41 protein-coding genes and 1 pseudogene (1 of these 42 only partly in view) are annotated in these 41,993 nt (G+C 58.7%); 14 read left to right on the top strand and 28 right to left on the bottom strand.

Features of this window, described 5'->3' with window-relative positions; genetic code table 11:
• The 3 genes from L9059_RS20615 to L9059_RS20605 all read right to left on the bottom strand — a co-directional run.
• On the bottom strand, window positions 1–2,385 hold a 2,385-nt coding region (locus L9059_RS20615; RefSeq protein ID WP_247292764.1), incomplete at its 3' end, for a DUF6531 domain-containing protein.
• A gap of 5 nt (window positions 2,386–2,390) precedes the next feature.
• On the bottom strand, window positions 2,391–2,858 hold the full coding sequence (locus L9059_RS20610) for a DcrB-related protein (protein WP_247292763.1): 468 nt from the start codon (window positions 2,856–2,858) through the stop codon (window positions 2,391–2,393).
• 33 nt (window positions 2,859–2,891) lie between these two features.
• Window positions 2,892–3,497 (bottom strand): hypothetical protein, encoded by a 606-nt coding sequence (locus L9059_RS20605; RefSeq protein WP_247292762.1) that lies wholly within the window; start codon window positions 3,495–3,497, stop codon window positions 2,892–2,894.
• A gap of 375 nt (window positions 3,498–3,872) precedes the next feature.
• On the opposite strand from L9059_RS20605, the pseudogene nadE reads away from it, so the two are divergent.
• From nadE to L9059_RS20585, 4 genes and pseudogenes are all read left to right on the top strand, one after another.
• Window positions 3,873–3,965 (top strand): annotated as a pseudogene (nadE, locus tag L9059_RS20600) (ammonia-dependent NAD(+) synthetase); the annotation flags it as partial.
• Between the two features lie 260 nt (window positions 3,966–4,225).
• The gene (locus tag L9059_RS20595) at window positions 4,226–4,459 is read left to right on the top strand and encodes a PP0621 family protein (RefSeq protein ID WP_247292761.1); all 234 of its coding nucleotides are present in this window, start codon (window positions 4,226–4,228) and stop codon (window positions 4,457–4,459) included.
• On the top strand, window positions 4,449–6,038 hold the full coding sequence (locus L9059_RS20590; RefSeq protein WP_247292760.1) for a sensor histidine kinase: 1,590 nt from the start codon (window positions 4,449–4,451) through the stop codon (window positions 6,036–6,038). The genes L9059_RS20595 and L9059_RS20590 overlap by 11 nt, the downstream gene beginning before the upstream one ends.
• Window positions 6,039–6,040: 2 nt before the next feature.
• Window positions 6,041–7,381 (top strand): sigma-54-dependent transcriptional regulator, encoded by a 1,341-nt coding sequence (locus L9059_RS20585; protein WP_247292759.1) that lies wholly within the window; start codon window positions 6,041–6,043, stop codon window positions 7,379–7,381.
• Between the two features lie 36 nt (window positions 7,382–7,417).
• Here L9059_RS20585 and thiO read toward each other — a convergent pair whose 3' ends face one another.
• Genes thiO through L9059_RS20550 form a run of 7 tightly spaced genes read right to left on the bottom strand, consistent with a single transcriptional unit; the run spans window position 7,418 to window position 14,197 of the window.
• On the bottom strand, window positions 7,418–8,518 hold the full coding sequence (thiO, locus tag L9059_RS20580; RefSeq protein WP_247292758.1) for a glycine oxidase ThiO: 1,101 nt from the start codon (window positions 8,516–8,518) through the stop codon (window positions 7,418–7,420).
• Between the two features lie 51 nt (window positions 8,519–8,569).
• Window positions 8,570–8,974, bottom strand: coding sequence for a type IV pilin protein (locus L9059_RS20575; protein WP_247292757.1), 405 nt, complete (start codon window positions 8,972–8,974; stop codon window positions 8,570–8,572).
• 14 nt (window positions 8,975–8,988) lie between these two features.
• Window positions 8,989–12,093: a pilus assembly protein gene (locus L9059_RS20570; RefSeq protein WP_247292756.1), complete on the bottom strand. Its 3,105-nt coding sequence runs from the start codon at window positions 12,091–12,093 to the stop codon at window positions 8,989–8,991.
• Complete coding sequence (locus L9059_RS20565; protein WP_247292755.1) at window positions 12,080–12,562, bottom strand: pilus assembly PilX family protein; 483 nt, start codon at window positions 12,560–12,562, stop codon at window positions 12,080–12,082. The genes L9059_RS20570 and L9059_RS20565 overlap by 14 nt, the downstream gene beginning before the upstream one ends.
• Window positions 12,563–12,573: 11 nt before the next feature.
• Window positions 12,574–13,287, bottom strand: a complete 714-nt coding sequence (locus tag L9059_RS20560; RefSeq protein ID WP_247292754.1) for a PilW family protein — start codon at window positions 13,285–13,287, stop codon at window positions 12,574–12,576.
• The gene (gene pilV, locus L9059_RS20555) at window positions 13,284–13,730 is read right to left on the bottom strand and encodes a type IV pilus modification protein PilV (RefSeq protein ID WP_247292753.1); all 447 of its coding nucleotides are present in this window, start codon (window positions 13,728–13,730) and stop codon (window positions 13,284–13,286) included. The genes L9059_RS20560 and pilV overlap by 4 nt, the downstream gene beginning before the upstream one ends.
• Entirely contained in the window at window positions 13,727–14,197 is a 471-nt protein-coding gene (locus L9059_RS20550; protein ID WP_247292752.1) for a GspH/FimT family pseudopilin, read from the bottom strand. The genes pilV and L9059_RS20550 overlap by 4 nt, the downstream gene beginning before the upstream one ends.
• Before the next feature lie 130 nt (window positions 14,198–14,327).
• Between L9059_RS20550 and L9059_RS20545 the strand changes: the two genes are divergently transcribed.
• Window positions 14,328–14,870, top strand: coding sequence for a GspH/FimT family pseudopilin (locus L9059_RS20545; RefSeq protein ID WP_247292768.1), 543 nt, complete (start codon window positions 14,328–14,330; stop codon window positions 14,868–14,870).
• Here L9059_RS20545 and ispH read toward each other — a convergent pair.
• The 6 genes from ispH to murJ form a co-directional block, all read right to left on the bottom strand.
• Window positions 14,847–15,794 carry a 4-hydroxy-3-methylbut-2-enyl diphosphate reductase gene (gene ispH, locus L9059_RS20540; RefSeq protein WP_247292751.1) on the bottom strand — a complete coding sequence of 316 codons (948 nt, stop codon included), beginning with the start codon at window positions 15,792–15,794 and terminating at the stop codon, window positions 14,847–14,849. The genes L9059_RS20545 and ispH overlap by 24 nt on opposite strands.
• 138 nt (window positions 15,795–15,932) lie before the next feature.
• A complete protein-coding gene (gene fkpB / locus L9059_RS20535; RefSeq protein WP_247292750.1) occupies window positions 15,933–16,385 on the bottom strand; it encodes an FKBP-type peptidyl-prolyl cis-trans isomerase in 453 nt (150 codons plus the stop codon).
• Window positions 16,378–16,890: a signal peptidase II gene (lspA, locus tag L9059_RS20530; protein WP_162437784.1), complete on the bottom strand. Its 513-nt coding sequence runs from the start codon at window positions 16,888–16,890 to the stop codon at window positions 16,378–16,380. The genes fkpB and lspA overlap by 8 nt, the downstream gene beginning before the upstream one ends.
• Window positions 16,883–19,714: an isoleucine--tRNA ligase gene (gene ileS / locus L9059_RS20525; RefSeq protein WP_247292749.1), complete on the bottom strand. Its 2,832-nt coding sequence runs from the start codon at window positions 19,712–19,714 to the stop codon at window positions 16,883–16,885. Before ileS ends, lspA begins: the two co-directional genes overlap by 8 nt.
• Window positions 19,715–20,665: a bifunctional riboflavin kinase/FAD synthetase gene (gene ribF / locus L9059_RS20520; RefSeq protein WP_247292748.1), complete on the bottom strand. Its 951-nt coding sequence runs from the start codon at window positions 20,663–20,665 to the stop codon at window positions 19,715–19,717.
• Window positions 20,666–20,792: 127 nt separating this feature from the next.
• A complete protein-coding gene (murJ, locus tag L9059_RS20515; protein ID WP_247292747.1) occupies window positions 20,793–22,331 on the bottom strand; it encodes a murein biosynthesis integral membrane protein MurJ in 1,539 nt (512 codons plus the stop codon).
• Between the two features lie 252 nt (window positions 22,332–22,583).
• On the opposite strand from murJ, the gene rpsT reads away from it, so the two are divergent.
• Complete coding sequence (rpsT, locus tag L9059_RS20510) at window positions 22,584–22,862, top strand: 30S ribosomal protein S20 (RefSeq protein WP_008154937.1); 279 nt, start codon at window positions 22,584–22,586, stop codon at window positions 22,860–22,862.
• A gap of 170 nt (window positions 22,863–23,032) precedes the next feature.
• Here the strand turns inward: rpsT and L9059_RS20500 are convergent, their stop codons facing one another.
• The 5 genes from L9059_RS20500 to rplU all read right to left on the bottom strand — a co-directional run bounded on the left by L9059_RS20500 (window position 23,033) and on the right by rplU (window position 26,795).
• The gene (locus tag L9059_RS20500) at window positions 23,033–23,497 is read right to left on the bottom strand and encodes a CreA family protein (RefSeq protein WP_247292746.1); all 465 of its coding nucleotides are present in this window, start codon (window positions 23,495–23,497) and stop codon (window positions 23,033–23,035) included.
• Between the two features lie 12 nt (window positions 23,498–23,509).
• Window positions 23,510–24,628: a glutamate 5-kinase gene (gene proB, locus L9059_RS20495; protein ID WP_247292767.1), complete on the bottom strand. Its 1,119-nt coding sequence runs from the start codon at window positions 24,626–24,628 to the stop codon at window positions 23,510–23,512.
• 123 nt (window positions 24,629–24,751) lie between these two features.
• Complete coding sequence (cgtA, locus tag L9059_RS20490) at window positions 24,752–25,975, bottom strand: Obg family GTPase CgtA (RefSeq protein ID WP_247292745.1); 1,224 nt, start codon at window positions 25,973–25,975, stop codon at window positions 24,752–24,754.
• 195 nt (window positions 25,976–26,170) lie between these two features.
• Entirely contained in the window at window positions 26,171–26,446 is a 276-nt protein-coding gene (gene rpmA / locus L9059_RS20485) for a 50S ribosomal protein L27 (RefSeq protein WP_046048788.1), read from the bottom strand.
• 34 nt (window positions 26,447–26,480) lie between these two features.
• Entirely contained in the window at window positions 26,481–26,795 is a 315-nt protein-coding gene (gene rplU / locus L9059_RS20480) for a 50S ribosomal protein L21 (RefSeq protein WP_003176051.1), read from the bottom strand.
• 240 nt (window positions 26,796–27,035) lie between these two features.
• Between rplU and L9059_RS20475 the strand changes: the two genes are divergently transcribed.
• The 3 genes from L9059_RS20475 to L9059_RS20465 all read left to right on the top strand — a co-directional run bounded on the left by L9059_RS20475 (window position 27,036) and on the right by L9059_RS20465 (window position 28,922).
• The gene (locus L9059_RS20475) at window positions 27,036–28,004 is read left to right on the top strand and encodes a polyprenyl synthetase family protein (protein WP_247292744.1); all 969 of its coding nucleotides are present in this window, start codon (window positions 27,036–27,038) and stop codon (window positions 28,002–28,004) included.
• Between the two features lie 133 nt (window positions 28,005–28,137).
• On the top strand, window positions 28,138–28,479 hold the full coding sequence (locus L9059_RS20470; protein WP_247292743.1) for a zinc ribbon domain-containing protein YjdM: 342 nt from the start codon (window positions 28,138–28,140) through the stop codon (window positions 28,477–28,479).
• 185 nt (window positions 28,480–28,664) lie between these two features.
• Window positions 28,665–28,922 carry a PA4570 family protein gene (locus L9059_RS20465; RefSeq protein WP_247292742.1) on the top strand — a complete coding sequence of 86 codons (258 nt, stop codon included), beginning with the start codon at window positions 28,665–28,667 and terminating at the stop codon, window positions 28,920–28,922.
• A gap of 129 nt (window positions 28,923–29,051) precedes the next feature.
• Here the strand turns inward: L9059_RS20465 and bamJ are convergent, their stop codons facing one another.
• The 3 genes from bamJ to L9059_RS20450 all read right to left on the bottom strand — a co-directional run bounded on the left by bamJ (window position 29,052) and on the right by L9059_RS20450 (window position 30,820).
• Window positions 29,052–29,669, bottom strand: a complete 618-nt coding sequence (gene bamJ / locus L9059_RS20460; protein WP_247292741.1) for a BamJ family beta-barrel-assembly machinery protein — start codon at window positions 29,667–29,669, stop codon at window positions 29,052–29,054.
• A 121-nt stretch (window positions 29,670–29,790) separates the two neighbouring features.
• Window positions 29,791–30,102, bottom strand: coding sequence for a DUF6482 family protein (locus L9059_RS20455; protein ID WP_247292740.1), 312 nt, complete (start codon window positions 30,100–30,102; stop codon window positions 29,791–29,793).
• 229 nt (window positions 30,103–30,331) lie between these two features.
• A complete protein-coding gene (locus L9059_RS20450) occupies window positions 30,332–30,820 on the bottom strand; it encodes a TIGR00645 family protein (RefSeq protein ID WP_247292739.1) in 489 nt (162 codons plus the stop codon).
• A 159-nt stretch (window positions 30,821–30,979) separates the two neighbouring features.
• Between L9059_RS20450 and L9059_RS20445 the strand changes: the two genes are divergently transcribed.
• On the top strand, window positions 30,980–32,821 hold the full coding sequence (locus L9059_RS20445) for a hypothetical protein (RefSeq protein ID WP_247292738.1): 1,842 nt from the start codon (window positions 30,980–30,982) through the stop codon (window positions 32,819–32,821).
• Here L9059_RS20445 and L9059_RS20440 read toward each other — a convergent pair.
• Both L9059_RS20440 and L9059_RS20435 read right to left on the bottom strand, forming a co-directional pair.
• Window positions 32,815–33,156, bottom strand: a complete 342-nt coding sequence (locus tag L9059_RS20440; RefSeq protein ID WP_247292737.1) for a PA4575 family protein — start codon at window positions 33,154–33,156, stop codon at window positions 32,815–32,817. The genes L9059_RS20445 and L9059_RS20440 overlap by 7 nt on opposite strands.
• 305 nt (window positions 33,157–33,461) lie before the next feature.
• A complete protein-coding gene (locus tag L9059_RS20435; RefSeq protein ID WP_247292736.1) occupies window positions 33,462–35,900 on the bottom strand; it encodes a Lon protease family protein in 2,439 nt (812 codons plus the stop codon).
• 274 nt (window positions 35,901–36,174) lie between these two features.
• On the opposite strand from L9059_RS20435, the gene L9059_RS20430 reads away from it, so the two are divergent.
• The 4 genes from L9059_RS20430 to L9059_RS20415 all read left to right on the top strand — a co-directional run bounded on the left by L9059_RS20430 (window position 36,175) and on the right by L9059_RS20415 (window position 39,645).
• Window positions 36,175–36,663, top strand: a complete 489-nt coding sequence (locus tag L9059_RS20430; RefSeq protein ID WP_247292735.1) for a DUF3015 domain-containing protein — start codon at window positions 36,175–36,177, stop codon at window positions 36,661–36,663.
• 93 nt (window positions 36,664–36,756) lie between these two features.
• Window positions 36,757–38,610: an Lnb N-terminal periplasmic domain-containing protein gene (locus L9059_RS20425; RefSeq protein WP_247292734.1), complete on the top strand. Its 1,854-nt coding sequence runs from the start codon at window positions 36,757–36,759 to the stop codon at window positions 38,608–38,610.
• A gap of 113 nt (window positions 38,611–38,723) precedes the next feature.
• Window positions 38,724–39,080, top strand: coding sequence for a hypothetical protein (locus tag L9059_RS20420; RefSeq protein WP_247292733.1), 357 nt, complete (start codon window positions 38,724–38,726; stop codon window positions 39,078–39,080).
• A gap of 70 nt (window positions 39,081–39,150) precedes the next feature.
• A complete protein-coding gene (locus L9059_RS20415; RefSeq protein WP_247292732.1) occupies window positions 39,151–39,645 on the top strand; it encodes a GreA/GreB family elongation factor in 495 nt (164 codons plus the stop codon).
• Here L9059_RS20415 and gdhA read toward each other — a convergent pair.
• Both gdhA and ettA read right to left on the bottom strand, forming a co-directional pair.
• Window positions 39,642–40,979, bottom strand: coding sequence for an NADP-specific glutamate dehydrogenase (gene gdhA, locus L9059_RS20410; protein WP_247292731.1), 1,338 nt, complete (start codon window positions 40,977–40,979; stop codon window positions 39,642–39,644). The genes L9059_RS20415 and gdhA overlap by 4 nt on opposite strands.
• A gap of 372 nt (window positions 40,980–41,351) precedes the next feature.
• Window positions 41,352–41,993, bottom strand: the end of a protein-coding gene (gene ettA, locus L9059_RS20405) for an energy-dependent translational throttle protein EttA (RefSeq protein ID WP_247292730.1). It continues 1,023 nt past the right edge of the window; 642 of the gene's 1,665 nt are visible here — the last part of the coding sequence; its start codon lies beyond the right edge, outside the window — the gene reads right to left on this strand; the stop codon is at window positions 41,352–41,354.

The following is a 41,993-nucleotide window of genomic DNA, read 5'->3' as shown; positions in this document are numbered from 1 at the left end:
TTCGCCGTAGCCGATTTCGTCAACCCGCGTCAGGTGTCCGCCCAGGTTGTAGCTGAACTGGCGGGCCAGGTTGTCGATGCGTTTTTCTTCGACCAGGCGGTCGGAGGCGTCGTAGGCAAACTGGTAAGCGGCATTGTTTTCATTGACCAGCGCGGTCAGGCGAATGGCTTTGTCGTACTCGTAGCGGATGCGCTGACCTTTGGCGTCCTGGCGGCTGCTCGGCAGACCGCGGGCGGTGCGCAGCAGGCGCGTGGTCTGGCCTTTGCCGTCGGTGTGCGTAAGGACCTGGCCGAGGGCGTTGTAGGTGAAGGACTCGGTGCTGCCGTCCGGGTGCTGGATGCGCAGCACTTCGCCGTCGGGTTTGCGTTCCAGGGTGGTGGTCTGGTTCAGGGCGTCGGTGACGGCGATCAGGTGGTGGCGCTCGTCGAAGCGGTAATGGGTGTTTTTACCCGAGCAATCCTGAAACCGCTCAACCTGGGCCTGAGAGTTCCACCACAGGTATTTGGATTTTTGCGTGGCGTCGATGATGGTGTGCGGCAGGCCGTCATCGCTGTTGAGGTATTCGGTTTTTTGGCCCAGCGCGTCGACTTCGGCGATGAGGTTGCCCTTGGCGTCGTAGCGGGCTTTCCAGGTGCTGCCGTCGGGGTAGTCGACCTGGGTGACCAGGGTCGTCAGGTGGTGATACTGGTATTTGATCTTGCGCCCGAGCGGGTCGGTTTCTTCCAGCAGTCGCGCGTACTCGTCGTACTTGAGCTTGACGACATTGCCGTCGGGCAATGTGAGGCCGGTCATGTTGCCGGTGTCGTCGATCTCGATAACGTAGTGCTCGCCGCCGAAATCGCGGCTGGAGGTGACGCGGTGATCGCTGTTGTAGTGGATCTCGGCTTCGCGCCCGAGCACGTCGGTGATCCAAGTGGTGCGGGCGTTCAGGTCGTAGCGAAAATGGAAATGCTCGCCATCGCTGGTCCAGTGTTCCACCACGCGGGGCTGGTCGCCGAGGGTCTGCCAACGGTAGTTGCAGGTCAGGCCCAATGCGTTGCTGTGGCTGGCCATGACGCCGTCGATGTAGCTGAAGCGACGGACCGAATCCTTGTTGCGATTGATCACTTCGATGAGCTGGCCGTTACCGTCATAACGATACTGCACCAGGGTTTCAACGGCCTTGTTGTCAACGATGCGTTTAACGTCGGTCAGGCGACCCAACGGGTTGTCGTAATGCAGGTGCACCCGTACGCCGCCCGTGGCACTGATGTCGGTGAGTTTGCCTTCAACGGTGTGGGTGAAATGCAGGAAGTGACCGTGGGCGTTTTCGATGCGCTGCAGCGGTGCCGCCGCGTTGTCGTCGGGGACTTCGCCGAAGTAGAAGAAGATGTTGTCGAGGGTTTGCAGCAGGTAATGGCCGCCCTCGGTGCAAACCAGATAAACCTGTTCGTGAGGGTTGTAGACCCGCTCGCCCGGCTGCACGTCCACGAAGGGCACGGTGCGCCCCTGGTTGTCGGTCAGGTAAACGAAACGGCCGCTGCGCCGCAGGCTTTGTTCCCAGGGCAGCACCCAACCTTTGCCGAGCACACTGTCGACGGTCAGGTCGCTGGCGTAGAAGCGTGACCATTCGAGGGGCATCAGGCCCGGGAGGCTGAAATCGGTTTCGTCAGGAATCACCTTGCGCCCGGTGGTGGCGTCCACCGGGTTGCCGACCAGACCGCCGACTGCGCGCTCGATGGCCGGCCCTACAACGTAGCGACTGGCGACTTCACCGGCGACGAAACCGGCAGTGAATTTCAGCACGCAGGGCATGACCGCTTTCATGCCGGCCTGGGTCCCGGCCTTGATCAATTGGGCGATACCGCCCGCGGCTCCGGCGACCGCCATCAGGATATCGACCGTGGTGCGCAGCCAGCCCGGAATCTCGTCGTCTACCGGCAGGTAACGGTGGGTGCCACCGCCAATGAAGACGTTGCCAGAGCCACTGGAAATCGTGGCGCCGCAGGTGAGTTTGTCACCCTTGCGAGCCGCCGCCGTGCCGTTGATGAAGACGTTGGTCGAGCCTTCGGCGACTTGCACCGGACCGGGATGTTTGTCGCAGGCGCCAATGCTCTTTTCGACATGGGCGGCCTTGCGACTATTGATGAAGACATTCGCCGACGCGAGGACGATGGTCCCGGAGGGCGATGAAAAACTACTGCCTATCGACTCCCCCAAGGACGTCAGCAGGCTACCTCCCACGCCTGCGGCCAAACCCGCCAACAGGGCCACACCAAATCCACAGGTGAAAGTCGCGATCGCGACTGTGGCAACCAGGGCAATCCCGAGCGCGGCCCCGAGCAGAAACCCGCCCAGGGCACTGGTGTGGGCGATTTCATCGCCAAACCTTGCGGCTTCAAACATGACCGTTACTCCTGTTCGCTGGAGTCGGTCTTGTTTACGCCGGGCTGGCGAGGCTGAAAGCTGGCCAGCAGGTCTGCCCAGTTCTGGTTCTGCTCGCTGCTGAAGTCAGCCTGGGCGGTGGTGGAGAAAATGATTGCACGCCCTGGCTCGATCAGAAACCCAGCCTGACGCTGATAGAACGGTCGGCCATCAGTCATGTAGTACGCATCGATCTGGATGCCTTCAATCGGTGCCGTGCTGGAAAGCTCGACCGCCTTTTTGCCCAGCAAGGTGTAGCCACGCAGCTTGGAGGCGAGCATTTTCACCTGGCGGTCGACGTAGGCCTTGAGCGCCTCGTCGGGCAGGAGTATGTCCCTGGAAACGGTGATGCTCAACGGTGCTGGAATGCTCGCCCCCAGCACAAACATGTTGACCGTGCGGTCCTGGAAACCCTGCGGCAACGCGATGCTGCCTTCCTGCAACTCATAATCCATGTGAGTAAATTCCTTAAACCAAAAAAGTAGGTATCAGCGGGCCGCGAGGCCTTCCAGCATGCTGTCGAAATCAACCAGCCAAAGACTCAGCGCAGGCTTGGTCGGATCTATCACGCAGGAAATATTCAGCCATTGCAGTTCGTCACTGCCGGCCACCGGAACGATGGCGCCCACGAGGCGTCCATGGCGTTCGGCGTGACCCATGTTGAAGTGAAAATCCAGGCACTTCGCGGCACTGCCTGCCACGCTGTAGTCACGTTGACGAATGATGCGCAGCTGCGGGTAAATCGTGCGCAGCGTTTGCACGGCGGTGTCGAAGAGTTGCTGCAGAGTCTGGCCCTGCATCACATCTCGACGCTTGATGGTCAGGATGATCGGCTCGCCTTCGTGTTCGAGGGTGGTCTGGATATCGCGGAAGTGGAAACCGGCGGGAAATGCCAGGTTAAAACCGCCGAAGTTGAAGCTGCTGGTGGCGCCCTCAAGCGCAATTATAGGAGCGGGTGCGGGCGCCAGTTCGGCCTCACGCTTGGCGATGGACGCATTTTCCTGCTCCAGACGGGCCGCTTCCTCGAGGGCGATACGCTTCTCGGAGATACGATCATAAAAACAGGTTCTGGTTGGAAGTTGGACCTTAGTCATTGATCCGTACCTCGGAACGTATGATTTGTGCATTGCACGATATAAACTTCGGGAATTATTCGATACTGAGCTCTGTTAATAGAACATGGTGAAGTTTTAACGAAAGGTGAAGTATTACACTGAGCTTTTTGCGACCACCCTCTTAATTATCGCCACAACTCCACCCTTCGAATTATCGACGAAATTCAATTAGACGTTGATAGCCAAGACAGGCAACGAACTTGTTTGATCGAAAGACTAACAGCGCACTACAGAAAAGCACAACTCTGAAAACGCGCAAAGTATTAAAAAAACATGTAGGAAAATTCTTTTTATGCTAGAGAATTCTCCTACACACATTAATTTATTGATTCTGTACAACTTACTAAAGCTAAGGCGCTACTGCATCGCGAGCCAGTGCGTGAGGAAGCTTTCAGGATTATTTGTGATACGTACAGGAAGACTCATCACAAGCGCGAGATGCCGTTTTGGCGACTGAACTGGCGCCATCACGGGCAAATCCTGCTCCCTCAGATACTGTGTTCGGCTCAGGCAAATGGCAAAACTTGTGGGAACGGGCTTGTCCGCGATGAACGATGACGCGGTCAAATCCCAGGCACAAAAAGCCTACGCACCGGGCTCACGAGCCTCCCTTTTTATTGTCCGGTTTTTGCAGCCGCGCTAATCCGCTGTGCGCCCGCTCCATCCTTGGCTAAACTGCTCCATCACTCGCCATAAAGCAGCTCACCATGCTTCGTTTATTGTTCTGGATCGCCCTGATTGCCGCCGCTATATGGCTGTGGCGCAAGTTCAAGGGCCAGGCGGCAGCGCCCCGCTCGTCTGCCGAGCTGGAAGCGGCCCCCATGGTTCGTTGCGCTCATTGCGGCGTGCACCTGCCCCGTGATCGAGCCTTGAGCCTTCAGCAGCAATGGTATTGCAGCCAGGCTCACCTTGAGCAAGGCCCGGGTTCCAGTGACCGCTGAGACGACTCGTCCCAGCCACAAACAAGCCCAGCGACTGCTGCGCCTCTATCACCTCTACCGCCTGAGTGTTGGCATCACCCTGGTGCTGCTGATCTCCAGCAACATGGACAGCCAGCTGCTTTCGCTGGCCAACGGCGAGCTACTGCGCATTGGTAGCTGGCTGTACCTGGTATTGAACATCCTGCTGGTGGTGTTCCTGGAGAACACCCGGCGCCCTAACCAGCTTCTCACCCTGGCGCTGGTCGATGTATTGCTGTTGTGCGCGCTGTTCTACGCTGGCGGTGGCGTCGCCAGTGCGATAGGCAATCTGTTGATCGTCTCGGTGGCCATCAGCAACACTCTGTTGCGACGGCGCATCGGCCTGCTGATCGCCGCCATCGGCGCTCTCGGCATCGTAGGTTCGGGTTTCCTGCTGAGCTTCAGTCACCCCACCAGCCCCAACGACTACTTGCAGGCGGGCACACTGGGGGCCCTTTGCTTTGCCGCAGCATTGCTGGTACAAGGCTTGATCCGTCGACTGGAAGTCAGCGAAAACCTGGCCGAGCAGCGCGCCAGCGAAGTGGTGAGTCTCGAAGCTCTCAACTCGCTGATCCTGCAGCGCATGCGCACCGGCATTTTGGTGATCGACGATGCGCAGCGCATACAACTGGCAAACCACAGCGCCCTGAAACTTTTAGGCCATGACACGCTTGAAGGTCGCTTGCTCGACCGTGACTTTGCGGTCCTGTTCGAGCGCCTGCAACTATGGCTCAACAACCCGACATTGCGCCCCCAGAGCCTGAAAATCGACAGCAATGGACTGGAGCTACAGCCAAGCTTCATTGCACTTGACCGAAGTCCGCAGCAGCAAACCCTGATCTTTCTTGAAGACCTGGCGCAGATTGCTCAACAGGCCCAGCAACTCAAACTCGTCGCGCTGGGGCGTCTGACCGCGAGCATCTCCCATGAAATTCGCAACCCACTGGGCGCCATCAGTCATGCCGCGCAGCTATTGCAGGAGTCCGAGGAACTGAACAGAACCGATCGACGTCTGACGCAGATCATTCAAGACCACTCCCAGCGGATGAACCGGGTAATAGAAAACGTCCTGCAATTGTCCCGCCGTCAGCAAACAGTTCCTCAGCGGCTGGACCTGAAGCCCTGGCTGGAGCAGTTCGTCGCCGAAACCCGCGAGGCTGCGACAGAGAGTCAACAGCTCCATCTGAGCATCGGCCCGGGAGACTTCAGGACCTTGATGGACCCCAATCAGCTGACCCAGATTCTCGACAATCTATTGCGAAACGCCTGGCGCCACAGTGCCCAGATCCATGCCCAGGCGCAGGTCTGGCTGGAGTTGTTCCTGGACCCGCACAGTCAGCTGCCAACCTTGGAGGTTCGTGACAACGGCCCCGGTGTCCCCGCGCAAGCCCAGGCACATCTGTTCGAACCCTTCTTCACTACGAGTACCCAAGGCACTGGCTTGGGACTTTATCTGTCCCGTGAGCTGTGCGAAAGCAACCAGGCCCGCCTAGACTTCAAACCACGCCAAGGCGGCGGCTGCTTTCGCATCACCTTTGCTCACGGACGGAAACAAAGTTAAACATGAGCCCACTGCAAAAAATTCTGATCGTCGACGATGAACCGGATATCCGCGAACTCCTGGAAATCACCCTGGGCAGGATGAAGCTCGACACCTTCAGTGCCCGCGACCTTGGCGAAGCCCAAGCCTTGCTGGCGCGAGAGAGTTTCGACCTGTGCCTGACCGATATGCGCCTGCCGGACGGTACCGGCCTTGAGCTGGTGCAATACATCCAGCAGCGTTATCCACAGCTGCCGGTCGCGATGATCACAGCGTATGGCAGCCTTGAAACGGCCATCAACGCCCTCAAGGCCGGCGCTTTCGATTTCCTGACCAAACCGGTCGACCTGACCCGCCTGCGTGAGCTGGTCACCAGCGCGTTGCGCCTGTCACCTGTGGGTGGCACCGGGGTTTCGATCGAACGCCGGTTGTTGGGTGAGTCCCTGCCCATGCGCAACCTGCGCAAACACATCGACAAACTGGCACGCAGCCAGGCCCCGGTTTATATCAGCGGTGAATCCGGCAGCGGCAAGGAACTGGTCGCACGCTTGATCCACGAACAAGGGCCGCGCGCCAACCAGCCATTCATTCCAGTGAACTGCGGGGCCATCCCGTCTGAGTTGATGGAAAGCGAGTTTTTCGGTCATCGCAAAGGCAGCTTCAGTGGTGCCATCGAGGACAAGCCCGGACTGTTCCAGGCCGCCAATGGTGGCACTCTGTTTCTCGATGAAGTGGCTGACTTGCCGTTGGCCATGCAAGTCAAGCTGTTGCGGGCGATCCAGGAAAAAGCCGTGCGCAGTGTTGGCGGGCAGCAGGAAACCGTGGTTGATGTGCGCATTCTCTGCGCCACCCACAAGGACCTCGACGCCGAAGTCGCCGCTGAACGCTTTCGCCAAGACCTGTACTACCGCCTCAACGTGATCGAATTGCGGGTGCCGCCGCTGCGCGAACGTCGTGACGACATCGAGTCTTTGGCGAGCCATATGCTCAAGCGACTGGCCAGCAACAGCGGCCAGTCTGCAGCGAAACTCCACCCACACGCCCTGGACGCACTGAAGAGCTACCGTTTTCCGGGCAACGTCAGGGAGCTGGAGAATGTCCTCGAGCGCGCCCATACCTTATGCGAGAACCAGCAGATTGAAGCCAGCGACCTAAGGCTGATCGAGGGTAACTGCACGGCGGATGGAGATGTGCCGGACCTGACGCAGATCGACAACCTGGAAGATTATCTGGAAAACGTGGAACGAAAACTCATCCTCCAGGCTCTGGAGGAAACCCGCTGGAACCGCACGGCGGCGGCTCAGCGGCTGAATCTGTCATTCCGGTCGATGCGCTACAGGCTCAAGAAATTGGGTTTGGATTAAGTAGAAGATCGCAGGCAGCGATCTTCTGAGTTTATGTCAGATCCGCCCAGTCGGTGAGTAAGGTGCCGGATCAATGATCGGCTCGCGCCCCAGCATCACATCCGCAAACAACTGGCACGACGCCGGCGCCAACACCAGGCCATTGCGGTAATGCCCGCAATTGAGCCACAACCCATCAAACCCGGGCACCCGACCAATGTACGGGATACCCTCCGGCGAACCCGGACGCAATCCGGCCCAATGCCCGACGACTTCAGCATCCGCCAATGCCGGTATCAACTCAATGGCCGAGGCTTTCAGGCTCTGCAGTGCACTCTCGGTTGGCGTCTTGTCAAAGCCTTCGTGCTCCAGGGTACTGCCGATCAGAATGTGCCCATCGCGTCGGGGAATCGCGTATCGCCCCTTGGCCAGTACCATGCTCGGCAGAAAATCTGCGGCGCACTTGAACAGAATCATTTGGCCTTTCACCGGCTCGACCGGCAGTTCAAGCCCCAGGGTCTTGAGCAAATCCCCACTCCACGCACCCGCAGTCAACACGACGTGATCTCCCGCAATCACGCCCGCCGAAGTCCGGACTCCGACCACCTGCTCGCCTTCACGAATGAACTCGCGCACCTCACACTGCTCATGAATCGTCACGTTCGGCAACGCCAGCAATGCAGCCTTCAGGGACTTAACCAGGCGCGGATTGCGCACGTTGGCCACATCGGCCATGTAGATGGCCCGGGAAAATCCCGGACCCAGCACAGGCACTGCATCGTGGGCCGCCGAGAGGTCAACGGCCCGTAACGGCCGGTTTTCGCGCAACGCCCAGGCCAGCGCTTCGGCTTCATCATCCAGGTCCAGCCAATACAGGCCGGTGGTATGCACTTCGGGATCCACCCCGGTGGCAGCGAATAATCGCTCGCCCAGCTGTGGATAAAAATCCTGTGACCAGTGCGCCAGGGCGGTGACCGCCGGGCTATAACGCCATGGGTACAATGGCGAAACGATACCACCACCGGCCCAGGACGATTCCTGGCCGACACTCGATCGATCCAGCAGTACAACACTTTGCACTTCGCAGGCGAGATTGAATGCCGTCAGCAAGCCAATCACTCCGCCGCCGACGATCACCACTTGCTGTTTCCTGGTCATGTTCTGATCCAACCATTAGATAGACAGGGGCACAAAACGCGCCCAAAAAACTCAGCGACCCCAGCAATCCTTGGTGGTCAGCCCGGCTGCGGCATTTTCCATACCTCTGGCACCGGTGTTGGTAATCGTGAAGTCCCCGCACTTGTCGGCGGCCATCGCCGAACCGACTTTACGCTTGGCGGTCAGCTTGTAAGTCTGATCGGTCAGGGTGGGCACGAGGGTGTAGTAGTCGTTGCTCGCGCTCAAGGTCGCGCCGGTGTAGACATTGGTTTTCGAGTTGGAATAGAACCGCTCGAGTATCTGCGCCTGCTCAGAGAGCAAACCTGCCACTTCAGCCCGGCGCCCCTTCTTCACATACTCAGTCAGGCTCGGGTAACCAATGGTGATGACGATCCCGATGATCGCAATCACGATCATGATCTCGATCAGGGTAAAACCGCGGTTCGATCTACGCATGCCTGCACTCTCACTTACTGAATTTGTCGCCACATGATGCGCCGGCTGCCACCGCCGGCTTTTTCAACCAACGAGGTTGGCGTTCCGCTGGAGTCATTCACGATCTTGCGGGCGCCACCGTTGACGATGGCGTTGAGCACTGGCATCCCGCCAGTGAACACCACTCCGCTGGAAATTGCGTCCGTGCCGTCCACCAGCCCGTCACCGTTGGTGTCGAGCACAGCATAATTGAGCATCTTACCGCTGAACGCATCCAGTTCGACCAGTTTGCCGGTACCAAAACTGGCACAGGGGTCGGTGGTGTCGACGCTGGCGGTGGTGAAGACGATCCGCCCCAGCACCAGGGCCGCCTGGTTGATCACCCGTTCACCGGTCAGCGCGCTGTTGTAGACCAGTGGCAGGTACCAGCCCTTCTGTGCTGGATAAGTCACTTCATTCTGGCTGGTGGTGATGAATTGCCCGGCGCTGCCCGAGAACACACTCTGCACCGATTGCAGTTGCAGATTGGCCGGGGTGAACTGTCCGGAACCACCGTCCGCGTCCCACACCGCGTAGAAGGCCTGCAGATCCTTGTTGGTCTTGTCTGCGGTTTCGTTGAACTTGCCCGTGCCGAAAAATACCACCTTGCCGCCCAGGGCGTTGTCGGCCAGTAGTGGCTGTGCGGTGATGGGCTGCAGAGCCCCGCCCGCCGTGGTAGCGGCGGTAAAAAGAGGTTTCCCACCAAATGCCACGCCCCAGGCATCGGAGCTGGTACTGCTCAAATCAAACTTCCACAGACGTCCCTTGAGGTCCCCACCGTAAGCGGCCTGCACCACGTTCTGCGAGTTGACCTTGAGTTTCACCGACGACAGGCCGTTGTTAGTCTCGCCGCCGTCGATGACGATTTTCCTGATCAGCGACCCGTTGCTGAGGTCGATCACGTACAACGCCGCCACCCCCGTGTTGCTCCCGTAACCGTTGGAGATAAACGCTGCCCAGCGGCCATCGTCCAAGCGCGCCACTTCAGGGCGGGCATAGGCATAACCCAGGTCATTAAAAGCATTCGACGCGGTTGGCGTGGCGGGCGCACTGATTTCCCAGGACGCCTTGGTCACGTTGCCTGCGGTAGCGTCAAACAATTGCAGCCCGTAAAACGTCTTGCCCCCCGCCCCTGTCCCGCCAACTGCCATGGTTTTCCAGCCCGCGCCGATTTTGGCGTCGAACACGCCGACCTGACCGTCGACCAGAAACTTGTGGCTGATCCCGTTTATGTAAGTGGGGTCGGCGATATAGCGCAGCGATGGCAGGACATTGGAGGGCATGTAGGCGTAACGCCGAGTGCCATTGCTGGCGTTGCTCGTGTTGCTGGCGTTGATGACGCTGACAAAGCCGTCATTGCCATTTACCACGAGGCTGGCCGTCATATTGGCGGCCTTGTTGGCCAGATAGGTGGTGTAGCTGCTATCACCGGCCAGGTCGGAAGCCGTTTTCTCCGTGGGCGAGGCGAGCACCAAAGGAGAGTTAATGATGTCGCCGAGCAAAGCGCTGCGTACCTTCAACCCGGCCTTGTTGGTGCCTTTGCTCCACTCCACCAGATCGGTGCCCTTGATGGTGGTGGGCAAGCCCTGGTTCAGGACGGTCTGCTGCGCCGTCGAAAAATTGTTGAAAGCCAGGGTCACCGGCACATTATCCTGGGTATTCCAGGACTGGTAAGTGGGTGCGGTCGCGCCGGGAACGATGGTCTTGTCCGTGTTCCACAGCACCGAGGCGGTATCTACCGCACCCGTGGCGGTGAAGCCGAAGGATTTGATGGTGCCGCGCCAGTCCTTGGGGTCGTAGCTGGTCTGGTAGTACGAAGAGCCGACCCCGACGACTGCGCCGCTGGTGGTGCCGCTGCCACCTGAACCGGCTTTGGAGGTGATTTCGCTCAAGGCCGACGACAGGGCCGTGGTCAGGCCGGTGGTATCGGTGGCCAGGTAGTACTTGCCCTGGCCGTACTTCGCCGCGTCTTCCAGCATCTGATTGGCCGTGGTGAAGCCTACGGTGTAGGTGTTCATGTTCTGCTTGGGAAAATCTGTCGAATCCCAGGCTTTCTTCGCCAGATCGATCCCGGTCGAACGCATGTCGATATCAAAGGCAAACTTGGCGATGTCATCCAGAAACAGCGAATCACCCTCGTCGTCACCACCGAGGGGATTGTCGCCATCGTTGTTGATACCGTCCCAATTGGGCAGTCTCGGGCCGCCCTTGGCCGTGGCCTGGGGATCGTCGGAGGGAAAGGTTCGATCATAGGTCGGCAAACCATCGGTGATCACCACCCCGTAGTTTTTCTGGCAGCGGTACTGGATCGGGCTGGTATAGGTCTTGGGGCTGTTGTAGTACGAGCCCAGACCGCGCATGTAACGGGTGACTTCGTAGTAGGTTTCGGCCAACGGCGTGTTGGCCACAGCCCTCAAGGCGCCGATAGAATCGGTCAGCGCCTTGAAATTGGATTCCGTGGTCAGATCGTCGATGGGAATGGCGATGTAGCCGCCGTTACCACGGTTGTTGCTGGTCGCGGCGTTAAACGTCGCAAGGCCGATGCGCAAAGTACGGTTGGCGTTAACCAGCGAGCTCGATACGCTGCGCGCCACGCTTATTCGCGATTCGATGGGGATGGGCGAGTTGGACGTGGAAAAATCTGTTTTCTGACCATTAGCCAGGCCAACGACGTAGGCGATGTAATTGGCCGAGTAGCGGGTATCGCCGTTGGCTGCGGGGTCTGGCAATTTGATGCACAGGGGCGTAAGGCTGTTGTTGTAAAACGCGTTGTAGCCGTTCGTGCAGCCTGACGTGGCAAGGCTGGACAAGAATATCGAATCCCCGGTGATGGCCGTCGAGCCGTAACACAGCCCAAAGAACATGTTGCACTCACGGGCCGGTGGGCGATTGATGTTCGGATCAAAGTCGGCGGCATAGATGATGTTGTTCATGCTGCCTGAGTTATCGATCAGCAACATCACGTTCGGCGCCACCGCTGCCGCACTCAGCAGGGGTGAGTCGGACGGTGTGAAGGCATAGGCCGGCGCCGCCAGATACAAACTCAACAGCATGCCGCAAAGCATCTGCCGCCACCTGGCTCGCCACTCAGTACTTCGCATAAATGCTCTCCACCACGCTGCGAACGTTGTTACCGACCACGGCCACGGCTGTGACCCGGTACAGCGTGGCCGAGGTGTTGCTCGGCACATTGACCGCATTCAGCGTGGTTCCGATGTTCTGTACTCCGTAGAAGCCACTGCCGGCGGCGATCCAGGTCACTCCCGACGTCGAATTGAACCCGGCGCCAGTAATCAAGGTGGACTCTGCGGGCGGCGCACACTGGATGGTCCCACTGCACACGGCCAAGGTATAGGTGGACAGCTGCACCGCATTTTCGCCCATGCGTAATGCCGCTTCTGCATTCTGGAACGACTGATTGCGCAACGACACGCTGGTGGCCATTTTTTCCTGCAGGGTCGCGCTCTGCATCGAGGAAAGACCAATCAGCGTCAGCAATAGCAGAAATACCAGGCTGACCAACAGCGCCATACCGCGCTGGGAGCGAGGAACCGCATCAGGAATACTCATCGGCCCTCCTCTCATTGCAGGCGATTGCGCAAAGCGGCAACCACGTTGAAGGTTTGATCGCGCACCCGCTTATCGGGATCAGTGAGGGTCAATGTCAGGCGCACGCTGCGAATTCGTGCGGGGTCGGACGGGTTGCTGCTGTAGCTGGAAGCGGCAACCTCCGTGGCAGAGCTGGCGAGACCGAAGCTAACGTTGAAGGCGCTGACGTTATCCACCAACACGAACTGGGTCGGGGTACCGCCATGGACGCCCAGCGTCAGCTGGCCGTTTTTCAGGCTGTAGATCAGCCGCCGGATCGGAAATGCCAACTGCCCCGCCACTGGGGCCTTCGCCTGGCTATAGGCCGTGGCGCTGTTTCGACAATCGGAAATCACTGTCCAGGTGGGTGTTCCACCATTTGCGCCGACATTGGCAGTGACCAGGGTGAGCTTGAGGTTGGCGTTATCCCAGGCGATGGGGTTGATCTGGCTGGCGCTGAAATCGCCCGCAGAAGTTGCGTCGGTGATGCTGCCCAAGCAACCGAACATGCCGACCATGCGAATTTCCTGAATCATTTTGCCCAGCACGAACCGGGCGTCTTCCTGCATGTTGGACGCGTTGTTCTGGCTGACGTAGGTGTTCTTGGCGGCGATAAAAATCTGCGCTACGCCCAGCACCACCACCAGGCTCAGCGCGAGGGCGATCAACAGTTCGATCAGGCCGAAGCCTTTTTGGTGGCGATTCATGGCGTCGATACCGGATCGACCGTGGCGCGACTGGTCAATACAAAACTGCGGCGCATATTGGTGTTGGCGGCGCGGGAGTCATCCCAGGCGATCGTGATGGTGTACACCCGCTGGCTCAAGGCAATAGTGCCCGTGGCAGTGGCACCGAGGGCGCTGGCGATGTTACTGGTGAAGTCGAAGAGGTCCTGATCCCGGGCCACGCCCAGGTTACCCGAGGTCGGGGGCGTAATCGTATAGTCGGCGCCGGAGTTGGCGCGAATGCGGTCCATCATGTCGTAGGCGATGAAGCTCGCCTGGCTGGTCATCCGCGAACTGTCGGTGTACTTCAGGGCATTGAGCTGAATCGCCGCGGCTCCCAACAGCCCCACGGTCAGAATCAACAATGCAACCAACACCTCGATCAACGTCATGCCCTCCTGGGCACGCTTGCTCCCTAGCCTCATCCGCAGTTTCCACCCAATTGAATACGTCCGTTCAAACACACATTCAGCGTTCGGTTCTGTGCCCCCAGCACATAACTGATCGCCACTGCAGCGGCAGGCGCCGCCAGCCCGCCCAGATTGTTGAAACTGATGGCGGTCACTCCCGAGGTTAGCGTCAGATTCGCCCCGCTGCTCATTGCAGGAACAACCCGCAATACATTGGCCGGCGAACTGGAAATGTCCGAAACCGTCAGGGTACCGGTCCACGCACCGCCATCCTTGGGCAGAACCTGAGTGGTAATGCCTCGGTCAATCGCCTCCAGCCGAGCGAAATTGAGGGCCCGCCGCAGGTCGCCGACCTCAGTGTCGGCCCTGGTGCTTTGCACTGAACCAGTGAATGCCGGTACGGCCAGGGTGATAAGAATCAGAAAAATCGCCAGTGCAATCAGCAACTCGATCAGCGTGAAACCTTTTGTACCACGATCCATCAGTGCACTCCGCTGCCGTCGGCTATACCTGCTGCTACACGCTAGAACATTCGGCCGGCAAATGTTCGGTTGTTTTGCCTTTACTCGCGCAAGGAATGCGCAGGTGATTACACCCCAGGGAAGGAATGACATGCATCAGCGAGGCTTCACCCTGGTCGAACTGCTTATGGGACTGACGATCGCCGGGATTGTCCTGTCGTTGGTCAGCCCGGTATTTGCAGCGCTCACCGAATCAATTTATCGCGAAGAGGCGGCAAAGTCGCTGGTCGGCGGCTTGCGCAGCGCGAGAAGCGAGGCGATCACGCGCAGTCAGACGATCATGATCCACGGTATCAACGGCGATTGGAGCCAGGGATGGCGAATCATTGTCGATGCCAGCGGTCAGGGCTATGAAGACAGCAGCAACCCACTGCTGGTCGAACGCCAGAGCCGCGCGGGAACAACGATTGTCGGCAACAAGAATGTCAAAAGCTCGATACGGTTCAGCCATCTCGGCGACCCCCTGCACGGCGGGTTTCAAGCGGGAACGTTGCACGTGTGCGCTGCACGCGAGCCGGTCAGCCAATACCAGGTGGTATTGGCGTCAACCGGTCGAATCCGCCTTCGCAATGAAAAGCTGCAACAGGCGCTTTGCCTCGGGGGAGAAGACTCAGAGCAGGGAGCGGACGCGTAATTCCTTAGGCATGGAGAACGTCACATTCTCCTCTCGACCGGCCAATTCATCCGCACCGCTAGCGCCCCAGGCCTGCAATTGCTGGATCACACCGCGCACCAGCACTTCCGGTGCGGAAGCGCCCGCGGTGATGCCGATCCGCTGAACGCCATCGAACCAGCTCTTTTGCAGATCCTCGGCGCCGTCTATCAGATAGGCCGGGGTGGACATGCGCTCGGCCAGTTCACGCAGGCGATTGGAGTTGGAGCTGTTCGGGCTGCCCACCACCAACACCACGTCGCACTCATCGGCCAGTTGCTTGACTGCATCCTGACGGTTTTGCGTCGCGTAGCAGATATCATCCTTGCGCGGACCACCGATTGCCGGGAAACGCGCACGCAGAGCATCAATAACTCGACTGGTATCATCCATAGACAAGGTGGTCTGGGTGACGAATGCCAGCTTCTCGGGATCACGCACCTGCAGTTTCGCGACGTCTTCTTCGTCTTCGACCAGGTAGATCGCGCCACCGTTGCCGCCGTCGTACTGGCCCATGGTGCCTTCGACTTCCGGGTGCCCGGCGTGGCCAATGAGAATGCACTCACGGCCATCGCGACTGTAGCGTGCAACTTCAATGTGCACCTTGGTCACCAGCGGACAGGTGGCATCGAACACTTTAAGGCCACGGCCGGTAGCTTCAGTACGCACAGCCTGGGATACGCCGTGGGCACTGAAGATAACGATGACGTCGTCGGGCACCTGGTCGAGTTCCTCGACGAAGATCGCACCGCGAGCTCGCAGGTCTTCGACCACGAATTTGTTGTGGACAACTTCGTGGCGCACGTAGATCGGCGGCCCGAAGACTTCCAGGGCGCGATTGACGATTTCGATCGCACGATCCACACCGGCGCAAAAGCCACGGGGGTTGGCGAGTTTGATTTGCATACTGTGCCTCGTGTCTTGCCCTGTAGGAGCGAGCTTGCTCGCGAAAAACGAGCAGGCACCGCGTACATCCAGGCTGTAAGCGTTATCGTTGACGACCATCGCGAGCAAGCTCGCTCCTACAGAAAGCCGATTTGTCAGTTACAGCGATTTGACGCTGATGATCTCGACATCAAAGGTCAATATCTTGCCCGACAGCGGGTGATTGAAGTCGATGGTCACCTGCTCGTCATCGAACTCTTTTACCACGCCTGGCAATTCAGTATTGGCCGCATCGTTGAAGATCACCAGCAAACCCGGCGACAGGTCCATGCCCTGAAACTGTGAACGCGGGATGACCTGCACATTCTGCGGGTTCGGCTGGCCAAAAGCGTTTTCCGGGGCAATCGTCAGTGTGCGCTTGTCCCCGGCCTTGAAGCCGAACAGCGCCGCTTCAAAACCCGGCAACAAATTGCCATCGCCGACCTTGAAGGTCGCCGGGGCTTTGTCGAACGTGCTGTCGACGGTGTCGCCGTTCTCCAGGCGCAGGGCGAAGTGCAAAGTGACTTCGGTGTTCTGGCGGATGCGTTGCTCAACCAATACGTGCTCAGTCATGAACGGCTTCTCCGGTCTTTTTGCTTTTGAACATATCCAGCGCCAGCATCACTGCGCCGACAGTGATTGCACTGTCGGCGAAGTTGAATGCAGGGAAGTACCAGCGGTTCTGCCAGTGCACCAGAATGAAGTCGATCACATGCCCCAGGGCGATGCGGTCATACAGATTGCCCAGCGCACCACCCAGCACCAGCGCCAAGGCGACTGCCAGCCAGGTCTCGTTGCGTCCCAGACGCTTGAGCCAGACCACCAGCACGGCACTGACCACAATAGCGATCAGGGCAAACAACCAGCGTTGCCAGCCGGAGCTGTCGGCCAGGAAGCTGAAGGCCGCGCCGGTGTTATAGGCCAGGGTCCAGCTGAAGTAGTCAGGGATGACCACGATCTGCTGGTACATGCTCAGGGAGCCTTCGAAGTAGAACTTGCTGGCCTGGTCAATGACCAGGACCAGCAAGCTCAACCACAGCCAGCTAAGCCGTCCGAAACGGCCAACGCCATTAGGCATAGTGACGAACCTCGCCAGCGCCGCTGATGTTGTCGACGCAACGGCCGCAGATTTCCGGATGCTCCGGGTTCACGCCGACGTCTTCACGGCAGTGCCAGCAACGGGCGCACTTGGCGAAGGCCGACTTGACGATCTTCAGTTTCAGGCCGCTGACTTCGGTGACTACCGCGTCCCCCGGCGCCTGAACAAAAGGCGCCACGCTGGCGGTAGAGGTGATCAGTACAAAGCGCAGTTCGTTGCTCAGTTTCGCCAGGTCAGCGCTCAACGCTTCTTCGGCAAACAGCGTCACTTCGGCCTGCAGGTTGCCACCGACGGCCTTGGCCGCACGCTGGATTTCCATTTCCTTGTTGACCGCGACCTTCACCGCCATGATCCGCTCCCAATAGGCGCGACCCAGTTCGACGTTATCCGGCAATTCGGTCAGGCCTTCGTACCAGGTGTTGAGCATCACCGATTCGTTGCGCTCGCCCGGCAGGTATTCCCACAATTCATCCGCGGTGAAGGCGAGGATCGGCGCGATCCAGCGCACCAGCGCTTCAGAGATGTGGTACAGCGCGGTTTGCGCCGAACGACGGGCCTTGCTGTTGGCACCGGTGGTGTACTGGCGGTCCTTGATGATGTCGAGGTAGAAACCACCCAGCTCCTGCACGCAGAAGTTGTGGATCTTGGAGTAGACGTTCCAGAAACGATATTCGCCGTAGTGCTCTTGCAACTCGCGTTGCAACAGCAGGGTACGGTCCACAGCCCAACGATCCAGCGCCAGCATATCTTCAGCCTGGACGATGTCGGTGGCCGGGTTGAAGCCGGTCAGGTTGGAAAGCAGGAAGCGCGCGGTGTTACGGATGCGCCGGTAGGCGTCCGCACTGCGTTGCAGGATCTGCTCGGAAACTGCCATTTCGCCCGAATAATCGGTAGAGGCGACCCACAGGCGCATGATGTCGGCGCCCAGGGTGTCGTTGACCTTCTGCGGCGCAATCACGTTGCCCAGGGACTTGGACATCTTGCGACCGGACTCGTCGACGGTGAAACCGTGAGTCAGCAGTTCGCGGTAAGGCGCGTGGTTGTCGATGGCGCAACCGGTCAACAGCGACGAGTGGAACCAGCCACGGTGTTGATCGGAGCCTTCCAGGTACAAGTCCGCACGCGGGCCGGTCTCGTGGCCCATAGGGTGCGAACCGCGCAGGACGTGCCAGTGCGTGGTGCCCGAATCAAACCACACATCCAAGGTGTCACTGATCTTGTCGTACTGCGGCGCTTCGTCCCCGAGCAACTCGGCGGCGTCCATCTTGAACCAGGCTTCGATACCTTCGACTTCGACGCGCTTGGCGACTTCTTCCATCAACTCGGCAGTTCGTGGGTGCAGCTCGCCGCTTTCCTTGTTCAGGAAGAACGGAATCGGCACGCCCCAGTTGCGCTGGCGGGAGATGCACCAGTCCGGACGGTTGGCGATCATCGAGTGCAGGCGCGCCTGGCCCCAGGCTGGAACGAACTTGGTTTCCTCGATGGCTTTGATCGCCCGCTTGCGCAGGGTTTCGCCGGTCGCAGGCTCTTTGTCCATGCCGATGAACCACTGCGCGGTAGCGCGGTAGATCAGCGGGGTTTTGTGCCGCCAGCAGTGCATGTAGCTGTGTTCGATGATGGTGGTGTGCAGCAGCGCACCGACTTCGGTCAGCTTGTCGACGATGGCCGGGTTGGCCTTCCAGATGAACTGGCCGCCAAAAAACTCCAGCGCTGGCACGTAAACGCCGTTGCTTTGTACCGGGTTGAGGATGTCGTCGTTGACCATGCCGTATTTCTTGCAGGTCACGAAGTCGTCCACACCGTAGGCCGGAGCGGAGTGAACCACGCCGGTGCCAGCGCCCAACTCGACGTACTCGGCCAGGTAAACCGGCGACAGACGATCGTAGAACGGGTGACGGAAGTTGATCAGTTCCAGTTCTTTACCGGTGGTGGTCGCGATGACCGAACCCTCCAGGTTGTAGCGAACCAGGCAAGACTCGACCAGCTCTTCAGCCAGTACCAGCAGTTTGTCGCCGACATCGACCAGGGCGTAGTTGAATTCAGGGTGAACATTGAGCGCCTGGTTGGCCGGGATGGTCCACGGGGTGGTGGTCCAGATCACGATCGACGCCGGTTTGGCCAGGGACGCCAGACCGAAAGCGGCCGCCAGTTTAGCTTCGTCAGCAATCGGGAAGGCCACGTCGATGGTCGAGGACTTCTTGTTCTCGTACTCGACTTCCGCTTCAGCCAGGGCCGAACCGCAGTCGAAGCACCAGTTCACAGGCTTGAGGCCCTTGAACACGAAACCGCCCTTGACGATTTCGGCCAAGGCGCGGATTTCGCCGGCCTCGTTTTTGAAGTCCATGGTCTTATACGGGTTGGCGAAGTCGCCCAACACGCCCAGACGGATGAATTCGGATTTTTGCCCTTCGATCTGCTCGGTGGCGTAAGCACGGCACAGTTCGCGGGTTTTGTCCGCGCCCAGGTTCTTGCCGTGGGTCACTTCGACTTTGTGTTCGATCGGCAGGCCATGGCAGTCCCAGCCTGGAACGTAAGGCGCATCGAAGCCCGACAGAGTCTTCGAACGGATGATCATGTCCTTGAGAATCTTGTTCAGCGCATGACCGATGTGAATCGTGCCGTTGGCGTACGGAGGACCGTCGTGAAGCACGAACTTCGGACGATCCTTGCCAATCTCGCGCAACTTACCGTACAGGCCAATGCTGTCCCAGCGCTGCAGAATCTGCGGTTCGCGCTGAGGCAGGCCGGCCTTCATTGGGAAGGCGGTGTCCGGAAGGTTTAGCGTGGCTTTATAGTCGGTCATTTAAGGCTCTTCATTAGCGATTGGCGCTAGGTGCGACAGGGCACGGGCGGCGGCAACATCCGCATTGATTGCCGTCTTAAGCGCCTCCAGAGAGGCGAAACGCTGCTCTTCACGCAGCTTGTGGTGGAAGACCACCGTCAAACGCCGGTCATACAGATCGCCGGCAAAATCTAAAAGATGAACCTCGAGATGGGCTTTGCCATCCCCCTGGACCGTGGGGCGCACGCCGATATTGGCGACACCGGGCCAGGTCTTGCCGTCGATATCGACATTGACCAGGTAGACCCCGGTCAACGGAACACGGCGACGCTTGAGTTGAATGTTGGCCGTGGGCGTACCCAGTTGGCGCGCCAGCTTCTGACCGTGCAGGACCCGACCAGCGATTTGAAACGGTCGGCCAAGCAGCCGTTCGGCCAGGGCAAAATCGGCGGCGGCCAGCGCATTGCGCACCTGGGTGCTGCTGACGCGAATGCCTTCAAGCTCCACGGTTTGCGCCGCTTCGACGGTGAAACCGTGAACCAGGCCGGCCTGCTGCAGGAATTCGAAATCCCCTACCCGGTCACAGCCGAAGCGAAAGTCATCACCGACTTCCAGGTGCTGCACGCCAAGCCCGTCCACCAGAATGGTATCGACGAACTCGCTGGCGCTGAGCTTGCTCAAACGCTGGTTGAAGGCCAGGCACAGCACCCGGTCGACGCCTTCGTCGGCCAGCAGCTGCAGTTTGTCCCGCAGCCGGGCCAGACGGGCTGGCGCCGTGTCCGGGGCAAAAAACTCCCTTGGCTGGGGCTCGAAAATCACCACGCAGCTGGGCACGCCCAACTCGAGCGCACGCTCACGCAGCCTCGCCAGGATTGCCTGGTGGCCACGGTGAACACCGTCAAAGTTGCCAATAGTGGCGACACAGCCCCGATGCTGGGGGCGCAGGTTGTGGAGGCCTCGAACCAGCTGCATAACGCGCTTCTTGCTCATAAAGTGGTCGATTATAACCACACCCGGCGGCCGACGACAGGCAACACCGTAACCAAAGTCATCGAGCCGACCAAAACACCGGCTCGCCCATGTTCATCCCGTGGCGCCCTCAGCTGAGCGCCTTGCGGTTGAAGTCGCGCAAACGGAAGCCCATCAGCAGCAACATGCCGAAATAAGCGATGGCACCGGCAGCGACCAATGCCCCCAGACGCAGGAAGCGCTCCAGCATGTGCCCCTCCCCCCACGCAGGCATGAAATGCATGCCCGCCAGCAATACCGCTGACATGACCGTGACGGCAACGACCAGCTTCAGGCCGAATTTGCCCCAGCCAGGTTGCGGCTGATACATCTGCTGCTTGCGCAGCTGGTAGAACAGCAGGCCGGCGTTGATGCAGGCACCGGCACTAATGGCCAGGGCCAGGCCGGCATGGGCCAGCGGGCCGATCAATACCAGGTTGAACAACTGCGTGATGATCAGGGTGAAAATCGCGATCTTTACCGGAGTACGAATGTTTTGTTGCGCATAAAAGCCTGGGGCCAGCACCTTGATCACAATAATGCCCATTAAACCGACCGAATAGGCGATCAAGGCGCGCTGGGTCATGGACGCATCAAACGCCGTGAATTGGCCATATTGGAACAACGACACCGTCAACGGCTCAGCGAGAATTCCCAGCGCCAGGGAGCATGGCAGCACCAGCACGAAGCACAGGCGCAGACCCCAATCGAGAATCCGCGAATACTCCTGGCGGTCCTTGCTGGCATAAGTCTTGGCCAGCGTTGGCAGCAAAATCGTGCCCAACGCCACGCCCAACACACCGGAAGGCAATTCCATCAAGCGGTCGGCGTAGTACATCCAGGACACCGAACCGGCCGCCAGGAAGGAGGCGAAGATGGTGTTGATGATCAGCGAAATCTGGCTCACCGACACCCCCAGAATCGCCGGCAGCATCTGCTTCATCACCCGCCAGACGCCGGTATCGCGCAGATTCAGGCGCGGCAGCACCAGCATGCCGATCTTTTTCAGGTGCGGCAGCTGATACAGCAACTGCGCCAGGCCACCGACCAGCACTGCCCAGCCGAGCGCCATGACCGGCGGATCGAAGTACGGCGTGAGGAACACCGCGAAGATGATCATGCTGACATTGAGCAGCGTCGGCACAAAAGCCGGCACCGAGAAGCGGTTGTAGGTATTGAGGATGGCCCCGGCCAGCGAGGACAGGGAGATCAGCAGAATATAAGGAAACGTCACCCGCAACAGGCTGGAGGTGAGCTCGAATTTTTCCGGGGTGTCGGTGAAGCCGGGGGCCGTGGCCCAGATAACCCAAGGCGCGGCGAGCATGCCCAAAGCAGTGACGAGCGCCAGCACCAGGGTCAGCAGGCCCGAGACGTAGGCAATGAACGTGCGAGTCGCCTCCTCGCCCTTCTGACTCTTGTACTCGGCAAGAATCGGCACGAAAGCCTGGGAAAAGGCACCCTCGGCGAAGATCCGGCGCAGCAAATTGGGCAGTTTGAACGCGATAAAGAAGGCGTCAGTCGCCATTCCGGCGCCGAATGTACGTGCGATCAGCGTGTCACGAACGAACCCCAGAACCCGGGAAAGCATGGTGATAGAGCTGACGGCGGCCAACGATTTGAGCAGATTCATTGAAAGAGTTTGTGCCTGTCGATAAACAGCAGGCGAACAAAGCGCCTACTTATGCGATACTCCGCGCCGCAGCAGCACAGAGCCAAAGCTCGCGAGTTTACAGGTCAAGCGCCGGAAATAAATATCCCGCCTCTTTATACCTACCACTTAGCGGAACGTTTCAACCGCCCTTGACAAGACATCAACTCATCGGCATGATTCGCGGCCTATTTTGTTTGCTATTTCCTAAAAAGTCTTTCGAGGAGCTCGACGGTGGCCAACACACCTTCCGCCAAAAAACGTGCAAAACAGGCTGAGAAGCGTCGCAGCCACAACGCCAGCCTGCGTTCCATGGTTCGTACCTACATCAAGAATGTAGTTAAGGCCATCGACGCAAAAGACGCTGAAAAAGCTCAAGCTGCTTACGTTCTGGCCGTGCCAGTTATCGACCGTATGGCCGATAAAGGCATCATCCACAAGAACAAGGCTGCTCGTCATAAGAGCCGCCTGAACGGTCACGTCAAGGCTCTGAACCTTGCTGTTGCCGCATAAGCGATAAGCTTGTTGAAAAACCGACCTCAGGGTCGGTTTTTTATTGCCCGCTTTTAGGAGCAAGCCTGCTCGCGATGGTCACCAACGATTACGCGCGCCACCTGACGAAACGCGGCGCACTCTGGTTTTTCGCGAGCAAGCTCGCTACTACATTTTGGATTTGCGCCAGGTTATTGGGTGTGCGCCCACGGCAGGATCGGGATCGCCGTCACCGCATTCTGCGGACTGCCTTCGATGAAGCGATCGCTGTACACCAGGTACACCAGGGTATTGCGCTTCTTGTCGAGGAACCGCACCACCTGCATGGTCTTGAACACCAGCGAGGTGCGCTCCTTGAACACCTCGTCGCCATCCTTCAACTCACCCTTGAAGCTGATCGGCCCGACCTGGCGGCAGGCGATAGACGCCTCGGCGCGATCCTCCGCCAACCCCAACCCACCTTTCAATCCGCCAGTCTTGGCGCGAGACAGGTAGCAGGTCACACCCTCGACCTTCGGATCATCAAACGCCTCGACGACGATGCGGTCGTTAGGACCGACGATCTTGAATACCGTCGACACCTGACCAATCTCCTCGGCCGAAACCAGCAGCGGCACTGCCAACAGCAGACCCAACAATCCTTTTGCCACACACATTCAAATATTCCTTCAGACCAGAATCAGGTTATCGCGATGAACCAGTTCCGGCTCAGCCATATAACCCAATAGACCGACAATCGCCTCAGACGACTGACCAATGATTTTCTGTGCTTCCAGCGCACTGTAGTTCGCAAGGCCGCGAGCGATCTCACGACCGTCCGGCGCCACGCACACCACCATTTCGCCACGCCGGAAGCTGCCCTGGACCAGCTTGACCCCGACCGGCAACAAACTCTTGTTGCCCTGGGACAGCGCAGCCACCGCACCAGCATCCAGCACCAGCGTGCCACGGGTTTGCAGATGCCCGGCCAGCCATTGCTTGCGCGCCGCCAACATGCCGCGCTCAGGCGACAACAGCGTGCCGATGCGCTCACCCGCCTTGAGACGATCCAGCACGCGATCAATGCGCCCACCAACGATGATGGTGTGCGCACCAGAGCGCGCTGCCAGCCGCGCAGCTCGCAATTTGGTCTGCATGCCGCCACGACCCAAGGCACCGCCAGTGCCACCAGCGACCGCATCCAGCGCCGGGTCATCGGCGCGCGCTTCGTAAATAAGGTTGGCGTCGGGATTTTTGCGCGGGTCGGCGTCGAACATACCGTCGCGATCAGTCAGGATCACCAGCAGATCAGCCTCGACCAGATTAGCCACCAGCGCCGCCAGGGTGTCGTTGTCGCCGAAACGGATCTCATCAGTGACCACGGTGTCGTTTTCATTGATCACAGGGATGACTTTCAGCTCAACCAATGCACGCAATGTACTGCGGGCGTTCAGGTAGCGCTTGCGGTCGGACAGGTCATCGTGGGTCAGGAGAATCTGCGCGGTATGCCTGCCATGCTCGGCAAAGCTCGACTCCCACGCCTGCACCAGCCCCATCTGGCCGATAGCAGCCGCCGCCTGGAGCTCATGCATGGCACTGGGTCGTACGCTCCAGCCCAAGCGACTCATCCCCGCCGCTACCGCCCCGGAGGACACCAGCACCAGCTCGACGCCGGCTTCATGCAAAGCCACCATCTGCTCGACCCAGACACCCATCGCCGCACGATCCAGACCCTTGCCATCCGCCGTCAGCAAAGCGCTGCCGATCTTCACGACCCAACGCTGCGCACCTGTCACCTTGCTCCGCATCATCTTCAACCTTAGCTTGAGGACAGCGCGACCCAGCGCTGCCCATGACGTTATTCGTGACTACCGATTTCCAGATACTAAAACGCCGCTCGATTGAGCGGCGTTTAAGTTTATAGCAACAGATCAGTCACGCACGTAAATGATTTCCGGACCGTCTTCGTCATCCACGTCTTCTTCGTCCCAATCATCGTCACCGATGTCATGGACCGATTTCACGCCGCTGCGACGCAGGGCACGCTGGTCGTCCAGGGCCTGCAGCTGAGCACGGGCCTCGTCTTCGATGCGCTGATCGAGCTCAGCCAGCTCTTCCTTGTAAGCAGGGTCATTCGCCAGGCGATCGGCACGATCCTCCATGTAACGCATGATGTCGTGGCACAGGCGCTCGGTACCGAGCTTGGAGATGGCCGAGATCACGTAGACCGGACCGGTCCATTCCAGGCGATCAACGATCTCCTTGACGCGCTCTTCGTGCTCTTCTTCCAGGATCTGGTCGCACTTGTTCAGCACCAACCAACGATCACGCTCAGCCAGGGACGGGCTGAACTTGGTCAGCTCGCTGACGATCACTTCTGCAGCATCCGGGGCACTGGCGTCATCCAGCGGCGCCATGTCCACGAGATGCAACAGCAGACGGGTACGCGACAAGTGCTTGAGGAAGCGAATCCCCAGGCCTGCGCCGTCGGAAGCACCTTCGATCAGGCCTGGAATATCCGCAACCACGAAGCTCTTCCAGCGATCGACACTGACCACACCCAGGTTCGGCACCAACGTGGTGAACGGGTAGTCGGCAACTTTCGGCTTGGCGGCCGAAACCGAACGAATGAAGGTACTTTTGCCAGCATTCGGCAGCCCAAGCAGGCCCACGTCAGCCAACACCTTCATTTCCAGCTTCAGATCACGCGCCTCACCCGGCTTGCCCGGCGTGGTCTGGCGCGGAGCACGGTTGGTACTGGATTTGAAACGGGTGTTACCCAGACCGTGCCAGCCACCATGAGCCACCAGCAGTTTCTGACCAGCCTTGGTCAGGTCGCCGATCACTTCCTGGGTAGCCGAGTCAATAACCGTCGTGCCAACCGGAACGCGCAGAACCAGCTCTTCACCTTTCTTGCCGGTGCAGTCGGTGCTGCCACCGTTGGAGCCACGCTCGGCATCGAAATGACGGGTGTAACGGTAGTCCACCAAGGTGTTGAGGTTTTCGTCGGCAACCATGTAGACCGAGCCGCCATCACCACCGTCACCGCCGTTCGGGCCACCGTTTTCAATGAACTTTTCGCGACGAAAGCTCATGCAACCGTTGCCGCCGTCGCCGGCCTTTACTCGAATCGATACTTCATCAACAAACTTCATAACAAAACGCCTCTCGTCATACGGACGAGCCGAAAAACACTAAGACATAAGACTCTTGCAAAAATGAGCGCAGCGACCTCAATCAACGACCGCAGAATCCAGCGCTGGAGCCCATCACAAACAGCTTTGCAAGAGACTCACCCCACAAACGAAAAAGCCCCGTCGCGAGACAGGGCTTTTCCAGCAACTACGTAATTATGCCGCGACGACTGCAGTCTTCGGGACAATGCTCACGTAACGGCGGTTGAAAGCGCCTTTTACTTCAAACTTGATCACGCCGTCGATTTTCGCGAACAGGGTGTGATCTTTACCCATGCCAACACCGTAACCGGCGTGGAATTGGGTGCCGCGCTGACGCACGATGATGTTGCCCGGAATGATAACCTGGCCGCCATACATCTTCACGCCAAGGCGTTTGGCTTCTGAGTCGCGACCGTTACGGGTACTACCACCAGCTTTTTTGTGTGCCATGAGTCAATTCTCCTAGTGAGGAATTAGGCTGAAATTAAGCCTGAATACCGGTGATTTTGATCTCGGTGTACCACTGGCGGTGGCCCATACGCTTCATGTGGTGCTTACGACGACGGAACTTGATGATGCGGACTTTATCGTGACGACCTTGGGAGATCACTTCAGCCACAACGGTAGCGCCGGCAACAACTGGAGCGCCGATGTTCACGTCATCGCCATTGGCGACCAACAGAACGCGATCAAAAGTAACGGATTCGCCGGTAGCGATTTCCAGTTTTTCGATCTTCAGGTATTCACCTGGGGCGACCTTGTATTGCTTGCCACCAGTAACAATTACTGCGTACGACATGGTATTTCTCCGATAATCCTGCTCACCCAGCTCTTTATAAGAAGAGGTATTGGCTGGCATGGCTGCATAGGGCTGGAAGGCCCGATTGCAATTGCGTAAGGCAGGTGCTGCCCAGGAAGTTCAGGGTGCGCGATTGTACGCAAGCTGCCGGAGTGTTGCAAGGGGCCGTCCATCGCGCCTTGACAGGTCCGGACGTGGGTCCTAGCATGCCGCGCAACCCTTCTGGAGCGACTGTCGCTGATGCAACCCCAAGCTTTCTACCGCGCGGTGGCGGACGATTTTAGCGCCGTCGACGGCATCATCAAGAAGCAGCTGACTTCCCGAGTGCCGCTGGTATCGAAAATCGGCGATTACATTACCTCGGCCGGCGGTAAACGCCTGCGTCCTTTATTAGTGTTGCTGTGTGGCAAGGCCCTCGGCCGCGAAGGCGATGACATGCGCCTGTTGGCCGCGACCATCGAGTTCCTGCACACCGCCACCCTGCTGCATGACGACGTGGTCGACATGTCCGGCATGCGCCGTGGCCGCTCGACCGCCAACGCCATGTGGGGCAATGCTCCGAGCGTGCTGGTTGGCGACTTCCTGTATTCGCGCTCCTTCGAAATGATGGTCGAACTGGGCTCCATGCCAGTGATGAAAATCCTTTCGCAAGCGACCCGCATCATTGCCGAAGGCGAAGTGTTGCAGCTGTCGAAAGTCCGCGACGCCAGCACCACCGAAGAAACCTACATGGAAGTCATCCGCGGCAAGACCGCCATGCTCTTCGAAGCCTCGACCCACAGTGCCGCGGCACTGGCGGGCGCGACACCGGAGCAGAGCGAGGCCCTGCGTACATTTGGTGATCACCTTGGGGTTGCCTTCCAACTGGTCGACGACCTGCTCGATTACAAAGGCGATGCCGAGACCCTGGGCAAGAACGTCGGCGACGACCTGGCTGAAGGCAAGCCGACGCTGCCGCTGATCTTCACCATGCGTGAAGGTACACCGGAACAGGCAGCCCTGGTGCGTAAAGCGATTCAGAAAGGCGGCATCGAAGACCTGGAAAGCATCCGCGAAGCAGTGGAGGCCTCAGGCTCGCTGGAGTACACGGCGCAACTGGCACGGGACTATGTAGCCCGCGCAATCAAATGCCTCGACGCGCTGCCAGCCAGCGAATACCGCGATGCGTTGATCGAACTGAGTGAGTTCGCGGTAGCCCGCACCCATTGATCCACCCCTGTAGGAGCGAGCTTGCTCGCGAAGAATTCAAGGGCACCGCGTTTATCCAAGATAAACGCGTTATCGTTGACGTCCATCGCGAGCAAGCTCGCGCCTACAGCGATCCTCAATCCAAGGAGCCCTAGTGAGCACGTTGCCACCCTGCCCAAAATGCAATTCCGAATACACCTACGAAGACGGCGCGCAGCTGATCTGCCCCGAGTGCGCCCACGAGTGGACGACTGGCGGCGAAACCGAAGTGGCGGCCGATGACACCGCGAAGAAAGATTCGGTCGGCAATGTCCTGCAGGACGGCGATACCATCACCGTAATCAAGGACCTCAAGGTCAAGGGCACTTCGCTGGTGGTAAAGGTCGGCACCAAGGTCAAGAACATCCGCCTGTGCGATGGCGACCACGATATCGATTGCAAGATCGATGGCATTGGCCCGATGAAACTCAAATCCGAGTTCGTCAGAAAAGTCTGATCCAGCTGTAGCCCATCCTGCGCTCTGCGCCGGATGGCGCCCCTCCCCCGCGCGATAGACAGCGCCCGTTGTTTTGACCTTACGCAATCTCTACCCGGAAAAAAGAGCAGACCCCCAATAGGTCCTTGCTATTTCGATAATAAGAATTATTCTCATTGAACCCCAAATCAATGGAGATGATATTGATGACTTATTTGATCGATGCCTGGCTTGACCGGCCACACCCTTACCTCAGGATCCTGCATCGGGAAACCGGAGAAGTCTGTGCGGTGCTTGAAGAAGAAGCCCTGAACGAACTCCAGGAACAAGGGGATCTGGACGTCAACGGCCTGAGTTCCAGCGAACCGTTGGTTCTCAAGGAGTTGGTGCGTAACCTGTTTCTGTTCTGCTACGCCCGGGCATTGCGCCCTGCGCATGAACTGCAGCACCCGATAGAGATATGAGCGTCACTAAGCCTGCAGGAGCGAGCAGGCTCGCGATGGACGTCAACGATAACGCGGGCATTCTGAATGAGCGCGGTGTCCTTGAGTTTTTCGCGAGCAAGCTCGCTCCTACAGAGCAAACGCAAAGGCTTACAGAACGTCGAGCAACTCGACGTCGAACACCAGTACGCTGTGCGGCGCAATGCTGCCAACGCCTTGAGCGCCGTAGGCCAATTCACTCGGCACATACAGGCGCCACTTGCTGCCAGCGTTCATCAGTTGCAGGGCTTCGGTCCAGCCAGCGATCACGCCGCCAACCGGGAATTCTGCAGGCTCGCCGCGCTCGTAGGAGCTGTCGAACACAGTGCCGTCGATCAAGGTGCCGTGGTAGTGAGTACGCACTTGATCTTCACGGGTCGGCTTGGCGCCTTCACCCTGGGTCAGCACTTCGAATTGCAGGCCGGAAGCCAGGGTGGTGATGCCGTCACGCTTGGCGTTTTCAGCCAGGAAAGCCAGGCCTTCACCTGCTGCGGCTTCAGCCTTGGCAGCTGCTTCGGCTTGCATGATTTCGCGAATGACCTTGAAGCTGGCGGACATTTCTTCCTGACCTACACGGCTTTCCTTGCCAGAGAAGGCATCGGTCAGACCAGCGAGGATCGCATCCAGGCTAACGCCCGGTGGCGGGTTGTCGCGCAACTGGTCGCCCAGCTGACGGCCGATACCGTAGCTGACGCGGGTTTCGTCGGTGGACAGATTTACTTCGGACATGACACTGCTCCGCTGTGCGGGCAGCTCCGGAACATGCCGTGCGTACACAGCGCGTCCCGGAGCGCCCGGAACCAAAAGGGCCAGCAGACTAGCACAGTTGCCAATCGGTTGATTAGAGCCCTCAGCCCTGCCATACAGAACGGAAGGCGATCGGCACCTTCAGGCTCTCCTCGGCACTAGCGCCCAGCCCGCACATTTCGTCATGCACCGAGGTGTGCACCAGGTTGAATGGCAAGGTGGGAAAGGCATGCAGCACTTCACGCGCATGCTCGACCGAGCGCAGATGAAGCACGTTGCCGCGGGCATCACTCAAGGGATAGGCAGCGCCGTGCATGCGCGCCTCCAGCAGGTAGATTCCGCCTTCAAGCGAAATCAGGTTCAGCTCATCGACCTTGTGGGCGATGGCAAAGGCATTGAGCTCTTGCAGGTTCATTAACGCACCTCGAACTTTGGCGGGCCAGGACCTTTAAAGGCATAGGCTTCGTCGCTTCAAAGCACAAGCCATAACCAGCACCGCCCGTCCGGTTCACCGCCGGAGACTGGAGCGAGTTTGCTCGCGAAGAACGTCAACGATAACGCGTGCATTCAGGATAGACGCGATGTCTTTGAGTCTTTCGTCGGAACGCCGCCCGGAACGAGCTCGCGCCTACAGGGGGTTGCGATCAGTGCTTGGTGAGCTTGTCGAGATAGCCCATGGCGAAAGCCGACACCACGAACGTCATGTGAATGATCACGTACCACTTCAGGTGCTCGGGATCGACGTTCTTGGCGTCCATGAAGATCCGCAGCAGGTGGATCGAGGAAATGGCCACGATCGACGCTGCCACTTTCATCTTCAGCGAAGACGAGTCCATGGTGCCCAGCCAGTTGAGCTTCTCTTTATCGTCGTCGATGTCCAACTGGGAAACGAAGTTCTCGTAGCCGGATATCATCACCATCACCAGCAGGCCACCCACCAGCGCCATGTCGATCAGCGACAGCAGCACCAGGATCACATCCGATTCGGCCATGGAGAAGACGCTGGGAATGACGTGGAAAACTTCCTGAAAGAATTTCAGCCCCAAAGCCAACAATCCCAACGACAAGCCAAAGTAGATCGGGGCCAGTAGCCAGCGCGAGGCGTACATTGCATTTTCGATAAAGCGTTCCATTAAATCTCATACCTGGGCTTAAATGGCCGCGAGTATACCAGCCCGCTGTTACACCCAGAAACACTTGGGAAACCCATAACCTGCGCATGTGTGACAAGTTTTTTCTGCTAGTGTCGAAACAATCGACAGCTCAGCGACATCGGATAGGAAGACGGGAAAATGGATGTGCGATTGCCTTTGACGAGCGCTGGAATTTGCTTGGCTTTACTGCTGAGCGCCTGCTCACCCAGCGATGAAAAAGGCCAAGTCAGCCTAGAAGAGAAAACGGCTCAACTCGAAAAGTCCCTGGACGCTATCGAAGATCCCAAACTCAAGGATGCCGTCGCCGAACTCGGTGGCTCGCTGTTACTGCTCGAACGCGCACAACTCAAACTCGACAGCAAACCGGTGGAAACCGAATACGGCAACGACGCGCTCGCCGTGCTCAAGCATTACCCTACGCCCCAAGCGCTGGTCGACACTTACATCAACGGCCTGTTCGTGCTGCACAAAGACTCCAGTTCCGACTATCTGACCGATCTGCAGCCGGTGTTCCCCTTCAGCTTCAACATTCCGGACGCCTTTGTGTTCCCCCATGGAGTGGAATGGCTATCGGTGACACTGAGCAACAAACGCGTCATCCCGTTCCAGCCGGAATGGTCGGAAACCGATCCCGGTATCCAGTTGAGCCCCTCGAGCTCCAACCTGACCAATCCCGATGACCTGACCGTAACCTACCCCTTTATTGATGGCCTTGCCGTCGACAACAAGCACCAGCCTCAACCCGCAAGCCTGCAGGGCAAGATGGAGGTTATCGTGCCGCGGCGGCTGTACAGCTTCGATCTGACAAAAAAGGACGTGGGCCAGACTCGCAGCAACGACAACCTCAGCGTCAAGCTATTGAAGCTTGAAAACAATTACGCTGAAATCGAATTCAGCAATAGTGCCACTGTGGCTCCCGAGGTGGCTGACACGCCACTGAATCCGTTGATCGTCCAGGCGAAAGACAGCACCGGGCAATTTCTCTTGCGTTCTGGCTCAATCAACGAGACAGCCGCACAGATTGCCTTTTATCAAAAACAACTGGCCCTGATGCAACAGCAGAAGACCTGGAGCGAGGCCTTCGAGAAACAACTCGACGCTGATCAAAGGGCGTTTGAAAAGCAGCAAACCCGGCATTACTCGAAGGTCTATTTCAACGGGCCGATCAACACCCTGGAAGTCAGCGTGCTGGATTTCTCCACCGCCACAGTGACCCGCAAGGATCTGGACTTGCCGGTGCGCCGCTTCGACCCGCACACCACGAAAAAAACAATCCAGCCCCTGGAGCTGCCAGTGGTGGTGTACGACGATCAGGCTGCGAACTGGCTCAAGGGCGCGACCCTGGGTGAGGAACAACTGAAGAAGAGCGTGAGCATTCGCCAGTCGGTCGATGACCCGAGCGCTGCGCAGATCGAGTTTGACCACAGGAGAAGTTTCAACGACGAACTGCTGGGCAGCTCATTCAACCCTGGAGAAAGCCCGGTCAGTTTCTTCACCGAAGACGCCAATGGCAAACGGGACGAGCCGATCGAACTGCCACCCGAGGCGTTCCAGGTCGATCCTCTGCGCGGCACCATCACCTATGACCTGAATCTGTTCCCGGAGACGCCCGCCTACGCCGTGGGTTCAATCCCACTGTTCCTGGCCAGCATCGAAAAGAAAACCCTGGACGCCCATCAACTGCCCAAGGGCCTTGAACTCAAGGGAAATACCCTGCTGGTCGACCTGAAGGAATTTGCGGAGCAGGACTGGCGTTTCTACGCCAAGGACGACAGCGGTAATTATCTGAAGGAGATTCTTTCGGTCAGTCACGATGCGAGCCCGGAAGGCCCCGCATTGACGGGCGTGCACTACTTCTATGGCCGACCTACCCGCCTGGAAACCTATCAGCGGATCGATCTCACCACCGTGCAATATGGTTTCGAGGTCAAGCTCGACAAGGCTGACACCTCCAGCCTTGATCAAAAGCGCGATCAGTGATCTGGCCGAAACTCGAAGCCTGCGAGGTTACGCGAACGCCCCCCATTAATTTCCCGCAGTTGGGCTTGCAGGTGCAGGCACCATATTTGCGGGTCATCGGCCAATTCATAGCCGTGCAAGGTCAGGCTTTCAACAATAGTATCGAGGATTGATTCAGCCACGAATGGCCCATGAAAAGGTCCTTGTGCCTTGATGGCAGAAGGTTGTTCGCCGGCCATTCCGGCGGCAAACAGCAAGGTCCACATGCCCTTGTCACCTGCCAGGGGGCGGACGGCGCATTCGATACGGGTCACAAGGCCCAGGCATTGTCGGGTGAGACAGAGGTTGCGCGACATGGCGGCGACCCTCGTTAGATCCGGTATTCAGCCCCCATCAGAAGACTGTTTCGATCCAGTGATACTGTCGATATCCTTGAGCTGAGAATAGAAGAAAAGTCTGGTTAGCATGCCAAGTAGAACCACAAGGCGCCGAATGGTCATTGTGTGAATATTGGCGCCAGAGCGATGGCACTTTGAATATCCGAATCGGAAAAAGATGTGGGAGCTAGCCTGCTCGCGATGGCGGTGTATCAGCCAACCTATCTGTTGAATGACACAGCGTAATCGCGAGCAGGCTCACTCCCACAGGGAACAGTGAAACCTCAGGCCGGTTTGGCCTCCACCAATGCTTCCTGCGCAGCTTCCTTCTCGGCCTCCTTCAGATCCTCTTCGCTGATCATTTCCGCAATCACCCGCAGGCGCTCCACTACCCTGGCATTGACGCTGCCTTCAGGGAACTCGCCATTCTCGTCCGGCGCACCCGCCGGCTCGCCAACCAGCAGGCTCAGAGCCTCGTCGGCCTGGCGCACCGCGTAGACATGGAACTGCCCGGCGCGTACCGCCGCCAGGACCTTCTCGTCCAGCATCAACGTGGCAACGTTGGCGTGCGGAATGATCGCGCCTTGCTCACCCGTCAGGCCACGGGCCTCACAGAGGCGGAAGAAGCCTTCGATTTTCTCGTTAACCCCACCCACCGCCTGTACTTCACCGAACTGATTGATCGAACCGGTGATCGCAAAGCACTGCTTGAGCGGTGTTTTCGACAAGGCCGAAATCAGCGTACAAGCTTCGCCCAACGATGCGCTGTCACCGTCCACGTAACCGTAGGATTGCTCAAGCGCGATGCTCGCGGATATCGCCAGCGGGAATTCCTGGGCGTAGCGGCTGCCGAGATAACCCGTGAGGATCATCACGCCCTTGGAGTGAATCGGCTGGCCCAGGTTGACCTCGCGCTCGATGTCGACGATACCGCTCCCACCCGGGTAGACCGTGGCAGAAATCCGCGCCGGCACACCGAAGGCCGAATCGCCGACTTCCAGCACTGTCAGCCCGTTGCACTTGCCCACGGCCGCACCATCGGTGTCGATCAGGATAATGCCGGCCAGCATGTCATCGAGGATCCGTGCCGATACTCGTCCGGTACGGGTGGCCTTGGCCTTGAGGGCTCGTTCGATATGCCCGGCGTCGGTCATTTCATCCGCCGCCAGGTGACGAATGAAATCCGCCTCGCTGACCAGTTGGAACAGATCGCCAATCCGCGCCGACAGGCGCCCCTGGTGTTCGGCCAGGCGCGCGCTATAGGTCGCCAGACGCGCCACCGCATCAGCGGTCAATGGCGCCATTCCCTCTTCCGATGTCCGGGTTTTCAGCAGTTGGGCGAACTGTTCCAGGCTTTCGTCGACCATCGGAATGTCTTCGTCGAAGTCCACCAGAACGCGGAACATCTCCTGGAAGTCCGGATCGAGATCCTGCAGCGTGTAGTAAAGCTGCCGGGCCCCGATGATGACGACCTTGACCTGCAGCGGGATGTGTTGCGGGGTCAACGTCACGGTGGTCAGGCGGCCCAACTCACCCAGTGGCGATTCCATCTTCAGCTTGCGTGACTGCAGGGCACGCTTGAGCGCATCCCACACGAATGGCTCGCTGAGCATTTTTTCCGCTTCAAGGATGAGGAAACCGCCGTTGGCGCGGTGCAGTGCACCGGGACGCAACTGCCGATAAGTCGTGTAGAGCGCGCCCTGATCAGTGCTGTACTCGATCCGCCCGAACAGGTTTTCATACGTCGGGTGCGGTTCGAACACCACCGGTGCACCGCCGCTGGCCGAATGACCGACCACCAGGCTCGGCGCGTATTGCTCTTCCAGCATCTTGCGGGCAACAGCGTCGATTTTACTGTCGTCGACCAATTGCTCAACGACAGTCTTCAGCAGGTAAACCTGCATCGCTTGCAAGTAACCGCAGACCGCCCCGTTCTCGGCATACTTTTCCGACAGCGGTGACAGCAATGGCTGCAAGGCCAGGGTGATGGTTTCTTCATTAAGGTGGCGCAACTGATTGCTCGACTCACGCTTCCATTGCGGCAGGCTGGCGAGTTCTTCGTTGAGCCGCTCTTCCAGGCCGGAAATGTCGTCGTGAAAACGCTCGCGATCGGCTTCCGGCAGTTGGGCAAACTCCGCTTCATCCAAGGCCTTGCCATCGCCCATCGGGGTGAACGCAATGTTGCTGGCATCGCGATACAGCGCGACGTCCTTCTCCAGCGCCAGGCGTTCAATGATATCCAGCGCCTTGTCGTAGCGCTGGTTGAAGGCACGGTCGATGGCACTTTTCTTTTGCTGGTAGGACGGGTGTTCAAACACCGCAGGGAACGTCGCTACCAGATTGTCGATCAAGGTGTTGATATCGCCGATAAACGCACTGCCGGTTCCCGACGGAAGTTCCAAGGCGCGGGGTTCGCGCGGTTCGTCGAAATTGTTGACATAGACCCAGTCTGCCGGGGTCTGCAGGCGTTTGCCTTCGGCTTTCAGGTAGCGTTTTACGAACGAGAACCGACCAGTGCCGGGCTCACCCATGACGAAAACGTTGTAACCGGGGCGTGGCATGGCCACGCCGAACTGCAAGGCTTCGACCGCACGTTCCTGGCCGAGCACACCGCGAAAGGGCTCCAGATCATTGGTGGTAGAGAAGCTGAACTGTTCAGCGGAAAACGGACGGGTCAGCGCTTCAGGCGCTAGACGCAAGCTGGCAGCAACAGGATCAGGCATCGGGCTTCCTTACATCAGGCGGGGCAGATAGCGGCATTCTGGCGCTGCCCCCACCCCACTTGCAAGGCGCGCCTTCAGCCAAAGCATAGTCAAACTGCCATCTCCAGGCTGGCCGGGTCTAAATCAATGTTTTTGACGAATGTTTTGCAAAAAATAACGGAACCCTTGGAACCTGCCTAAACTCCAAATTGCGCGGCTGGAACAATAACCGGCCCACTGGCGCCAGATCGGGCCAGACCCTGTCCATTGGTATGCACATAAAGAGAACAAAGCTATGAAACGGATTCTTCTCGGTACTCTCTTCACCGCTGTATCCATCAACGCCATGGCTCAGGCGCCAGGCGGTCCGGATTGCGGTTGGGGCAACATGCTGTTCGAAGGTCAGCGTGGCACCCCGGCTCACTTCCTGGCATCCACCACCAACGGTACTTCCGGTAACGCAACGTTCGGTATGACATCGGGCACCAACGGTTGCTCGACTAATGCGTCGCTGACCTATGGCGGCAAATCCTGGCTGGCCATGAATGGCATGATGAACGAGTTGTCCGAAGACATGGCTAAAGGCAACGGCGAAGCGCTGACGACCTACGCCGTGGTACTGGGCGTGGCGCCGGAGGATCGCGAGCACTTCGCAGCGGTTACCCACGAGCACTTCCAACAGATCTTCAGCAAAGCTGACGTAACCGCTGAAGACGTGCATACCAATACCCTGTCCGTTATCAAGCACGACGCTCGCCTGGCCAAATACGCCACTCAAGCATAAGCTCGACCCCACCCGCTCCTCTTTTGGAGCGGGTTTTATTTTTTGGACCTGCGCCCCCTTGGGTCTTTGTTTATTTCCATTAAGTTGCCCACTATGCTCAAACGCCTTGCCTGGTTGGCGCTCTGTGTCTGCGCCCCGCTATCCGCCGCGCCAAACATCGATTCTCAACGTTTGCAGCAACTGGCTAATGACCCCTTCTGGATCTCCCTGGGCCACTACGAAACCGGCAAGCTCGGTGGCTGGCGCAGCTATGTGAGTGACCAGAAGTTTTTCCTGGCGCCGGACGGCAACGAACATCCGGACCGCGAACTGGCTGCCACCGTGCAGGCCTTGTACGCTCCGCAAAGCGCAGGCGAGCAACACGCGCAATGCGTTTACCCGGCACGCACGCGTTGGCTCAAGGCGCAACTGAACCTGACGGATTTACCGGCGCTTCAATGCGCGCAATTCAAGCAGTGGTTCAAGGACGTCTCGCCCCACAGCGCGGTGATGATCTTTCCGGCTGCTTATCTGAACAGCCCATCATCGATGTTCGGTCACACCCTGTTGCGCATTGACCAGGCTGGAGTGCAGAGCGACAAGACCTCACTGCTCAGTTATGCGATCAACTTCGGCGCCTACATCGAAGGTTCCGACAACAGCATCCTTTACGCCTGGAAAGGACTCATGGGCGGCTATCCGGGGCTGTTCGCGCTGGTGCCCTACCAGGAAAAACTCTCTGAATACCGCAGCCTGGAAAACCGCGACCTGTGGGAATACCGGCTGAACCTGACCCAGGCGGAAACCGCGCGCATGGTCGAGCACGTTTGGGAGCTGAAGCAGATCCAGTTCGACTATTTCTTCTTCGACGAAAACTGCTCTTACCGCTTGCTTGAACTGCTGCAAGTGGCTCGCCCAAGCCTGCGCCTGACCGAACAATTTCCCCTCACGGCGATTCCGACCGACACGGTCAAGGCGGTGAAAGAGGCGGGCCTGGTGGAGTCCATCGAATATCGTCCGTCCCGGGAGCGTGAGCTGCTCAGCCGTGCCGAGCCGTTGACCGATGAGGAACAGCAATGGGTGCTGAAGGTCAGCGCCGACCAGAAGCAGCTGGAGACTGCGGAGTTCAAGGCGCAACCCCGGGATCGACAGGCGCTGATCATCGACGCCGCGTATCGCCTGGAACGCTACCGCGCCAACGGCCAAGAACGCGATCCCGAGCGCTCCCAACGCAGTTTTGAACTGCTGCGGGCGATCAACCAGAATCCGGCGCCGGCGCTCGATATCCCGCGACCGGGCTTGCCCGAGGACGGCCACGAGTCACGCACCTGGCAGGCCGGCATCGGCACGCGAGGTGATGAAGCGTTTGCCGAGTACGGTTTGCGCATGGCCTACCACGACCTCAACGACAATGCCCAAAGCTTCCCGCTCGGTGCGCAGATCGAAATCCTGCAGATGAAATTGCGCCAGTACGAAGGCAATCGCTGGCAGTTCCAGCAGCTGGATCTGGCGACGATTCGCTCCCTCACGCCGCGTAACGAGCTGCTGCAACCGTTGTCCTGGCAAGTCACCGGCGGCCTGGAGCGCGTGCCCGGCAAGCACGATGACGAGAACCTGGTCAGTCATGTCAATGGCGGCGGCGGTGGTACCTGGCAATTGAGCGAAGATATGCTCGGGTATGTCATGGGCACCGTGCGTGTGGAGCACAACAATGACTTCGCCGAATTTGTTGCCCCGGCTGCCGGTTTTAATACCGGGTTGCTGTGGAAGAACCCCCTGGGTAATTTCAGCCTGGAAACCAAGGGTGATTTTTTCACCAATGGTGAGGTGCGGCGCAGTGTGAGTTTGAATCAGCAGTGGGAGTTGTCGCGCAACCTGGGCCTGCGCCTGAGTGCGCAGCGGGAGTTCAGCCACATGGCTTCGCCTGAGAATGAAGTGATGCTTGAAATGAAGTGGTATCACTACTGAGCCCCAACCTTGCGCCCAAAGGGCCGCGATCTTTTGATCTTTCTTTCACACCTGGCTCACGAACCCACACCTAGACTTCCATCATTGGCCGTATCACGGCCCGGGAGTCCTAGATGTGGCGTTGTGTGAGTGCATTGAGTGTTGTGCTGCTGATCACGGGTTGCCAGTCGACCCACGAAGACCTGATCGCCAAGGGCTATCCCCCCGCTTTCGCTGATGGATTTGACGACGGCTGCAGTAGTGGCCGACAGGCTGCGGGGGCGATCACCGGAGAGTTTCGCAAGAACGTTCCGAGATACCTCAAGGACCCGCACTACGCAGAAGGCTGGAGCGATGGCTTTCGCCAATGCCAGGCGATGCTGGAAAATCAGGATCGCGCAGACTATCGCAGTCACCATTGGGATGATCGCGACAAAGCCTGGCAACAGCAGAAAGACCGGGATGCAGCGCGCGCCTATCGCTCGCAATGAGTCGCCCACGGGCATCCGTCGAAACTAAATGACTGCGACCATGGCCCAAACCCTATAACGGGAGAAAACCATGAGCCGCGCCTTCGTCAATGAAGATAATGCCGCCGCGCAAGCCGATCAGCCTGTCGAACGGCAGGTCAGCGCGCAGCCCAATTACGTCACACCCACCGGACTGACCCAACTGCAAGCCAAGGTTGGCGAACTGCAACAGCAGCTCAGCGCCCAGTCGGCCAGAGGAGAACAGGCAGACAAGCAGCGCCAGGCGGATCTCGAACGGGATTTACGCTACTTCAACCAGCGCCTGCTCAGCGCCCAGGTGGTAACACCTGCGAGTTCGACGCACAAGGTGCAGATTGGCAGTCGGGTGACGTTCGCCGACGAGCACAACGCCGAACAGACTGTCCAGCTGGTGGGCGAGGATCAGGCTGATGCACCGGCGGGCCTTATAAACTGGGGCTCGCCGCTGGGCCGGGCGCTGCTTGGGGCGCAACTCGGGGAAGAGGTACTGTGGCAACGTCCGGCCGGCGATCAACTGATCGAGATCATCCGCATCGGCCCGGCTTAAACCACGCCCTGGGCGAGCATGGCATCGGCGACTTTGACGAAGCCGGCGATATTCGCGCCTTTGACGTAATTGATCCGGCCATTCTCCTCGCCGTAGTGCACGCAGGCGTGGTGGATCGACTGCATGATTGCGTGCAGCTTGCTGTCCACCTCGCCGCCGGTCCACAGCAGGCGCATGGCGTTCTGCGACATTTCCAACCCGCTCACCGCGACACCGCCAGCGTTGGACGCCTTGCCCGGAGCGAACAGAATGCCTGCCTCGATGAACAAATCCACGGCTTCCAGCGTGGTCGGCATGTTGGCGCCTTCAGCCACGCAGACGCAGCCATTGCGCAGCAGTGCGCGGGCGGCCTCGGCATCAAGTTCATTCTGCGTTGCGCAAGGCAGTGCGATGTCACATGCCAGATCCCATGGGTTGTGCCCGGCGCGGAACTCCAGGCCGAAGCGCGCAGCCAACTCGCTGATTCGCCCGCGCTGGAGGTTTTTCAGCTCCAGTACCGCCAGCCATTGCTCTTCAGTCAAACCGGCTTCGCAGTACAGCGTGCCTTCGGAATCCGACAGAGAGACTACTCGACCGCCAAGGTCCATGACCTTGCGTGCCGCGTACTGCGCCACGTTGCCAGAGCCCGAGATTGCCACGCGCTTGCCTTCGACGGTTTGGCCTTTGCGCTTGAGCATTTCCTCGGCGAAGTAGACACAGCCGAAACCGGTGGCCTCCGGACGGATCAGGCTGCCTCCGTAGCTCGGTCCCTTGCCGGTCAACACGCTGGTGAACTGGTTGCTCAGGCGCTTGTATTGACCGAACAGGAACCCAATCTCCCGGGCACCGACGCCGATATCGCCGGCCGGCACGTCCACGTCTGCGCCGATGTGCCGGTACAGTTCGCTCATGAAGGACTGGCAGAAGCGCATCACTTCAGCATCGCTTTTGCCTTTGGGGTCGAAGTCCGACCCACCCTTGCCGCCGCCCATGGGCAACGAGGTCAGGGAATTCTTGAAAGTCTGTTCGAACGCGAGGAACTTCAGTACACCCAGGTTCACCGACGGATGGAAGCGCAGACCGCCCTTATACGGACCGATGGCACTGTTCATTTGGATGCGGAAGCCGCGATTGACCTGCACCTTGCCGTGATCGTCAACCCAGGACACACGAAACACCACCGCCCGCTCCGGCTCACAGATGCGCTCCAGAATGCCGGAAGTCAGGTAGTGGGGATTGGCTTCCAGAAACGGCCAGAGGCTGCGCAAGACTTCTTCAACGGCCTGATGAAACTCAGGCTGGTCGGGGTCACGTTTTTTCAGGCGGGAAAGGAAGGATTCAACGGATTCGATCATGGAAAAGTCTCGGCAAATTTATTGTCGTTGGAGAGATTGAGCCGGACTTTAACAAACGAATCGCGCACAGGAACAGCGCGACATGTCGCCTTTATGAAATTAAATGGTGCACAGGATATAAATAAGTCTGTTTTTCGGTCGATTTTGCACCTGAATAGGGAGATCGACTCGACGTAATGCACCAACAGTTACACCACCATCGCTAGCAGGCTAGCTCCCACAGGGGATGGGTGGTGAATCGAGATTTATTGCCTGCACAGAACTTTGTGGGAGCTGGCCTGCCGGCGATGAATTCCACTCGGTATCCCTGAAAAACAGAGCAAAAAAAAACGGAGCCTGAAGGCTCCGTTCTTTCATGCAACCAACCCCGAATCAGGCCAGTTTCTTGTGCCGCACACGATGCGGCTGGGCAGCCGCTTCGCCGAGACGCTTTTTGCGATCGGCTTCGTATTCGGTGTAGTTACCTTCGAAGAACACCGCTTGCGAGTCGTCTTCGTACGCCAGGATGTGCGTCGCGACGCGGTCAAGGAACCACCGATCGTGAGAGATCACAATGGCGGCGCCCGGGAAGTCCAGCAAGGCTTCTTCCAGGGAACGCAGGGTTTCAACGTCGAGGTCGTTGGACGGTTCGTCGAGCAGAAGGACGTTGCCGCCCTCTTTCAGGGTCAGTGCCAGGTGCAAGCGACCGCGCTCACCACCGGACAAGTCCTTGACGAACTTCTGCTGATCGCCGCCCTTGAAGTTGAAGCGACCGACGTAGGTACGCGACGGAATCTCGTAGTTACCGATGCGGATCTGGTCGGAGCCGTCGGAAATTTGCTGGAAGACAGTCTTGCTGCCATCCAGGTCCTCACGGCTCTGGTCTACGCAGGCAAGCTGCACGGTTTCACCCACTTCGATGGAGCCCGAATCCGGAGCTTCCTTACCCATCAACATACGGAACAACGTGGACTTACCCGCGCCGTTGCCGCCGATCACGCCAACGATGGCGCCTTTAGGCATGGAGAACGACAG

The organism is Pseudomonas violetae, from assembly GCF_023072615.1.
Lineage (GTDB): Bacteria > Pseudomonadota > Gammaproteobacteria > Pseudomonadales > Pseudomonadaceae > Aquipseudomonas > Aquipseudomonas violetae.
This window is presented reverse-complemented; position numbering and strand designations above follow the sequence as displayed.

Coding starts and splice junctions, on each gene's coding strand:
- L9059_RS20610 (WP_247292763.1), bottom strand. CDS start 2,858: ATGGATTATGAGTTGCAGGAAGGCAGCATCGCGTTGCCGCAGGGTTTC.
- L9059_RS20605 (WP_247292762.1), bottom strand. CDS start 3,497: ATGACTAAGGTCCAACTTCCAACCAGAACCTGTTTTTATGATCGTATC.
- L9059_RS20595 (WP_247292761.1), top strand. CDS start 4,226: ATGCTTCGTTTATTGTTCTGGATCGCCCTGATTGCCGCCGCTATATGG.
- L9059_RS20585 (WP_247292759.1), top strand. CDS start 6,041: ATGAGCCCACTGCAAAAAATTCTGATCGTCGACGATGAACCGGATATC.
- thiO (WP_247292758.1), bottom strand. CDS start 8,518: ATGACCAGGAAACAGCAAGTGGTGATCGTCGGCGGCGGAGTGATTGGC.
- L9059_RS20575 (WP_247292757.1), bottom strand. CDS start 8,974: ATGCGTAGATCGAACCGCGGTTTTACCCTGATCGAGATCATGATCGTG.
- L9059_RS20570 (WP_247292756.1), bottom strand. CDS start 12,093: ATGCGAAGTACTGAGTGGCGAGCCAGGTGGCGGCAGATGCTTTGCGGC.
- L9059_RS20565 (WP_247292755.1), bottom strand. CDS start 12,562: ATGAGTATTCCTGATGCGGTTCCTCGCTCCCAGCGCGGTATGGCGCTG.
- L9059_RS20560 (WP_247292754.1), bottom strand. CDS start 13,287: ATGAATCGCCACCAAAAAGGCTTCGGCCTGATCGAACTGTTGATCGCC.
- pilV (WP_247292753.1), bottom strand. CDS start 13,730: ATGAGGCTAGGGAGCAAGCGTGCCCAGGAGGGCATGACGTTGATCGAG.
- L9059_RS20550 (WP_247292752.1), bottom strand. CDS start 14,197: ATGGATCGTGGTACAAAAGGTTTCACGCTGATCGAGTTGCTGATTGCA.
- L9059_RS20545 (WP_247292768.1), top strand. CDS start 14,328: ATGCATCAGCGAGGCTTCACCCTGGTCGAACTGCTTATGGGACTGACG.
- ispH (WP_247292751.1), bottom strand. CDS start 15,794: ATGCAAATCAAACTCGCCAACCCCCGTGGCTTTTGCGCCGGTGTGGAT.
- fkpB (WP_247292750.1), bottom strand. CDS start 16,385: ATGACTGAGCACGTATTGGTTGAGCAACGCATCCGCCAGAACACCGAA.
- lspA (WP_162437784.1), bottom strand. CDS start 16,890: ATGCCTAATGGCGTTGGCCGTTTCGGACGGCTTAGCTGGCTGTGGTTG.
- ileS (WP_247292749.1), bottom strand. CDS start 19,714: ATGACCGACTATAAAGCCACGCTAAACCTTCCGGACACCGCCTTCCCA.
- ribF (WP_247292748.1), bottom strand. CDS start 20,665: ATGCAGCTGGTTCGAGGCCTCCACAACCTGCGCCCCCAGCATCGGGGC.
- murJ (WP_247292747.1), bottom strand. CDS start 22,331: ATGAATCTGCTCAAATCGTTGGCCGCCGTCAGCTCTATCACCATGCTT.
- L9059_RS20500 (WP_247292746.1), bottom strand. CDS start 23,497: ATGTGTGTGGCAAAAGGATTGTTGGGTCTGCTGTTGGCAGTGCCGCTG.
- proB (WP_247292767.1), bottom strand. CDS start 24,628: ATGCGGAGCAAGGTGACAGGTGCGCAGCGTTGGGTCGTGAAGATCGGC.
- cgtA (WP_247292745.1), bottom strand. CDS start 25,975: ATGAAGTTTGTTGATGAAGTATCGATTCGAGTAAAGGCCGGCGACGGC.
- rpmA (WP_046048788.1), bottom strand. CDS start 26,446: ATGGCACACAAAAAAGCTGGTGGTAGTACCCGTAACGGTCGCGACTCA.
- rplU (WP_003176051.1), bottom strand. CDS start 26,795: ATGTCGTACGCAGTAATTGTTACTGGTGGCAAGCAATACAAGGTCGCC.
- L9059_RS20475 (WP_247292744.1), top strand. CDS start 27,036: ATGCAACCCCAAGCTTTCTACCGCGCGGTGGCGGACGATTTTAGCGCC.
- L9059_RS20465 (WP_247292742.1), top strand. CDS start 28,665: ATGACTTATTTGATCGATGCCTGGCTTGACCGGCCACACCCTTACCTC.
- bamJ (WP_247292741.1), bottom strand. CDS start 29,669: ATGTCCGAAGTAAATCTGTCCACCGACGAAACCCGCGTCAGCTACGGT.
- L9059_RS20455 (WP_247292740.1), bottom strand. CDS start 30,102: ATGAACCTGCAAGAGCTCAATGCCTTTGCCATCGCCCACAAGGTCGAT.
- L9059_RS20450 (WP_247292739.1), bottom strand. CDS start 30,820: ATGGAACGCTTTATCGAAAATGCAATGTACGCCTCGCGCTGGCTACTG.
- L9059_RS20445 (WP_247292738.1), top strand. CDS start 30,980: ATGGATGTGCGATTGCCTTTGACGAGCGCTGGAATTTGCTTGGCTTTA.
- L9059_RS20440 (WP_247292737.1), bottom strand. CDS start 33,156: ATGTCGCGCAACCTCTGTCTCACCCGACAATGCCTGGGCCTTGTGACC.
- L9059_RS20435 (WP_247292736.1), bottom strand. CDS start 35,900: ATGCCTGATCCTGTTGCTGCCAGCTTGCGTCTAGCGCCTGAAGCGCTG.
- L9059_RS20430 (WP_247292735.1), top strand. CDS start 36,175: ATGAAACGGATTCTTCTCGGTACTCTCTTCACCGCTGTATCCATCAAC.
- L9059_RS20425 (WP_247292734.1), top strand. CDS start 36,757: ATGCTCAAACGCCTTGCCTGGTTGGCGCTCTGTGTCTGCGCCCCGCTA.
- L9059_RS20420 (WP_247292733.1), top strand. CDS start 38,724: ATGTGGCGTTGTGTGAGTGCATTGAGTGTTGTGCTGCTGATCACGGGT.
- L9059_RS20415 (WP_247292732.1), top strand. CDS start 39,151: ATGAGCCGCGCCTTCGTCAATGAAGATAATGCCGCCGCGCAAGCCGAT.
- gdhA (WP_247292731.1), bottom strand. CDS start 40,979: ATGATCGAATCCGTTGAATCCTTCCTTTCCCGCCTGAAAAAACGTGAC.